The organism is Rhizobium sp. OAE497, assembly GCF_040546565.1.
GTDB lineage: Bacteria > Pseudomonadota > Alphaproteobacteria > Rhizobiales > Rhizobiaceae > Rhizobium.
The window spans coordinates 170,568-226,327 of the sequence record NZ_JBEPOA010000002.1; the positions used below are offsets into that span (position 1 = coordinate 170,568).

Below are 55,760 nucleotides of genomic sequence, written 5' to 3' on the forward strand. Positions count from 1 at the left end.
ATACCGATCTCGACGCCTATGTTGACGGCGAGCTGGATGTTGCGCGCCGCATTCAGGTGGAATCCTACCTCTCTGAGAACCCTGACATCGCCGCCAAGGTGATGGCCGATCTCAGCATGAAGGGTGAACTGCGCCTGGCGCTTGCCGGCGAGGATACATTCGGCCGGATCGAGACGCGCGATGCCGCACGCCGCCTGGAGCGTGGCCTTTCCTACGGCCGCATCCTGCATACGGTTCAGCGGATTGCCGCCGTCGCCGTACTCGTGGCCGCCGGCTGGGTCGCTCATACCTCGTTCGGCGCCTTCACGGCGACGGAAGTGGCTGCCTCGACGCCGGCTCCGGCCTATGTCGAAGACGCCGTTCGCGCCTACCAGACGGCGCAGTTGCGCCAGACCATGCCGTCGCAGACGGCACCGCATTACAACGCCGACGAAATTCGTGCGGCGACTGCAATTACCATGCCCGAGCTGCCGAAGGGCTGGAAGGTCTCTGATGTTCAGATCTTCCCGTCGGAATTCGGCCCGAGCGTTGAGATGGCTATCCAGGAAGCGGACGGGAAGCAGCTTTCGCTGTTTGCCGTCAGGCCGGGGGCGTTTGCCGTGCAACCGGTTGGCCATCTCGCGCTCGACAATGCAGAGGCCGCCTACTGGCAAATCGGCGAAGTGGCCTATGCCCTCGTTGCCGGTGACGGTGGTTCCAACCTCGATAGGGCGGCCGAAGGCCTTGCCCGTTCGCTGTACTAGTTTGAAACCGAGGAGATCAGAATGAACCAGATCAACCCGCGTTACGGCTACGGCTCTGCCGCCGGCTCGCAGGCCCTCTTCGACGAGGGACTCCGCCAGCATATGCTGCGCGTTTACAATTACATGGGCATCGGCCTTGTCATCACCGGCATCGTCGCCTTCATCGTCGGCTCGACGCCGGCTCTCTACGTGCCGATCTTCCAGTCGCCGCTGAAGTGGGTGGTGATGCTGGCTCCGCTCGCCTTCGTCTTCTTCTTCTCGTTCAAAATCCAGACGATGTCGGCAAGTGCTGCGCAGATGACCTTCTGGGCCTTCTGTGCCGTCATGGGCCTGTCGCTCGCCTCGGTGTTCCTGGTGTTCACCGGCACGAGCATCGCCCGCACCTTCTTCATCGCCGCAACGATGTTCGGCGCGACCAGCCTCTATGGCTACGTCACCAAGCGTGACCTGGCGAAGGTCGGCTCGTTCTTGATGATGGGCCTGATCGGCGTCGTCATCGCCAGCATCGTCAACATCTTCCTTGGCTCGTCTGCGCTGCAGTTCGCCATCTCGGTCATCGGTATCGTCGTCTTCGTCGGCCTGACCGCTTGGGACACGCAGAACATCAAGGAACAGTATTCCGAAAACCATGATCAGGAATCGAACCAGAAGCTTGCCGTCTTCGGCGCTCTGTCTCTCTACCTGAACTTCGTCAACATCTTCCAGCTGCTGCTCAACTTTACGGGCGAGCGGGAATAGGACTGCGCTTCTGGGGGCAATGGAAGCGCTAGAGCGCCCGGTCCGCAATCTGTGACAGGATGGCGGGCCGGGCGTTCACCCTTTAAAGCAAAAGGCCGGAGCGAAAGCTTCGGCCTTTTTGCATTCCGGGTGCACTTTATAGTGCAGATCAGATGATGCCCCAGGCGCGGTAGCGGCCACGGCCGGTGATCTCGCGAATGCCGATCTCGTTCAGCAGATTGAGCGCGCCGCGGCTGGTCACCTTCAACTGCTTGGCGACCATCGCTGATGATACCATCGGCCGCGATAGCACGAATTCCGCCAGTTGCGGCAGGCTGCTGTTCGAGCGGCGATCCCTGAAGCGCAGCTCCATTTGCGTGCGGGCGAGCAGCAGGCGGTCCATCTCCTTGAGGCCGGTGGCAGCACTGTCGCTCATCGCTTCCAGGAAGGCGAGAAGCCGGGTCAGCCGGTCACGCGAGCGGCGCCGCTCGTGGCGGACGCTCTTCAAGCCAGCGTAGAAGGAGAAAAGGTGCGAGGACACCTTTCCCCGCGCCCGCAGATGGCTGGAGACCAGCAGGCCGCCGAGCCAGGATTGGCGTCGCAGCGGCTCGATCCGCTCCCAAGCGTCGAAAAGAACGGCGGCGGCGAGAACCGGCGGCAGCTCGCCCGCGAGCGGCAGCACACCGCGCCAATCGGCAAGCCGCTGCCCCTCATCCCATTCGTCATCGCCGAAAAGGCCGAGCGGATCGTCGCTGCGCTTCTCCTTCGGCCGCTCTTCCTCGGCCTCGACAGGCTTGCCCATATGGGCATCGAGCAGTCGCTGCGAGCGGGCGAGTACCGCGTCGATTTCCGCAAGCTCGGCCGAAAGCAGCTGATCGGGCTCATCCGCCTCTTCTGTAGCAGCGGCAAAACCCTTGGTCTCAGGTGCCGTGCCCTCGTCCAGCCCCGCCCCCGCCAGCGCATTGAGACCGGCCGCGCTCAGCGCCCAGGCGGGGTCAGAAGTCCAGATGCGGCGCCGCGCGCGCAGCACGGCATGGGCGATCGTCAGCTCATGGCTCGGCGTGCGGCTGTCCATATGCGCGTCGTGGAGCACGAGATCCTCGACATGCACGAGCTCGCCCGCCACCCAAAGGGCCCCCGCTGCATCGAAGAAGTGGCCACGTTCGGCAAAGCCTTCGCCAACCGGCGAGCGCGCCGCCCGTTCATCGACACGCGCTAGCATGTCCTCCGCCTGCACCACGGCAGGGAGAAGGCTTTTCAGAAGGGCATTGTCGATCTCGTGGCGCACGTCATTTTCCGGAAGTCATTTCGACCTTTACTTCCGCTATTTGACCGATGATTCGCAACCGGCGCGCCGATCAAATCTCAGGAAGCCGGGCTGAAACGGGCAACGAGCGCGTGGCGATCACCGGGATAGGTGAAGCGCACATGGGTGACGGGACCGGCATTGCTCCAGGTTCGGCGCTCGACGACGAGGCAGGCGGTGCCGCGGGGAATGTCGAGCGCATCCGCCGCATTGCTGCTAGCGGGCGAGGCGTGGATCTTGTGCTCGGCTGTCGTCCAGGGCACCTGTTTCACCAGCCACGGACCGGGCGCGGTTTCGGCGAAATCCGCGGTCGCCGCATCCGGCACGGTTTCCAGATTGATCAGACGCTCCTCAAGGCAGAAGGGGAGCGCGCCAGCAAAGTGGACGCAGGTGATCTCGCGAAGCGGCGCGCCGGGCGCGACGTCGGGAAGCTGACCCTCGCCGGCCTTCGCCTTGCGAGTTTTCTGGGCGATGACCCGATAGCTGTAGGCCACGTTCAGCGACTGAACCTCGGCCTTGATATCGTGGATCTCGAGAACCGCGGACTGCGCCTGCGGTTGGGTGACGAAGCTGCCGGATTTCTTGCGGCGTTCGATCAGTCCGGCCTTGGCAAGCTGGGTCAGCACCTTGTTGACCGTCATTCGCGAGCAACCATATTGGGTGGCGAGATCGACCTCGAACGGAATGCGGTGGCCCGGCGGCCACTCGCCCGAAACGATGCGGCCTTCGATCTCGCTCAAGATGCTCTGATGCAGCGTGGCATCCTTGCTTGCCATATCAGGCTCCGGTTGACGTCCCTTCCCGCTCTATTGCGGATGCCGCAGAAGCGAAAGCCCTAGGCGGAGAGAAGTTCGCCCATTGCCGCCAGGAAACGGCGATTGATCGCCTCGCGCTTGCGATGGCGCCCGCCCTCGACCTGCTTGCGGCCGAGCGACCAGACGCTGTCGACACGCACGCCGCCTGCGAAGATCCAGTGGTCGAGGAGCTGATCGCCGGCGAGATAGGGCACGGCGCCGCAATCCAGCGAGACGATATCGGCATCATTGCCTTCGCCTAGCCCGGCCTTGGCGGCGAGCGCCGCGCTGCCACCTTTCACGGCATTGTCGAACAGGTTGCGGCCGGTCGAGCCGCCGGTTTCGGCGATGACATTGCGGGCGCGGCGGCCGAGACGCTGCGAATATTCCAGCTGGCAGAGCTCGCCCGGCAGCGAGATCATCACATTCGAATCCGAACCGACGCCATACCGGCCACCCTCTTCCAGGAAGAGCGGCGCTGCGAACATGCCGTCACCGAGATTGGCTTCGGTGATCGGGCAGAGACCGGCGATCGCGCCGCTTCTTGCCATGCCACGCGTCTCGTCATTGGTCACGTGGGTCGCATGGATCAGGCACCAGCGGCCATCGACCGGGGCATTTGCCAGCAACCACTCGACCGGCCGCGCGCCGGACCATGAGATGCAGTCCTCGACCTCCTTCACCTGCTCGGCGACATGGATATGAACCGGGCCATCGCCGGCCAGCGGCAGGATTGCCTTCAGCTCATCCGGCGTCGCGGCGCGCAGGCTGTGCGGCGCGATCCCGAGATGCGCACCGTCGAGCTTACCGGTGATCGACGCGCAACGCTCCATCAGGCGGCCGAAGCCATCGATGGAGTTGATGAAACGGCGCTGGCCATCGATGGGCACCGCGCCGCCGAAGCCGGAATGGGCATAGAAGACCGGCAGCAGCGTCAGGCCGATCCCCGTCTCCGCGCTTGCCGCGCCGATCCGCCCGGCAAGCTCGGCGATATTGCCATAAGGGCTGCCGTCCTTATCGTGGTGCAGATAGTGGAACTCGCCGACGCGCGAGAAACCCGCTTCCAGCATCTCCATATAGAGCTGCGCCGCAACGGCCTCGACATGATCGGGCGTCATCGACAAAGCGAACTTGTACATGACGGTGCGCCAGCTCCAGAAGCTGTCATCCGCGGGGCCGCGAACCTCGGCCAGTCCAGCCATGGCCCGCTGGAACGCGTGGCTGTGCAGGTTCGGCGTTGCCGGGATCAGCACCGCATGGCGCTCGTCAGCGGCGTCAGCCGCGACGCCGGTCTCGATCTTGGCAATCCGGCCGCCTTGCAGCGTCAGCCGCACATCGCTCTGCCAGCCGTTTTGCAGCAGGGCATTCTTTGCATGGAGGGTCGTCATCGCTTGCTCCCTTTGAAGGCGTCCATCTTTCTTTTCCATGGAAGCGCCCAAAATTCCACTTGTCACCCGGTTATTATGTATATACATGTTTCGACATAAGGAAAGGCGTAAAGCTGATGACAGGGGATAATCTTCATAGCGAAATGGAGCGGCCGAGCCTTTGGCGCAATGCCAGACTGGCGACGCTCAATCCAGCGCAATCCGGTCTCGGGATCATCGAGAGGGGCGCCATCGTCACCGAAAACGGCCGGATCACTTATGCCGGCCCGGAGAGCGAACTGCCGGTTTCGATGATCGAGCGCGCCGAGATCACCGATCTCGAAGGACGCTGGGTCACCCCCGGCCTCGTCGACTGCCACACGCACATTGTCTATGGCGGCAATCGCGCCCGCGAATTCGAAATGCGCCTCGAAGGCGCCACCTATGAAGAGGTCGCCCGCGCCGGCGGCGGCATCGTTTCCTCGGTCAAGGCGACCAACGCGCTCTCCGTCGACGGCCTCGTCCAGGCCTCGATCCGGCGGCTGGACACGCTGCTTTCCGAAGGCGTGACGACGATCGAGATCAAGTCCGGCTACGGGCTGACGAGCGACGGCGAACTGAAGATGCTGGAAGCCGCCCGTGCTCTCGGCACCATCAGACCGGTTCGCGTCAAGACCAGCTATCTCGGTGCCCATGCGACACCCGCTCACTACAAGGGCCGCAACGGCGATTATATCAGCGAAGTCGTACTGCCGACGCTGGATGAAGCCCACAAGCGCGGCCTTGCCGACGCCGTCGATGGTTTCTGCGAGGGGATCGCCTTCTCGACCGAAGAAATCGCCCGCGTCTTCGATCGCGCCAAGGCGCTTGGCCTGCCGGTCAAGCTCCATGCCGAGCAGCTTTCCAATCTCGGCGGCGCCAAGCTCGCGGCCGGCTACGGCGCCCTCTCCGCCGATCATCTCGAATATCTCGATGACGAAGGCATCGCGGCCATGGCCGCGGCCGGAACCGTCGCCGTGCTGCTTCCCGGCGCCTTCTACGCCATCAACGAGAAGCAGAAGCCGCCGGTCAAGGCGCTGCGCGCCGCAGGCGTGCCGATCGCTATCGCGACCGACTGCAACCCCGGCACCTCGCCGCTGACCTCGCTGCTGCTGACGATGAACATGTCGGCGACGCTTTTCGGCCTGACCGTCGAGGAATGCATTGCCGGTGCCACCCGCGAAGGCGCACGCGCCCTCGGCCTTCTCGGCGAAACCGGAACGCTGGAGACCGGAAGATCTGCGGATCTGGCGATCTGGGACATCGAGAGCCCCGCCGAGCTCGTCTACCGCATCGGCTTCAACCCGCTTCACGCACGTGTTTTCAAGGGCGAAAGGATCGACCGTTGACCATCACCCTCCATCCAGGCTCCGTTTCTCTGAAGCAGCTGGAAACCATCTACTGGACCGGTGAACCGGCCAGGCTCGATGCGTCCTTTGACGCAGGGATCAACAAGGCAGCGGCCCGCATTGCCGAGATCGCGGCCGGCAATGCACCGGTCTACGGCATCAATACCGGCTTCGGAAAGCTTGCCTCGATCAAGATCGACGCTGCCGATGTCGCAACGCTGCAGCGCAATCTCATCCTGTCGCATTGCTGCGGCATCGGCGCGCCGCTGCCTGAGAATGTCGTTCGGCTGATCATGGCCCTCAAGCTGGTCTCGCTCGGCCGCGGCGCTTCCGGCGTGCGGATCGAGCTGGTGCGGCTGATCGAAGGCATGCTCGAAAAGGGCGTGATCCCGGTGATCCCCGAAAAGGGTTCGGTCGGCGCATCCGGCGATCTTGCGCCGCTGGCGCATATGGCTGCGGTGATGATGGGCGAGGCTGAAGCCTTCTTCGCGGGGAAGCGTCTCTCCGGCACCGAAGCGCTGAAGAAGGCCGGACTTGAGCCTGTGGTGCTTGCCGCCAAGGAAGGCCTGGCGCTGATCAACGGCACGCAGACCTCCACGGCGCTGGCGCTGGCAGGCCTCTTTCGCGCCCACCGGGCGGCACAATCGGCGCTGATCACCGGCGCGATGTCGACCGATGCGGCGATGGGCTCCTCGGCTCCGTTCCACCCTGACATTCATACGCTGCGCGGCCATCGCGGCCAGATCGATACGGCAGCGGCGCTGCGCGCCCTGCTCGACAACTCGGTCATCCGCCAGAGCCATATCGAGGGCGACGAGCGCGTGCAGGATCCCTATTGCATCCGCTGCCAGCCGCAGGTCGATGGCGCCTGCCTCGATCTTCTGCGCTCGGTCGCCCGTACGCTTGAGATCGAAGCCAACGCGGTGACCGACAATCCGCTGGTTCTCTCCGACAATTCCGTCGTCTCGGGTGGCAATTTCCATGCCGAGCCGGTCGCGTTTGCTGCCGATCAGATCGCCATCGCCGTCTGCGAAATTGGCGCGATCGCCCAGCGCCGCATCGCGCTTCTGGTCGATCCGGCCCTCTCCTACGGCCTTCCGGCCTTCCTCGCCAAGAAGCCCGGCCTGAACTCCGGCCTGATGATCGCCGAGGTCACATCTGCCGCGCTGATGAGCGAAAACAAGCAGATGTCGCACCCGGCATCGGTCGACTCGACGCCGACTTCGGCCAACCAGGAAGACCACGTTTCCATGGCCTGCCACGGCGCCCGCCGCCTGCTGCAAATGACCGAAAACCTGTTCGGCATCGTCGGCATCGAGGCGCTGACCGCCGCCCAGGGCGTCGAATTCCGCGCCCCGCTTGCCACCAGCCCCGAGCTGCAGAAGGCGATCGATGCGATCCGCACCGTCGTGCCGACGCTCGAAATCGACCGCTACATGGCCAATGACCTCGAGGCTGCCAGCAGCCTGATCGCTACCGGCACGCTGAACGCGTCCGTATCCGCCAACATCCTTCCTTCCCTGGAGATCTGAGATGAGCAATCCGCGTCACAACATCCGCGAAATCCGTGCGCCGCGCGGCGACCAGCTGAATACCAAGAGCTGGATGACCGAAGCGCCGCTGCGCATGCTGATGAACAATCTCGATCCCGATGTGGCCGAGAACCCGAACGAGCTCGTCGTCTACGGCGGCATCGGCCGCGCCACCCGCACCTGGGACGATTTCGACCGCATCACCGCGACGTTGAAGACGCTGAACGAGGACGAGACGCTGCTGGTTCAATCCGGCAAGCCGGTCGGCGTATTCCGCACTCACAAGGATGCACCGCGCGTTCTGATCGCCAACTCCAACCTCGTACCGCACTGGGCGACCTGGGATCACTTCAACGAACTCGACAAGAAGGGCCTTGCGATGTACGGCCAGATGACGGCCGGTTCGTGGATCTATATCGGTACCCAGGGCATCGTGCAGGGCACCTACGAAACCTTCGTGGAAGCCGGCCGCCAGCACTATGACGGCAATCTCAAGGGTAAGTGGATCCTTACCGGCGGCCTCGGCGGCATGGGTGGCGCACAGCCGCTCGCAGCCGTTATGGCCGGCGCCTGCTGCCTCGCCGTCGAATGCGACGAAACTCGCATCGATTTCCGTATCCGCACCCGCTACGTCGATGAAAAGGCAAAGACGCTGGATGAGGCGCTGGCGCTGATCGACAAGTGGACCAAGGCCGGTGAAGCCAAGTCCGTCGGTCTGCTCGGCAATGCCGCCGAAATCTTCCCCGAGCTCGTCAAGCGCATGAAGGCCGGCGGCGCACGCCCCGACATCGTCACCGACCAGACCTCGGCACACGATCCCCGCAACGGCTACCTGCCGGTCGGCTGGAGCGTCGAGGAAGCAAAAGCCAAGCGCGAAACCGATCCGAAGGCCGTCGAAGATGCCGCCCGCGCCTCGATGCGCCAGCATGTCGAAGCCATGGTCGCCTTCTGGGATGCCGGCGTTCCGACGCTCGACTACGGCAACAACATCCGCCAGGTCGCCAAGGACGAAGGCTTCGAGAATGCCTTCGCCTTCCCGGGCTTCGTTCCGGCCTATATCCGCCCGCTCTTCTGCCGCGGCATCGGCCCGTTCCGCTGGGCAGCCCTTTCGGGCGACCCGGAAGATATCTACAAGACCGACGCCAAGGTGAAGGAGCTGCTGCCTGACAACAAGCATCTGCACAACTGGCTGGACATGGCCAGGGAGCGCATCGCCTTCCAGGGTCTGCCGGCACGCATCTGCTGGGTCGGCCTCGGCGACCGCCACAAGCTCGGCCTCGCCTTCAACGAGATGGTGAAGAACGGCGAGCTCAAGGCTCCCATCGTTATCGGCCGCGACCACCTGGATTCCGGCTCCGTCGCCTCGCCGAACCGCGAGACGGAAGCGATGAAGGACGGCTCGGACGCCGTTTCCGACTGGCCGCTGCTCAACGCGCTGCTGAACACCGCATCGGGCGCCACCTGGGTGTCGCTCCACCACGGCGGCGGCGTCGGCATGGGCTTCTCGCAGCATTCCGGCATGGTCATCTGCGCCGACGGCACCGATGACGCCGCCCGCCGCCTCGGAAACGTCCTCTGGAACGACCCGGCCACCGGCGTCATGCGCCACGCCGATGCCGGCTACGACATCGCGATCGATTGCGCCAAGGAAAAGGGCCTGCGGTTGCCTGGGATTCTCGGGAACTGAGGGATCACACCAATTGGATAAGGCCGCCGTATCGTGCGACGGTCTTGTCCACGGTGATCAGCGAAAGTCCCTCGACGAGCGATTGCGCGATAAGGATGCGGTCGAAGGGATCCCCATGAATATGGGGAAGTCCGCCGACGGCAACGGCATGTTCCCCCATTAGCGGAAGCTCACGGTAACTGTGATCTATCAGCGTTCGCCTCAGCCTCTCGGCATCAACAGAGAAATCGGGAAATCGCTTCAGCGACGACTTGATTGCAATTTCCCAAATGCTGACCGTTGAGAAAAAGACATCGTTCTCGACATCTTCGAGCAGTTCACGCGCTTTGTGCGGCAGCTTCCAAGACATGCCGCTCATCCAGAGAAGAATATGCGTATCAACAAGGAGCTTCATCGGTCCTTGAACTTGTCGGGATTGCCGTAGAACATCTCTTCAATCTCTTCGGCCATCATCGTGTCGAAATCGTCGGGGACCTTGATCTGACCGTCCATGAACCCAATGCGACGCTTCTTCGGCTTCTCCGCTTCATCGATGGGTACGACCTTACCGATCGGCTTGCCTGCCTTGGCGATGATGAAGGATTCGCCCTTGGCGACCTTCTCCATCAAGCGCGACAGGTTGGTCTTGGCTTCATGGATATTGACGATTTCCATGGCGTAACCTCATTGAACTTAGTCCACTAAACTTAGTCCACTTGCCCGCAATTTTCAATCCGGAGCCCGGCATGTCCAGCATCACCCATCTGAAAGCCGCCAATCACCGCCGCATGCCGTGGAAGAATGGCGGCGGGGAGACCGTCGAGATAGCCGTCTTTCCCGATAACGCAGCGCTTGGCGATTTGGACTGGCGGGTTAGCATGGCAACTGTCGCAACCGACGGGCCGTTCTCGATCTTCGAAGGCATCGATCGGACGCTGTCGATCCTTTCCGGCGAGGGCATGGCGCTCACCATCGACGGCCGCGAACCGGTGCTTCTGACCAAGATAAGCACGCCGCTCGCCTTCCCGGCCGACGTGCCTGTCATGGCGACGCTCTCCGGCGGAGCAATAACCGATCTCAACATCATGACCCGGCGCGGACGCCTTGAGCACACTGTCGAGCGCCGGGCTGTCGATGGTATGCTTGAGGAAGCCGTCCAGGCCGGGACAGTGCTGCTCGTCAGCCGCGATGGAACCGTCATCTGCACATATGATGGCATGCAGATCGACCTCGATCATGACGATGCCCTGTTATTGCAGCTGGATTCGCCTTCCGCGCTCAAACTCCACGGGTCGGGAACCGCCTATCTGATCCACATCCACGCGCTGTGATGCCACTCTGAAATTCCCTCTACTTTTGTATAGACAAGACAAAACCGGCGTGCCTAATATGCCAATAAACAGGCACACCGAACGCATGCCTAAACAAAGAGCAGGGAACGTCAGACATGAAAAAAGCATCTGTTATTGCTGCGGCTCTTGCCGCGCTTCTCGCCGGTAGCGCGGCTCATGCAGCCGAAACCAAGGTTTCGATCGGCATCTCGGGCTGGACCGGTTTCGCGCCGCTGACGCTGGCCAAGGAAGCCGGCATCTTCAAGAAGCACGGCCTCGACGTGTCGATCGTCAAGGTGCCGCAGGCGAGCCGCCATCTGGCGCTGGCATCCGGCGACATCCAGTGCGCGGCAACGACCGTCGAAACCTGGATCGTCTGGAACGCGGCCGGCGCTGCGACGACGCAGATCTTCCAGCTCGACGTGTCGCACGGCGCTGACGGCATTGCCGCCAAGCCGGGCATCGACAAGATCACCGATCTCAAGGGCAAGTCGGTCGCCGCCTCGGCGCCGGGCACCTCCCCCTACTTCCTGCTTGCCTTCATTCTCGCCAAGAACGGCATGAGCATGAAGGACGTGAAGGTCGTCAACATGGAGCCGGGTCCGGCGGCGCAGGCGCTGCTCGCCGGCCAGAACGACGCGGCCGTGACCTACGAACCCTACCTCTCCAGCGTCCGCGCCGCGCCAGACAAGGGCAAGATCATCGCCACGACGCTCGATTATCCGGCGGTCATGGACACGTTCGGCTGCACCACCGCCTTCCTGAAGGACAATCCGGAAGCCGCCAAGGCGCTGGCTGCGAGCTATTACGACGCGCTGGAGATGATCAAGACCGACAAGGACAAGTCCTTCGAGATCATGGGCAAGGACGTGAAGCAGTCCGGCAAAGAATTCGGCGAATCCGCCGCCTATCTGGAATGGCAGGACAAGGCCGCCGCCCAGAAATTCTTCGAGACCACCTTCAAGAGCTTCAACGAGGAAGCCGCCGACCTGCTGCTGCAGGCAGGCGTGATCAAGAAGAAGCCTGATCTGACGACGCTCGCCGATCCGTCCTTCATCAAGTAATCCCTGAACGCCACGGGAGCGCGCGGGCGAAACCTGCGCGCTTCCGAGACCATCGAGAAGGCGCGGCATGCATCCACTACAACCCATCGGAGCCCGCAGCAGACTGCTCTACGGCCTGCTGTTTTTCGTGATTTTCTTTGCGGGCTGGGGCTATGCGACGCTCGGCGGCTTCGTTTCCAAGACCTTCCTCGCCGACCCGATCACCATGGTGCAGGACGGCTATGATCTCTTGGTCAACCAGGGCTTCCTCTTCGATATCGGCATGACCGTCTGGCGCGTCGTCGGCGGTTTCATCCTGTCGGCGCTGGTTGCCGTTCCGATCGGCATCCTGATGGGCGCCTACAAGCCGGTCGAGGCTCTGCTCGAGCCCTTCGTCTCCTTCGCCCGCTATCTGCCGGCCTCCGCTTTCGTACCTTTGCTGATCCTCTGGGCCGGCATCGGCGAGACGCAGAAGCTGCTGGTCATCTTCATCGGCGCCGTCTTCCAGATCGTGCTGATGGTCGCGGTTTCGGTTTCCAACACGCGCCGCGATCTGGTCGAGGCCGCCTATACGCTGGGTGCCGGAGACAGCGGCGTTGTCCGCCGCGTGCTCATTCCCGCCAATGCACCCGATATTGCCGAGACGCTGCGTCTCGTTCTCGGCTGGGCCTGGACCTATGTCATCGTCGCCGAGCTGATCGGCGCGTCCTCGGGCATCGGCTACATGATCATCAACAGCCAGGCGCTGCTCGCCACCGGCCAGATCATCTTCGGCATCATCGTCATCGGCCTGATCGGCCTCGTCTCGGATTTCGCCTTCAAGTGGGCCAATCGCCGGCTCTTTGCCTGGAGGCTCGCATGAGCGAACTCGTCATCAAGGGCGTCAGCCGCACCTTTCCGGGCGTTCATGGCGGCCAGCCGACGCTGGCATTGCAGCCGACCGATCTCGATATTCCCCGCAACGACTTCGTGACCATCCTCGGACCCTCGGGCTGTGGGAAATCGACCCTGCTGCGCATCATCGCCGGCCTCGACAAGCCGACGACGGGGACCGTGACGCTCGAAGGCAAGGCGGTGACCGGACCGGGCGCCGACCGCGGCATGGTCTTCCAGTCCTACACACTCTTCCCTTGGCTGACGATCCGCGACAATGTCGCCTTCGGCCTGCGCGAGAAGGGCGTGCCGGAGAAGGAGAAGAACGAGATCGTCGCCAGCTATATCGACAAGGTCGGCCTGCGCGGCTTCGAGAACCACTGGCCGAAGCAGCTTTCCGGCGGCATGCAGCAACGCACGGCGATTGCCCGGGCGCTCGCCAACAATCCGAAGATCCTGCTGCTCGACGAACCCTTCGGCGCGCTGGACAATCAAACGCGCGGCCTGATGCAGGAGCTTCTGCTCGGCATCTGGGAACGCGAGCAGAAGACCGTCATCTTCGTCACCCATGATATCGAGGAGGCCGTGTTCATGGCCTCGCGCGTGGTGACGATGACGGCACGGCCTGGGCGTATCAAGTCGATCACGCCGGTCGATCTGCCGCATCCCCGGCATTACACGGTCAAGGCCAGCCCGGAATTTTCGGCACTGCGCCTGAAGCTCACCGAAGAAATCCGCAGCGAGGCGATCGCCGCGGCGGCGCACGGATAGGGAAGCAGGCCATGGGGGACATGCCGCTTCACCTTCGCATCCAGAACGACGTCGAGCGCAGCATTCTCTCCGGAGAATGGCCGCCCGGCCATCGCATTCCGTTCGAACACGAGCTGACTGTGCAATATGGCTGCTCTCGAATGACGGTGAACAAGGCGCTGACCGATCTCGTCAAGCGGGGCCTGATCGAGCGGCGGCGCAAGGCGGGCACCTATGTCCGCTTCCCGCATGCGCAATCGGCGGTGATGGAAATCCACGATCTCCGGCGCGAGGTGCAGGCCCTCGGCCTCCCCTATCGCTACACGATCGCCAGCCTGAAGGTCCGCCGCGTGAAGCGCGAGGACAGCACGCGCCTCGACCTCGAGGCAGGGACATCGGTGCTCGACATCGTCTGCGATCACTTTGCCGGCGACCGCCCATTTTGCCACGAACAGCGCCTGATCAATCTTTCCGCCGTTCCCGAGGCTGCCGAGGAGCCCTTCAAGGATAGCCCGCCCGGCACATGGCTGCTCGGCAAGGTGCCCTGGAGTTCAGCCGAACACCGCATCCGCGCCGAGCCCGCCAAGGCCGATATCGCCGCAGCGCTGGCGATCCCCACGGGCAGCGCCTGCCTGGTCATCGAGCGCAAGACGCAGAGCGGCGATGTGCATGTCACCCATGTGAAGCTCACCTACCCGGGCGATAGCCACGAACTCGTGGCGCAATTCGCCCATGGCGGATAGCCTTACGCCTGATCCAGCTCGCTCCTCAGCCGTTGCAGGAAGAGCTTCAGCTGTTCTTCGTCGACGCCGACGAGATGGCGCTTTTCGGGATAGGCGCCGTTCTTGACGTCATCAGCGAATTCGGTGAAGGCGGCGATCCGTTCGCGCTGCAGCCGGTCATATTCGGCGGCGAAATTGCGGTAGACCTTGGCGTGGCGCGGGTAGTGATCGCGGTTGGCGCCGAGCACGTCGTCAGCGAAGAGATATTGCGCATCGCAGCCGGTACCGGCGCCCATCGAGATCATCAGCATCGAGGTGTTCTGGCTGATCGCTGCGGCGACTTCGCCGGGCACGACCTCGATCTCGGCTGCGAAGGCGCCTGCCTCTTCCAACGCCTTGGTCTGCCGCCAGATTTCGAAGGCGCTGGCGGCCGTCTTGCCGACAGCGCGGAAGCCGCCGGTCCAGGTCGCCTTGGAGGGAATGAGGCCGACATGACCGCAGACCGGAATGCCCTCTTCGCGCATGCGGCGGATGGTCGAGAGACCCGCAGCGCAATAGACAGCGTCACCGCCGGCTTTCAGCGCCTTGAAGGCTTCGCGCAGATATTCCTCGGCGCTGACATAATCGCCATATTCGAGGCCGGGAACGGCAAACGGGCTCGGCGCCGCCTCACGGAAAACTGGGCCGAGCAGCGCCGGGGGAACGGAGACCATGTCGATCTTCGCCTTCTCCGCGGCTTCCGCCTCCTCAAGTGTGGTTACGCGCAGCATCGTAAGCTGACGCTTACCTTTTATCGACAGAAGATCGGCAACGGTCGGCCTGCTATGCTTCTTCATCTTGTTCTCCGTTCAGGCCGCGAGCAGCGACTTCAGTTTGACATTGCTGGCGGTCAGCGCCGCCGGATCGGGATGGGCACGCGCGGCGATCAGCATTTCCGCAAGGCGGATATCGCGGGCGACAGCGTTGCCGGTGCCGATGCCGCTTGCGGCCAGCAACCGTCCCTCGCCATCGAGGTGAAAGAGGATGAAGGCGCCATCGCCGAGGTCGCGCCGCAGATGCGTGACGGCCCCATCGGCAAGTCCGGCGATCTGCAGCGTCAGGTCATATTGATCCGACCAGAACCACGGAACGGCCGAAACAGCCTCGTTGGCACCCATCATATTGGCTGCGGCGAGGTTGCCCTGCTCCTGGGCATTGCGCCACGACTCAAGCCGCACGCGTTTACCGCCGTAAATTTCAAGGGGAAAAGAGCAGCAGTCGCCGGCGGCATAAATGTCCGGCGATGAGGTCTGCAAATGCGCGTCGACGGCGATGCCGTTCTCGATCGCCAGGCCAGCGGCTTGCGCCAATTCCACATTCGGCTGCGCACCGATGCCGACCAGGATAAGATCGGCCTCCAGCCTCTCGCCGGCAATCTTGATGAAGGCATGGCCGGTCTCTTCGCCGACGGCCTCAATGGCGGCGCCACAGCGCAGATCGATGCCTTCGCCGCGATGACGCTCGGCAAGCGCCAGCGCGATTTCTTCGGGCACGCCACGCTTCAGGACGCGTTCCAGCCCCTCGACGAGGGTGACGCGAGCGCCGAGCTTGATCGCGGTGGCGGCAACCTCGAGGCCGATAAAGCCACCGCCGATAATGGCGATGTGCCTGCCGGGCTTCATCACATCGCGGAGCGAAACAGCGTCGTGATGCGTGCGCAATGCCCGGATCCGGGCGCTAACGGCCGGTGCACCCGGAAAGGAACGCGGGCTGGCGCCGGTTGCGAGCAGCAGCTTGTCATAGGAGAGGACGGAGCCATCGGAGAGAACGACGCGCTTGGCTTCCGCATCGAGGCTCTTTGCCGATACGCCGGTCAGCAGGCGGATGCCAACTTCCGCGTAGCGCTCGGAGGCGGCAATCAGCTTCGGCTCGAGGGCTTCGCTGATGCTCGCCTTCGACAAAGGCGGGCGCTCGTAAGGCAACAGCGGCTCGGTGCCGACAAGGGTGATCTCGCCGTCAAAGCCCTTTTCACGCAAAGCAAAGGGCGGCCCGGGCGCCGCATTCGCCGGCCCCGATGATGACGAAGTGAGACATGGAAGCCTCCTCAGATGGAGATGAAGACAGAGCCGCCTTCGACCTTGACCGGATAGGTCTTCAGGTTGACGCAGACGGGTGCGCCCTTGGCCTCGCCGGTCTTGTAGTTGAAGCGGCCGTTATGTTTCGGACATTCGATGATGTCTTCCATCACAAGGCCATCGGCGAGATGGATGCGCTCGTGGGTGCAGAGCCCGTCGGTTGCGAAGAATTCATCGTCAGGGCTGCGATAGACGGCGAAGGTCTTGCCGTCATGGTCAAAGCGCATGACATCCTCTTCGTCGATATCATCCTTGGCGCAGACTTCGATCCAGTTTCCGCTCATATCTTCCTCCCAGAATTATCGTTGTCTTACTGAGCCGCCGGGGCGAGCTCGGCGTGGAACTCCTCGCGATACGGCCGCGCCGTCTGCGGCAGTTCGCGCTTCAGGAAATAGTCCTCGTTTCGCAGCTGGCGAAGAAAAGCCGGGATCATTTCCTTGTAGCCCGACCACATCGACGGGTTCGGCGCCGGAAGGTCGTGCTTGATCATCGCATGCAGCTGCGGCAGCGCATGGTAAGGCACCATCGGGAACATGTGATGCTCGACGTGGTAGTTCATGTTCCAGTAGATGAAGCGGCTGATCGGGTTCATGTAGACCGTGCGGCTGTTCAGCCGGTGGTCGATAACGTTGTCGGCCAGGCCGCCATGCTGCAGCAGGCCGGTCATGACATGGTGCCAGGCGCCGTAGAGACGCGGCAGGCCGATCAGCATCAGCGGCAGGAACGAGCCCATATAAATCGCGAGTGCGATGGTCGCCACATAGATCGCCAGCCAGATGCGCGCGACGCGGATCGTCTTCGGCTGCTCCATCTCGGGAATGAATGTCTTCTCGGCCTCGCTGATGACGCCGGAGGCGTTACGCAGCATGTCGATCACGGCATAGCCGGCATCGAGGATGCCGAAGAAATTCAGGATCAGCCGAAAGAGATCCGGCGGACGCATGACGGCAATTTCCGGATCGCGGCCGACAATGACGGTGTCCGTGTGATGACGGGTATGGCTCCAGCGCCAGGTCACCGGGTTGCGCATGATCATGAAGCAGGCGATCTGATAGACGGCATCGTTCATCCAGCGCGTCTTGAAGGCCGTGCCGTGGCCGCATTCATGCCAGCGGCTGTCGGACGCCGAGCCGTAGAGAACACCATAGGCGAGGAAGAACGGGACGCAGATCCACGAACCCCAGAAGTAGATGCCGAGGCCGGCGAAAACCAGCATGCTGCCGAGCCAGATGATCGTGTCGCGGATCGCAGGCGCATCCGAGCGCTGCATCAGCGCCTTCATCTCCTTGCGCGCTACGTCGGTGTGATACCATTGCGCTGCCGCAAGCCCGGTCTCAACCGCCCGGCGGCTGCTCTCCCCCAGCAGGCTGTAGTCGCGTTTCATCGTCTCGGTCATCTTTGCCTCCCGCCAATCCCTGGCTGACATGAAGGTTAAGTTGACTTTGCCCAGGGCTCAATGCAGTCTTGATATATTCTATCAAAAACCATCACACTTGGCTTTCATCTGTGATGGATTATATCAGGAACCGTCATGCGCCGACCGACGATATCAGACCTTGCCCATGCATCCGGCGTCAGTGTCGCGACCGTCGACCGCGTGCTCAACGGACGCCACAAGGTGCGCGAAGAAACGGCACGGCGCGTCTATGACGCGGCGCAATCGATCGGCTACCACGCTGTCGGCCTGATCCGGCAGCGCGTCTTCGAGGACCTGCCGCGCTATCAGCTGGCCTTCCTGCTGCAGAAGCCGATGCAATCCTTCTACCAGGCTTTTAGCCGCGAGATCGAGATCGCGGCAGCGGCCTGCACCACCGCGCGGCTGCAAATCCAGATCGATTATCCGGCGGCCTCCACGCCTGCCGCCATTACCGAGAAGCTCCGGACGCTGACGGCCCGCAACCAGGCGGTGGCCATGGTGGCCCCGGATTATCCGGCCGTCACTGCAGCCGTGGAAGAGCTGAAACACAAGGGCATCCCGGTCTTTTCCGTGCTGTCGGATTTCGCCGAGGGAACGCGCGCGGGCTATATCGGCCTCGATAACCGCAAGGTCGGCCGTTCCGCGGCCTGGACGATCGCCCGCACGGCCGGCAAGCTCGGTAAGGTCGCCTGTTTCGTCGGTAGCCATCGCTTCCATGGGCATGAGCTTCGGGAAGTCGGCTTCCGCTCCTATTTCCGCGAGGAAGCGCCCGATTTCGATGTGCTGGAAACGCTCATCAATCTCGACACCGTGGAGATCACCCATGAGGCGACGTCGACGCTGCTGCAGAAACACCCTGATCTCGTCGGCCTCTATGTCTGCGGTGGCGGCATGGAAGGGGCGATCGCTGCGATCCAGGAGGAGAAACGCACCGGCGAGGTCGCCCTGATCGTCAATGAGCTGGTGCCGGAGAGCAAGGCCGCGCTGATGGACGGAACGGTGACCATGGCACTCAGCACCCCGCTGCCGGCGATCTGCCGCGAGCTGGTCGCCCAGATGATCGCCGCCATCGGCAACGGTGAGGCGGCAGTTCCCGGCCAGACCTTCCTGCCGTTCGAGATCTATATTCCGGAGAATATCTAGAATGATGGATTTCCATCATTCATCATGAAAATCTGTCACGGATGATAGGATGGACAGGCGTCTGCCTGCTGGCGCCTCGGCAAATTTCGGATAGAGATTCCCCCGGGCTAGATTTGCGCTTCAGGACCGGAGCGCCCTCGGGAGGACTTTTGAAATGGCATCTGTTCGCTACGCGCTGAACCACATGGCAGCGCCCGCACTGAAGATCGACAGCTTCTTCGCACTCGCTAAGTCGCTCGGCATCGACTCCGTCGAAATCCGCAACGACCTCAGCGGCAACGCGATCCTCGACGGCACCAAGCCGGCGGAGATCAAGGCAGCCGCCGAGCGCCATGGCGTGACGATCATCTCGATCAACGCCCTGCAGCGTTTCAACGAGTGGAACGAGACCCGCGCCGCCGAAGCCAAGGAGCTGATCGACTATGCCGCCGCCTGTGGCGCCAAGGCGCTGGTGCTGGTTCCGAAGAACGACGGCACCGGCCGTGAAGACGGCACGCGCCAGGCCAATCTGCGCCAGTCGCTGACCGCCCTGAAGCCGATGCTCGACGCTGCCGGTATCACCGGTCTGGTCGAGCCGCTCGGTTTCGAGATCTGCTCGCTGAGCTCAAAAACGGAAGCCGCCGATGCAATCCGTGAACTCGGCGCTGAAGGCACGTTCAGGCTTGTCCACGACACGTTCCACCACCATCTCGCTGGCGAGGCCGCGATCTTCCCTGATATGACCGGCTTGATCCACATTTCCGGCGTCGATGACAAGGACGTTTCGGTCTCCGACATGCGCGACCCGCACCGCGTTCTGGTGACATCCGCTGACCGGCTCGACAATGCCGGCCAGGTGCGCGCGCTGCTGCAGGCCGGTTACAAGGGTCCCGCATCCTTCGAGCCGTTCTCGGCCGAAGTGCATGCCCTGAAGGATCCGGCCGCGGCTCTGCGGGAGAGCATGGACTACCTGTCTTCGGCGGTCTGAGCTATTCGCGGCCGCGGAAGCGGCGCTGATAGGCAGGATCGTAGAGCGAGCTCTCGCGGAAATCGCTGGCAGCAAGGGACGGACCGACGAAGATGATCGCGGTCCGTTCGATCGGTTCTGCGGCAACCTTCGCCTCGATATCACCGAGCGTGCCGCGGACAATCCGCTCATCCGGCCACGACGCCTTGACGACGATGGCAACCGGGCAGTCAGCGCCGTAAAGCGGCGTCAGCTTGCTGACCACCTGGCCGAGCGCATGGATCGCCAGATGAATGGCAAGCGTCGAGCCGGTCGCGCCGAATTTCTCCAGCGTCTCTTCGTTCGGCATCGGCGATGCCCGGCCGGAAACGCGGGTCAGCACCAGGCTCTGCGCCACCGCCGGGATCGTCAGCTCGCGACCGAGTGCCGAGGCCGCGGCTGCAAAGGCCGGAACGCCGGGCGTCATGGTAAAATCGATGCCATGCTTTTCGAGGCGGCGGATCTGCTCGGCGACCGCGCTCCAGACGGAGAGATCGCCGGAATGCAGACGCGCCACATCCTGACCGGCATTGGCGGCCTTCAGATATTCGGCCTCGATCTCATCGAGCGACATCGGCGCGGTATCGACGATACGCGCGCCCGGCGGGCAATATTGTAGCAGCTCCGGCGAAACGATCGAGCCGGCATAGAGGCAGACCGGGCACTTCGCGATCAGATCGCGGCCGCGAACGGTGATGAGGTCGGCAGCGCCCGGGCCGGCGCCGATGAAATGTACGGTCATGTCAGGTCCTTGATCCAGCGCCATTGCGTCACCGGCATTGCCGGGCGCCAGCCGCTCATCGTGCCGACCGGGGCGGCACGGGAAACTTCGAGGCGCGTCAGCGTTCCGCCGCGCTTGGCATATTCGGAAAGCAGCAGCGCTTCCATTTCCAGCGTCACGGCATTGGCGACGAGACGGCCGCCGGCCTTCAATGCCTCGATCGCCGCGGCGAGGACGCCGGGCTCGCTGCCACCACCGCCGATGAAGATCGCGTCCGGCTGCGCGAGATCGCGAAGCGCCGAGGGCGCGGTGCCTTCGACCAGCGCGAGGCTTGGCACACCGAGAGCCGTTGCATTGCGGGCGATGCGCGCGGCGCGCTCCGGCGATTGCTCGATGGCGATCGCCTTCAGCGAGGGATCGCAGAGCATCCATTCGATGCCGATGGAGCCGGAGCCTGCGCCGATATCCCACAGCAATTCGCCGTAGCGCGGCGAAAGCGCCGACAACGTCAGAGCACGGATCTCGCGCTTGGTAATCTGCCCGTCATGCTCGTAGAAGCCGTCATCCAGACCATTGGTGAAGGGCAGGATGCGGGCCTTTTCGTCAGCCACGACTTCGACGCCGCAGACATTAAGCGGATCGATAGCGCGGAATGCCAACTCCGCCGCGAGCGCTGAACGAACCGTCTCGCGCTCACCGCCCAGCGCTTCCAGTACCGTGAGGCGCGAACGGCCAAAACCGTAATTGGTCAGCAGCCTGGCGAGTTCCGCAGGTCCCTTTTCATCCGAGGTCAGCGCAATGATGCGCCGGCCGTCATGCAGGTGCGGCATGATCAATTCGATGGGACGCCCATGCAGCGATACCGTTGCAGTGTCCTGCAGCGGCCAGCCGAGGCGCGAGGCGGCGAGGCTGAAGGCCGAGGGAGCCGGAATCGTGCGCATCTCGTCCGCCGCGATCCGCCGCGAGAGCGTGGCGCCGACGCCATAGAGGAAGGGATCGCCGGATGCGAGAACCACGACAGGCGTGCCGCGGCGGGAAACGATGTCATCCACCGACGCTTCAAACGGGCTCTGCCATATCAGCCGCTCGCCAGAAATGAGACGATCGAGCAGCGCATGATGCCGGGCGCCGCCGAACACGACCGGGGCCGAAGCAATCAGCCGCCGCGCCTCTTCGCCAAGACCGTCTGGACCATCTTCACCGATGCCGATAATGGTCAGCCAGGTTTTTTCGGATCGGGACGGCAGATCAGACATGGCAGAATTCCGCGTTCTGATACTGGGCGGCACGAGCGAGGCGCGCCAGCTGGCGGCCGCGCTGCGGAAGCGTTCCGACGTCGATACTCTGCTGTCTCTTGCCGGGCGCACGGAAAAACCGTCCGAACAGCCGGTTCCCGTGAGGATTGGTGGTTTCGGCGGCGCCGAAGGGCTTGCCCGCTTCCTGCGCGAAGGCGAATTCGACCTGCTGGTCGATGCCACGCATCCCTTTGCCGCCAGAATTTCCGCGAATGCCGCCGAGGCTGCAGAAATGACCGGCATTCGGTCCATCGCCTTGCGCCGCCCGCTCTGGAGCGAGGAACACGGCGACCGCTGGACGCATGCCGCGACCATTCCCGAAGCGATAGAGGCACTTGGAGCCGTGCCGCGCCGCGTCTTCCTGGCGACCGGCCGGCAGGAGGCGCATGCGGCAGAGGCGGCTCCACAGCATTTCTATCTGGTCCGCAGCGTCGATCCCGTCACGCCGCCCTTGCAGCTCGATCATGCCGTCTTCATTCTCGACCGCGGCCCCTTTGCGCTGGATGCCGAACTGGCACTGCTGAGAGACCATCGCATCGACGCCGTGATCGCCAAGAACAGTGGCGGCGACGCCACCTATGCGAAGATCGAAGCGGCGCGCATGCTCGGCATCGAGGTTTTCATGATCGGCCGCGCCGTGGCGCCCGCCATGAGAACGGTCGAGACTGTCGAGGACGCGCTGGCGGCGATCGATCACCTCGTCCCTCCGGCGATGAAACGCGGCGTATAGATCAGATCCGGCTTGCCATCCCGCGCCACGATCCGGGTTTCCGGCGAGCCGATGATGACACAGGTCGCCATATCCGCAACGGCGGCATCGGCCGTCTCCAGCGGCTGAACCGTAATGCGCTCATCCGGGCGTCCGGCGGCACGGCCGAAGATGACGGGCGTTGCACCCGGCAATTCGCCCCGCAAAAGCTCGAAGGCACGGCCGAGCTGCCAGGGCCGCGCCTTGCTGATCGGATTATAGAGCGCGATGACGAAACCCGCCTGCGCTGCAAGCGCCAGCCGCTTCTCGATGACATCCCAGGGCTTCAGATTGTCCGACAGAGAAATGGCACAGAAATCGTGACCCAGCGGCGCGCCGGTGCGCGCAGCAACCGCCAGCATCGCCGTGATGCCGGGCAGCACGACGAGATCGACACCGCGCCATTCGGCCGGTCCCTTGTCGATCGCCTCGCAGATCGCCGCCGCCATGGCAAAGACGCCGGGATCGCCGCCGGAGACGACGCAGACGGTGCGTCCTTCGGCAGCCATCTTCAGCGCCGCATTGGCACGGTCGAGTTCCTCGCGATTATCGGAGGCATGACGGCTCTGATGTGGCTGGAAATCGATGCGGTCGAGATAGGGGCCGTAGCCAAAAAAGTCGGTCGATGCGGAAACGGCGCGCGCCGCCTCCGGCGTCATCTGGTCGGGATTGCCCGGGCCGGTGCCTATGACATAGAGCGTGCCGCTCATCGGCTCGCCTCCCAGCCGGGAACGAGCACCAGCGAGAAATAAGGCGCATCACCATCCGGCCGCTCGGCGAGCTTGATCATCGCCGCATTCGCCATCGTGCCGCGCTCGACATAGACGGCCTCCTTGAGGCGTCCCGCGCTTTCCAGCGCCCGGCGGATCTTCGGCAGATTACGCCCGACCTTCATGATCACCGCGGCCTGGGTATCCGCCAGTCTGCGCGTCAGCTCGGCCTCCGCCATCGTGCCCGGCAGCACGGAGAGCACGTCGTCCCCCTGGACGATCGGCATGCCGGCAACCGACCAGCAGCCGGACATGGCGCTGATGCCGGGGATCACTTCGGTCGGATAGTGATGTGCCAGACGGACATGCAGATGCATGTAGGAGCCGTAGAACATCGGATCGCCCTCGCTGAGGATGGCAACCGTATTTCCGGCATCGAGACGCGCGGCCACAGCAGCGGCCGAAGCATCGTAGAAACCGGTGATCTGGCTCTGATAGGCCGCCTCGCCCTTATCGATCTCCGTCGTCACCGGGTAATAGAGCGGCAGCAGCTCGGCGCGGTCAGAGATCAGATGCTGGACGATGGCGCGGCCATTGCCGCTCCGCCCCTGCTTGGCGAAGAAAGCGATGACATCGGCGTTCTCGATCGCCTTCGCTGCCTTGATGGTCAGAAGCTCAGGATCACCCGGCCCGGTGCCGACGCCGATCAGACGGCCTTGCGTGCTCATAGACCCGGCCTCGCAAGTGCATTGACCGCAGCCGCCGTCATCGCGCTGCCGCCGAGGCGACCGCGGACGATGGCATAGGGAACGCCGTAGGAATTTTCGGCCAGGGCATCCTTCGATTCCGCCGCGCCGACGAAGCCGACGGGCATGCCGAGGATCGCCGCAGGCTTGGGACCACCATCGCGCAGCAGTTCGAGCAGATAGAAGAGCGCGGTCGGCGCATTGCCGATCGCCACGACGCTGCCGGCAAGCCGCTCGCGCCAGAGCTCGATCGCCGCCGCAGAGCGTGTATTGCCCTTTTCCTTGGCCAGCTCGGGCGTGCGCGGATCGCGCAGCGTGCAGATCACGTCATTTCCGGCCGGAAGCCGGGCGCGGGTGATGCCATGCGAAACCATCTCGGCATCGCAGAAAACAGGCGCGCCCGATTTCAGCGCCTCACGCGCCGCCGTGACGACACCGGGAGCGAATTCGAAGTGAGCAGCAGCCTCGACAAGGCCGCAGGCATGGATCATGCGCACGGCGACATCGGCCTCTTCAGGCGAGAAGCGCGAAAGATCGGCTTCGCTGCGGATGATCGCAAAGGAGCGCTCGTAGATGGCGTCGCCTTCGCGGATGTAATCGTAGTCTGGCATCCCTAGTCCTGTCGCAGCGCTTTCGCGATCGTTGCGGCGCCAAGCCGTTTCAGACAGGCGGCCGCCGATTCACCAGCCTGACGCTGCGGTCCGGCAAGCTGGGCGAGCTTCTCTATAGCGGATTCGATCCCGCCGCCAGCAATCGTTGCGTCAGGCGCGTCACCGGCCTTGCCTTCAAGCGAAAATCCGTAGCCGTCGGCCGATCCCACGAGCGTCAGCGCTGGCGGTGGATGGGCGCAGCCCTTGGCGCAGCCGGAGAGATGGACGGTCAGCGAGCCGTCCAGCAATTCCGGCGCATGTTCGATAATCCGGGCGGCGAGCCGCCGCGTTTCATAGAAGCCCGACATGCAGAAGCCGGCACCGGCACAGGCGGCGATATTGGCTGCGGGGTCCTGCGGATCGGCGCTCAGGCCGTAACCGGCGGCGATCATCGTCAGGCGTTCCGCCTCCGCGTGAGAAAGGCCGGTGATCAGAAACTGGCGGTCGGGCGCAAGCCGGATCTCCGCTGACACATCGAGATTGGCAAGAAACGCGATCAGCTCGCTCGACTGCATCTGGCCGAATTGCGGGTGGAGACCAAGCGCGGCCTTTTGCGCGGAAAGCGTCAATGTGCCGGGTTGCGGCTTGGCAGAGGGCGAAAGCGCTAACTCGGCCATGGGCTGCACGAAGGCGGTTGCCAGTGCTTGCTCATCAATCTCCCTCGCCCGGCTGTGCTTGCCTCTGGCAATCAGCAGATCGAGAATTCGGCCAACGGCGGCAACGGCCTCTCCGGCATCGCCGCAGAAAAGCGAATGCGCGGTTTTCGCCGTCCCTGCGATCGCTACCATCCAGCGCGCATCATCGACCGCCACGATACGGATATCGGCGCTCATGTCGTCAAGGCAAAAATGCCCGCGGCCATCGACGAGGATCGCAAGCTTCGGCGCCAGCAGCGGTGAGGAGAGCGTCTCGTGCAGGTATTCGCGCAGCATCCGCTCGAAAGCGGATGGATCCGCCACCTCGGCCGGATCGAGACCATGCAGCGGCGAAAGCTCGATGGCCGGATTGGCCGGGACGATAATGCCGGCGGCATCGATATCGGCCGCCAGAGCCTCGACGCTCTCTGCCCGCAAGCCACGAATCTGCAGATTGCCGCGCGCCGTGATCTCGAGGATGCCGTTGCCATGCGCCGCCACCGAAACGGCGAGAGCTCGCATCTGCGCAACAGTCAGCGCGCCACCGGCGGGGCGCAGGCGCACCAGCAATCCGTCGCCTGTCGGCATCGGTGCGGCAAGCGTCGGGCAGGCGCCTCGGCGCAGGCCCGGTATGCAATGATCGCCCGTCTCGATCTGTCTGTCAGTGGCCGCGGCCATGGCTGAACCTTTCATGCCCTGTCCTTACAGGATGACGGCACGCTCGGCAAAGGCGGCTATTCCTCGAAATCGCGGCCCTTGCGCAGCAGGTAGATATCCATGATCCAGCCATGCCGCTCGCGGGCCTCGGCCCGCATCTTCACGATGTCATCGGCGACATCGCCGAGGCGGCCGGAATGGGTGATCTCGTCTTCGGTACCAAGATAGGCGCCCCAGAAGATCTCGGCATCGGGATCGTCGATCTTCGAGAATGCCTGGATGCCGTCGAGCATGACGACGGTGCTGTCGGCTTGCAGACCCGTCTCTGCGAGCCGCCGCCCGGTGGTGATCTCCACCGGCTTGCCGACGAGATTGACCGGAATCCGGTGGCTCGCCGCCAATGCCTGGATGCTGGTAATCCCGGGAATGACCGATACCGAGAACTCGACTTCGCCCCGGATGCGCTCCAGAATCCGCAGCGTGCTGTCATAAAGGCTGGGATCGCCCCAGACGAGGAACGCCGCCTTCTCATCCGGCTTCAGACCGGCGATCAACCCGGCATAGGTCGCGGCGATCGTCGCGTGCCACTCATCGACGCTCCCTGTATAGCTTCGCCCCTCGATCTCGCGCTGGGGAACGGCGAATTCGATCGTCTTCGTCTTCTTGGCATCGAGGTAGCGCTCGCAGATCTCGCGGCGGACGCTCGCAAGCTCCTCCTTCTTCGCTCCCTTCGTGGGGATGAAGACGCAGTCCGCCCTCTTCATGGCATTGATCGCCTGAATGGTGACGTGATCCGGATTGCCGGTCCCGATGCCGATGACGAAGATTTCTCTCATTGCGGTCTCCCGCCTCAACGGATCAGCAGCGCCGTTCCGTAAAGCCCGAGCGCGAACACCGTATGGGCAATCAGGTTCATGGCGCGCACCTTGTTCGGGTTCGCCGTCTTCGACGCCGCCCAACCGATGCCGAGACCGGGCTGCAGCAGGAACCAGCCGGCGCCGACAGTGACGATACCGAGAATCCAGGCCGGGATGAAGGTCGGCGCCGACAGCCAGGGCTGTCCCATGATGATTGCCAGCGCCAGGCCATAGACGATGCCGGTGACGTAATGGCTGATCCAGCCGAGCGCCAGCTCATGCTCGTAAGGTGCGGCATTGCCGATGCTGTCGTGGAACACCTTGCCGTTCTTCAGATGATAGAACCAGCGCCCGACCGGCGCCCAGTTGGCCGGCGCCTGCCCGAAGAAGCGATTGAGCACGATCGCCCAGATGTCCATGAGAACAGTCGCGCCGATGCCGATCACGATGCCGCGCCAGAGAATATCGAACATGTGAGAATATCCAGATGTGAAACCCCTCACCGTCTTAATGGCGGAGGGGCTCCTCTGCAACAGAGCGAGACATCATTGCTGCGCCTAAACGATTGTTTGGGTGGGCCGCACCGAGCTCATGGGGTACTGACCAAATTGCCGCAGACGGCGATCGCCGATTGTGCAGCGCGAAAACGAGAATATAGTGATTTCAGAAATTTCTGAAATCACAGACATCACGGAAACAACCGTCATGAACCTTCCGCCGCTCGTCCAATCCTTCGTCTTGCATTTCGGTGAAATGGGCTCCCGCTGGGGCATCAACCGCACCGTCGGCCAGATCTACGCCCTGCTCTATGTCTCGCCGGAGCCGCTCTGCGCCGAGGAGATCGTCGATGCGCTCAGCATCTCGCGCTCGAACGTATCGATGAGCCTGCGCGAGCTGCAGGCCTGGAACCTCGTGCTGATGAAACACAAGCCCGACGACCGTCGCGACTTCTTTTCGACGCCCGACGACGTCTGGCTGATCCTGCGCACGCTCGCCGAGGAGCGGAAGAAACGCGAGGTTGATCCGACCCTTTCGGTGCTGCGGGAAATCCTGATGCAGAAGCCTGCGAGCGAGCATGAGCAATATGCACAGCAGCGCATGGGCGAGATGCACGGGCTGATCGAACAGCTGACGCATTGGTATGAAGACGTAAAACAACTTGAAACCGAACGTCTCGCAACATTACTATCTCTGGGGGCAAAAGTTACTAAGCTTCTGGAAGCCAAGGACCGGGTGATTTCGCTCGGCCGCGGCCGCCGTCCTGCGAACAAGAGTTAGCGCTATGGGGAGTGCTTTCTTAGACGCGAATGACGAGCCAGAACCGGGCGCGCAAGGGCGCGGCCGTCGCAGAAGCCGCGTTGCCAAAAACAGGCCGGGATCCAAGGCTGCCGCGCTGCTGCAGACCGCGGGCGCCCTGCTCTTTATTCCGCAGGCCGCACTCATCGCTCTCTCCGTCGGCCGTATCGCCAATGGCGGCGGGCTCGACGCTGTTCTCTGGCCTGCAATCTTCATCGTCATCCTCGGCATTACCAAGAGCTGTCTCGAGGCGGCAGGCGGCCGCCTGGCGTTCAAGGCCGCCCGCGCCGAACTCAGCAAACGCCGTGCCGCCGCAGTCGCAGCGCTCGCGCGCCGCTCGCCTGTCGATCCCTCGCGGCCGGCCTCCGGCGAAGCGGCGAGCGTCATCGGCGAACAGGCCGAACTCATCGTGCCCTATATCGCCCGCTTCCAACCGGCTCGCTTCAAGGCGACGGCTGTGCCGCTGGTGATGCTTGTCTGCATCTTTCCGATCTCCTGGATTGCGGCGCTCATCCTGCTGATCGCCATGCCGCTGATCCCGGTCTTCATGGCGCTGATCGGCTGGCGCGCCCAGGCTGCCAGCGAAAAACAGCTGGCCGCAACCGGCGGGCTGAACGGCTTCCTCCTCGATCGGCTGCGTGGCCTCACGACGATCCGCGCGCTCGGTGCCGTCGATCAGACGGCAACGCGCCTGCGCACCGACGCAGACGATCTGAAGACCCGGACGATGGCAGTCCTCAGGATCGCCTTTCTCTCTTCCGCCGTGCTCGAACTCTTTGCCGCGCTCGGCGTGGCCCTGCTCGCCGTCTATGTCGGTTTCAGTCTGCTCGGCGAAATCACTTTCGGCGCCTGGACCGGCGGCCTTGACCTGACGATCGGCCTCTTCCTGCTTTTGCTTGCTCCGGCCTTTTTCGAGCCGCTGCGGGACCTCTCGTCTGTCTGGCACGATCGCGCCAGCGGCGAAGCGGCGCTCCTCGCGCTGGATGGAATTGCAACCGGTGGCCTGGATATCGTCAAGGAAGCAGACGGCCAACAGGCGGCGCGTTTCGATATCGAACTTGACGAGGCCGGTTTCCGCTACGCCGCCGACAAGCCGCTGGCGATCGACGCGTTCAGCTGCCGCATCATCCAGGGCGAGCATATGGCCCTGCTCGGCGCCAGCGGCAGCGGCAAATCGACTTTGCTTGCGCTGATAGCCGGGCTTGCTCCGCTCTCGGAAGGTACAGTCCGCATCGGCGGTCTACCGCTCGGCGAGGCCGGGGACTGGCGCCGCCATATCGCCTGGATCGGCCAGAAGCCGCATATCTTCGCCGGTTCGCTCGCGGGCAACATCACGCTCGGCCGCGCAGGTACCAAGGCCGATGACGCGCTTCATGCCGCCAGGCTCGAGCAGGTCGCCGCCGCATATGGCAAGCGCCCGCTCGGCGAAGGCGGGCTTGGGCTTTCGGGTGGGGAAGCGCTGCGGCTCGCCATCGCCCGCGCGGCCTGCAACCCCGATATCAGCATCATCCTGGCCGATGAGCCGACTGCGCACCTCGATTCCGCCACGGCGGCCGATATCACCGACAGCCTGATCCATCTCGCCAAGGGCAAGACGCTTGTCGTCGCCACCCACGATCCGCGGCTTGCCGCCCGCATGCAGCGGGTGATCGCCATCGGCGCGGAAAATCTTCGGGAGGCTGCGGAATGAGCACGCGTCTCAGCGACCTCAAACCCGTCATCGCCGTGTTTCTTGCCGAGCGGCGCCGTGGCCTGCTGATCGGCGCGCTGATGTCGGCGCTGACGGTTCTGGCCGGTATCGCACTTCTCGGCCTTTCCGGCTGGTTCATCACCGCCGCCTCGATTGCCGGTCTCTCCGTCACCACCGCCGTCACCTTCGACGTTTTCGCACCGTCGGCAGGTATCCGCCTGCTGGCGATCGGGCGCACCTTCTCGCGTTACGGCGAGCGGATGACGACGCATGACGCGACGCTTTCGGTGCTTGCCGCTCTGCGCGAACGCCTGTTTCGCGGCTGGGCCGATGGGGGCGCGGCGCGCCATCTCGCGGCCCGGCCTTCAAGGCTTCTGTTCCGGCTGACCGCCGATATCGATGCGCTCGACGGGCTCTATCTGCGCGTCCTCGTTCCCGCAGCCGCCGCGATCTGCGCCGCGATCGCGGCAAGCGTGGCGCTCGGCCTGATCCATCCGCTGCTCGGCGCCGCGACCGGGCTGCTGTTTCTGCTCGCCGGTCTCGGCATCCCTTATGCCGCCGGCCGCGCCGCTGCAAAATCCGCACGCCGCCGCATGCATGGCGTCGAGGCAGTCCGCGGCCGCGTTATCGATCTCGTCGCCGGCCAGACGGACCTGCTGATGGCCGGGCGTCAGGATGCCCAATGCGCCGCAGTCGCCACCGCCGACATCTATACATCGGCAGCCGACGATCGTCTGAACCGCATCGAAACCGGCGTCGCACTCGGCTTCGGCCTGACCTCCTCGTTGCTTCTCGGGGGATCGCTGCTTGCTGTTGCTGCGCTGGCAGGCGCAGGCGCCATCGGGGCGCCGGTCGCAGCGCTCGGCATGCTGGTCGCCTTCGCCGCCATCGAACCCTTCGCTGCGCTGCGCCGCGGCGCCATCGAGCTTGGGCGCACGCTGATCGCGGCGCGCCGCGTCGGGGGACGTCTGACGGCTCCGGACCGGGTGCCTGGACACGTCGCACCAGCACCCGGCATCGCCTTTGCGCTGACGGATGTTGCAGCCGCTCATGACGGCGCCGAGAGGCTCGCCATAAGTAAGCTATCTCTTACCCTCAAAGCTAATGAGAAACTCGCTCTCGTCGGCGCCAGCGGGGCGGGAAAGTCTTCATTCCTGGCACTGCTCGCAGGCGAGTTGCGGCCGCAGAGTGGAACTGCCGCGATCACGGATTCGACGCTGCTGACGCAGCGCACCGAACTCTTCGCCGACAGCATCCGCGGCAATCTTTTGATCGCCGATCCCACGGCGAGCGAGGAGCGCCTGCGCGACGCACTCGACGCCGCCGGGCTGCTTACGACAATCGACGCCCTGCCGAAAGGGCTCGACACGAAACTCGGAGAAGGCGGGCTTGGCCTGTCTGGCGGGCAATCGCGCCGTCTGGCGCTTGCGCGGCTGTTTCTCCGCAACGCATCCCTCTGGCTGCTCGATGAGCCGACGGAGGGTCTGGATGGCGATACTGCCCGCGACGTGATGGACCGCCTTGCCGAACGGGCAGACGGCCGCGCCGTGGTCATCGCCAGCCACATCCGCCGCGAGGCGGCGATCGCCGATCTGATCGCCGTGATCGAGGATGGACGCATTACAGACATCGCGCGCCGCGGAGAAGCGGCGTTCGAAAGGGCACTCGACCGGCTCCGGCCGGACTGAATTTTAACGACCGCAGACGCCAGCCGGCGCCGGTGGACTTCTTGATATCCCGTGGGACCGTGGGAGAAAGACAATGGAACTCGACATAGTCGCGCTATCGCGCTTTCAATTTGCGCTGACCGCGCTTTATCACTTTCTTTTTGTACCGCTGACGCTTGGTCTTTCCGTGCTGCTCGCCATCATGGAAACCACCTATGTCATGACCGGCCGCCAGATCTGGCGGCAGATGACAAAGTTCTGGGGCACGCTGTTCGGCATCAATTTCGTGCTCGGCGTCGCCACCGGTATCGTCATGGAATTCCAGTTCGGCATGAACTGGAGCTATTACAGCTATTATGTCGGCGATATCTTCGGTGCGCCGCTCGCCATCGAGGGCCTGATGGCCTTCTTCCTGGAGGCAACCTTCGTCGGCCTGTTCTTCTTTGGCTGGGACAAGCTCTCCAAGGTCGGGCACCTGGCCGCCACCTGGGCGGTGGCGCTAGGCTCGAATTTTTCGGCACTCTGGATCCTGATCGCCAATGGCTGGATGCAGAACCCGGTCGGCTCGGCGCTCAATCCGCAGACAATGCGCATGGAGATCACCAGCTTCTTCGACGTGGTCTTCAATCCCGTCGCCCAGGCCAAGTTCGTCCACACGGTTTCGGCCGGCTATGTCTGCGCCTCGATCTTCGTTCTCGGCGTCTCGGCCTGGTACCTGCTGAAGGGCCGCCATATCGAGATCGCCAAGCGCTCGATGACGGTCGCCGCCTCGTTCGGTCTGGCTTCGTCGCTCTCGGTCGTCGTCCTCGGTGACGAAAGCGGCTATCTCGCCACTGAAAACCAGAAGATGAAGCTCGCCGCGATCGAAGCGATGTGGAAGACGGAACCGGCGCCCGCGCCGTTCACCGCTTTCGGCTTCCCGGATCAGGAAGCCCGCGAAACGCATTTCGCCGTCCATATCCCCTGGGCGATGGGCCTGATCGGCACGCGTTCGCTGACGACCGAAATCCCCGGCATCGACAAGCTGGAGAAGCAGGCCGAGACCCGCATCCGCAATGGCATCAAGGCCTATGATGCGCTGACCAAGATCCGGGCTGTCCGGCCGCCGGATCAGGTTCCCGCAGATGTCCAGGCCACCTTCGAGGACCTCGGCCACGATCTCGGCTATGCGCTGCTTTTGAAGCGCTATGTCGACGATCCGCGCCAGGCGACGGAAGCGCAGATCGTCCAGGCGGCGCATGACACCATTCCGCATGTGCCGACGCTGTTCTGGTCGTTCCGCATCATGGTCGGCCTCGGCATGTTCTTCATCGTGCTGACGGCAACCTTCTTCTGGTTGTCGGCGCGCCGCCATCTCGACAAGTATCCGCTGCTGCTCAGGGTCGCCGTCTTCGCGATCCCGCTGCCGTGGGTGGCGATCGAGGTTGGCTGGATCGTTGCCGAGTTCGGCCGCCAGCCCTGGGTGATCGAAGGCGTGCTGCCGACGGCAGCGGCCGTCTCCAGCCTCGGCGCCAGCACCGTGCTGCTGACGATCATCGGCTTTGCGGCGCTCTATACGACGCTGATCATCATCGAGATGAGCCTGATGATCAAGGCGATCAAGAAGGGCCCCGAGCCCGATGACGAGCCGGAAGCCGAGCTGATCTCCGAAACCCTCGTTCCTGCTGCGGAGTGATTGTCATGATCCTTCACGAACTTCTCGACTACGATACGCTGCGCGTCATCTGGTGGGTGCTGCTCGGCGTCCTGCTGATCGCTTTCGCCACCACCGGCGGCTTCGATCTCGGCGTCGGTACTCTCCTGCCCTTCGTGGCGAAAACCGATACCGAGCGGCGCGTCGCCATCAACAGCGTCGGCGCTACCTGGGAAGGCAACCAGGTCTGGCTGATCCTCGGCGGCGGCGCCATTTTCGCCGCCTGGCCGCCGCTCTATGCGGTCTCGTTCTCGGGCTTCTACCTGGCGATGTTCGCGACGCTGTTTGCGCTCATTCTGCGCCCCGTCGGCTTCAAATACCGCTCCAAGCGGGATAGCCAACGCTGGCGCAACAACTGGGACTGGGCACTCTTCGTCGGCGGCTTCGTGCCCTCGCTGATCTTCGGCGTCGCCGTCGGCAACGTCCTGCAGGGTGCGCCCTTCCGCTTCGCCGACGATATGCGGATCTTCTACGAAGGCACCTTCTTCGGCCTCCTCAACCCCTATGCCTTGCTCTGCGGACTGCTGTCCGTCGCCATGCTGGTCATGCATGGCGCGGCCTGGCTGATCCTGAAGACCGAAGGCCCGGTTGCCGAACGCGCCCGGCACTATGGCAGCCTTGCCGCCTTTGCGGCGATCCTGCTCTTTGCACTCGGCGGCATCTTCCTCGCCGCCGGCGTCGACGGCTACCGTATCACCAGTGAGATCAACACGGTCGGTCCGTCCAACCCGCTGTTCAAGACGGCGGAACATGCCGGCACCTGGCTCGCCAATTACGGCACCTATCCGTGGCTACTGATCGCACCCGCGCTCGGCTTCATCGGTGCCGCGCTGGCGCTGCTCAGCATGCGGGCGAAGCTTGAGGTGACCACACTGCTGTTCAGCAAGCTGTCGATCTTCGGCATCATCTCTACGGTCGGCGTCTCGATGTTCCCGTTCATCCTGCCGTCCTCGCTCGATCCGCGGGCGAGTCTCACGGTCTGGGATGCCTCGTCGAGCCATATGACGCTGTTCATCATGCTCGTCGTCTCGGCGATCTTCCTGCCGCTGATCTTTCTCTACACCGCCTGGGTCTACAAGGTTCTTTGGGGCAAGGTGGACGAGAAGGCCATCACCGACAAAAGCGGCCACGCCTATTAAAGGAGCAAGACGATGTGGTATTTCGCATGGATCCTCGGCCTGCCGCTCGCAGCCGCCTTCGCCGTTCTCAACGCCATGTGGTACGAGCTGATGGACGACGAAGCCAAGAAGAAGAAATCCTGAGCTTCTGAATGATGAGCTGCCGGGCGGCACCCTGCCCGGCAGCTTCGCCAATCTGGCACAAGCCTTGCTTCATATTATTCAGGTGGAATATGCCCGCCGGTAGAAGAGGGGTAGCATGGTGTCAGTCACGGATATGATCGGTGCAACGTGGCGTCTTGAAGATGCGATCCGGGAAGTGATCGCAGAAAACCTGAATTTCTCCAACAATTCCAATCTGATGAAGAACAAGGCACGCATGCTGCCGCATCTTCTCGTGCAGAAATATCCGCAGCTCTCGGATATCGAGCATGAACTGCGCGGCGTCTTCGAGACCTGCCGCATCGCAATTGACCATAAATCCATCAGTCCTGTCGTTGCGAAGGCAGCCATCGCGATCGCCGACGAGTACCGCGAGATCATCGTGAAGCTCAAACATTAGGCGATAGTCTCCCCGCGCGTTTCCGGCGTGGGACTGCCAGGACACACATCCGGGACATTTGCGTGGACCCGGATGATTGCCGGTTGACGTAACGTTTTGCGGGCTCTAGTCCGGCTTCCGAACATCGGGGGACGTTTCATGGAAATCTTTACTGCCGCGGGGCTGACTGCGCTTTTGCAGGTCATCGCGATCGATCTTGTTCTTGCCGGCGATAATGCCGTCGTCATCGGCCTTGCCGCCGCCGGCCTCCCGGCCGATCAGCGCAAGAAGGCCATTCTGGTCGGTATTCTGGCCGCCACCGTTCTGCGCATCATCTTCGCGTCGATCACCGTCCAGCTGCTCGCCATCGTCGGCCTGCTGCTCGCCGGTGGCCTGCTGCTTCTCTGGGTCTGCTGGAAGATGTGGCGCGAGCTGCGCGCCCAGCATGGCGCGGAAGGCGAGGAAGCGCTCGAGGGCGCCGAGGGCAAGCCGAGGAAGACCTTCTGGCAGGCCGCCAGCCAGATCGTCATCGCCGACGTCTCGATGTCGCTCGACAACGTTCTGGCGGTTGCCGGTGCGGCCCGCGAACATCCGACCGTCCTCGTTGCCGGTCTGGCACTGTCGATCGCCATGATGGGTATCGCCGCAAACTTCATCGCGCGCCTGCTGAACAAGCACCGCTGGATCGCCTATGTCGGTCTGGCGATCATTCTCTACGTCGCGCTCGACATGATGTATCGCGGCACGCTCGAAGTCTGGCCGTATCTGGCTGGCTGATAGGCTTTCAAGCGAGAAATCAGGGGCGGGGTGGCGAAAGCGGCTCCGCCTTTTACTTTTCCCAGTAGCTGCCGACGCGCATGCACTGCCGGTCATATTGCAGCTCGTCCTTCAGATATTCGCGGATCGCCACGGCTTCCGCCTTCTCGCAGCCGACCCAGATGAATACAGGCGCGGCGCATTGCGGCGCCAGTTCACGGATCAACAACTCCAGCCCACCCGTCGAGCCGGCGGCCGCACCGTTGCGATGCAGCCAGACAGTCTCGACCTCGGCGGCGGACGAAACCGCCTGCTCTTCGGCAGCGCTATCCACCTCGCCGAAGAAACGGATCCTGGCTCCGGCAGGTGCTGCCTCGATGATCCGCAGCATGGCCGGCAGGGCGGTCTCGTCTCCGGCCAGGATGAGATCGGCAGCCTCCGGCATCCAGCCGCCACCAGGTCCCATGATGCCGATCACATCGCCCGCTACGGCCGTTGCGCCGAAGGTCGCGCCCGGCATGGTCTCGCCCTCATGCAACACGAAGTCGATATCGACTTCGCCGCGCTCTGTATCGACACTGCGGATCGTATAGATGCGCACGGCGGTGATCGTCTCGTCCGGCCACTGGACGCGGCCATCGTCGCCAACCGTCGGCCAGACGGGCGCCTCGCCATTCTGCGGCAGCAGCAGGCGGACATGCAGGCCGCCCTTCTCGAAGTCCTGCACATCGGGGCAGGTGAATGTGACGCGGCGCATATGCGGCGTGACGTTGCGGGCGCCTGTCACCGTCGCCAGGCGCATATTGCCAGGCAGCGCCGGCTTCGGCTTTTCCGACCAGGTGAGCTCGAACTTCTCCTCACCAGCGAAATGGAAGAGATGTTCGGCAAGCACCGTGCGGATCATCGTCAGCTCGTCCTCGCTGTTCGAGGCGAGTTCGATGGCGAGCGTCCCGTCTGCGATGCTGATATCGGCGGCGCCGATCTCATGCTCAAGATGCACGGCTTCGCCAACGCGGGTCACCGATGCGTGCTCGGCGAAATGTTCGGCGATCTCTTCCAGCATCTGCTTCGCGTCCGCCGGAATGGCCGTGCCCGAAAGCCTGAACTGCGCCGTCATGCCGCTTCCTTTCGCGTCAGGAGCCAGATGAGGTAGGGACCGCCGATCAGCGCCGCGAAGAGGCCGACCGGAACCTGATAGGGATAGATCACCACGCGCGACAGCCAATCGGCCGAAACGAGCACGCCGGCGCCGATCAGGATGCTGGCGGCGAGCTGCTGGCCAGGCCGGTGGAAACCGGTGAGCCGCGCCAGATGCGGCGCGATCAATCCCGTCAGACTGAGCGGCCCGACGAGGAAGGAGGCGACCGCCGTCATCAGCGCCGCGACGGTCGCCAGCGCCAGACGGCTGGCGCCGACAGGCAGGCCGAGGCTGCGCGCCGAGGGACCGCCGAGCGGCAGGATGGTGAGCCAGCGGCTGAGGAACGGCAGCGGCGCGGCAAGCACCGTAAGCGAGATGACAGCCGTCCAGGCCTCGAAGCTGCCCGCCCTGTTGGTGGAGCCCGAGAGCCAGGTGAGCAGCACGTAGCCGCGCATATCGCCCTGCGCCAAGACCATGGTGACGATCGCCATCGAGAAGGCGCCGATGGCGATACCGGCCAGCAGCAGCCGCTCCGGCGCGAACTGGGCGCGCGCGGCAATGGCGATCATGATGAGAAACGCGACAAGCGCACCGATCGCCATCGAGGCCAGCATGACGAAGGGCGGCGGGAAGCCGAAGATGAAGAGCGCAACCGTCAGGCCAGCGCCGCCGCCGGTGCTGACGCCGAGCACTTCCGGGCTGGCGATCGGATTGCCGGTGACCCGCTGCATGATGAAGCCTGCGGCCGCCAGCATTGCCCCTGCGCCTGCAGCCACGACCGTGCGCGGCAAGCGCAGCGGCAGGAGATCGCTGAACAGCGCGCCGGTCGCAATGTGCCAGCCATCGTCGGCCGGCGCCGTTGTCAGCACCAGGGCGACGACCAGCGCGAGCACGACGATGAGCATCAGGAAGACGCGGGCGGGGCTATGGAGCCGCTTGATCGCCGACGTGGTCTGCGCCGTGACGGCGGCAAAGGAATGCACGCGCGGCAACAGATAAAGAAGCAGCGGACCACCGAGCAGCGCCGTTGCCGCACCCGCGGGTGCGATATCGGTAAAGCCGGGGCCGAGAAGCTGCGTCAGGCAATCGGTGAAGAACAGCAGTGCGGCGCCGGTCAGCGGTGCGGCGACGACGAGCTGCCGCGTCGTGCGGGCTCCGGCGAAACGGGCGATCGCCGGGGCGGCGAGGCCGAGAAAGCCGATGATGCCGACATTGGCGGTGACCGAGGCCGAAAGCCAGACGGCAAGCAGCAGCACCGCTAGCCGGGTTGCATGCAGCGCGACGCCGAGGCTCTTTGCGCCGGCATCGTCAAGCGACAGGACCTGCAGCGGCCGCATCAGCAGGACGGCAGCGGCAAAGCCTGCGGCCAGTCGCGGTGCAAGCGAAAGAACGCCGCTCCAATCCTGCTGGCTGAGCGAACCCGCGCCCCAGATATAGATCGACATCGCGTATTCGCCGCGGGCAAGGATGATCGTGACGCTGAGCGCCGAGGCGATCAATGTCACGATCATGCCCGACAGGGCGACCGTCACCGGATCGAGGCTGCGCCGCCAGCTCAATCCCAACACGATCGCCACCGCAACCAGCCCGCCGGCAAAGGCGATAAGTTCACGAGAAAGCCCGAGCAGCAGTGGCGAAAAACTAAGGCCGATGCTCATCGCAAGCTGCGCGCCCGAGGCAATGCCGAGCGTCGAGGCATCGGCGATCGGATTGCGCAGCACGCGCTGCAGGAGGAAGCCGGAGAGGCCGAGCGCGGCGCCGGCGATCAGCGAAAGTGCAGCGCGCGGCATCATGCTCTGCCAGAGGAGAGCCGCGTCGAGCACCGCTTCGCTTGCGGGCAGCCGCGGCCGGAACGTCAGCAGCAGTGCAAAGATCAGCGCGCAGACGCAGGCCGAGACGGCAATGCTCAGCTGCGGCTTTCCAAAGCTTGCAGGCTTGCGGCTAACCATTCCATGCATCGGTCAACCCTTTCGCAAGCAGATCGGCAAAGCGCGATGCGGCAGGCAAGGCGCCATAGGGATTGATGGAGCCGATGGTCAGAACGCGCTTTTCCCTGACGGCCGGCAGCGCCTGCCAGAAGGCGCCGTTCTGCAGCGCGACCAGCGCATCCGGCGGATGCGGCGGAATGAAAACAATCCAGGCATCCGGCATCGAGGCCAGCGTCTCGATGCCGATCGGCGCCATGGCCGTGTAACTGGTCTTGCCTTCCCAGGCATTCTTCAGGCCGGTGCGCGCCAGAACCTCGCCAAACATGCTGTCGCTGCCGAACACGCGGTAGTGACGGGCATCGCCGAGATTGATCGGCAGGATCGTCCGGCCATCGCCCACCGAAAGAACGGTCCGGTAGCGATCAAGCCGTGCCGAGAGATCGTCCGCATAGCGCTTGCCGCTCGCAAGCCCGAGCTCGTCCGCTATCGCGAGCGTCACGTCTTGGGCGCGCTGGAAGGGGCTGTCGCCCATGCGGTAGATCGACTGGCTCTTGACCGGCGCAATGCGGCTCATCGGGCCGTCGGCCCAGCCGTAAAAATTCGAATTGAAGATCAGGTCGGGTCTGGCGAAGCGCAGCACCTCGAAATTCGGCGTGCCGCGCAGACCGAGATCGGCGACACTCTCTGGAACGGTGGGCTCGACGGCGATCTTGCGGAAGCCGACCAGCTCGGTGCCCGCCACCACATCGGCGCCGAGCGCCAGCAGCGTTTCGAGCAGCGCCCAATCAAGCGTTGCGACGCGCGGTGACGCAGCCGCCCTCGATAGGGACGGCGCCGCAAGGGCAGCAGCCATGGCGAGAAGGCCGCGGCGGGTGAATGTCGGTGCCGGCGTCACAGCAGGTAGCTCACAGGCTCGCCGCGCGCCGGATGCGTGAACACGCCCATGCCGACGCCGAAGATCGACTGCAGGCGCTCGGCCTGCATGATCTCCTCCGGTGTGCCCTTGGCGCTGATCCGGCCGCGATTGAGCGCAATGATCTCATCGCAATGGCGGGCAGCGAGATTGATGTCGTGGAGCACGATGACGACGGTCAGCCCACGCTCATGGCTGAGCGACTCCACCAGCGACAGCATCGACGCCTGATGGGCAAGATCGAGCGCCGAAGTCGGCTCGTCGAGCAGCAGGCAGCTGGCATTCTGGGCCAGCATCATCGCGATCCAAGCGCGCTGACGCTCACCGCCCGACATGTTGGCGACCGGCCTGTCGGCGAAATCCTCAAGATCGGCGCGGGCAATGGCATCGTCCACGAGTGCATGGTCGGCCTTGCCGAAACGGCCGAGCGTGCCATGCCAGGGAAAACGTCCGAGCGCCACCAGCTCGCGCACCGTCATACCGTCAGTGGCAGGCGTGAATTGCGGCATATAGGCGATCTTGCGGGCAAACTCCCGCCCGCCCCAGGCCGCCGCATCCTTGCCTTCGAGCGCAAGCTTTCCGCCCGTCGCCGCATGCTGGCGCGCCATGATCTTCATCAGCGTCGACTTGCCCGACCCGTTCGGCCCCACCAGCCCATAGATCCGCCCGCTCTCAAGCGACAGATCGATGCCGGAAAGAATGGTGCGCTCGCCCGCCGCAAAGCGGACATCCGACATCGTCAGGAAGGGGGTGGGCATCGACAAGGCTCCCGTCAAAACAGCTGCGGGAGGGACATGGTCCTCCCGCCGTTTCGCTTGGTGCAAAACTTTACTGAGATTGTCAACTTACCATTTCTTGCTGAGCTTGAAGGTAACGGTGCGGGCGTCGCCATAGCCGCAGACACCGAGGCCACCGCAACCGCTGACGTATTCCTTGTCGAAGAGATTCGTGACGTTCACCGATGCGCCCCAATTGTCACGATCATAGCGAAGTGCAGCGTCGAAGACCGCCGCTCCGGGGACCTTGTTCTTGTTCTCTTCATCTGCCCAAGACCATCCCTGATAACGGACGCCTGCGCCAAGGCTTACGCCCTCAAGCGGACCGGTGGTGACCGCATAATCCAGCCAAAGAGACGCCATCACCTTGGGCACAATGAATGGCGACTTGCCTACAAGCGCCGGGTTCGCTTGGTTTTCAGTCACTTCCATATCGGTGTAGGAAGCTGCACCAAGCAGTTTCCAGTTGTCATCGATATTGATTTTCGCTTCCAGTTCGGCGCCCCGCGATACGACTTCACCGAGCTGGCTTTGTGTAAAGTCAGCATAGGTAACGGTGTTGTTCCGCTTGGTGATGTGGAAGACGGAGGCGGTTATCGAGCCGTCCATGAAGGTTGGCTCATACTTCACACCACCTTCGAACTGCTGCCCTTCGGCAGGCTTGAGGGCCCCCGAGAGACCTGTGCCAATCTGGGGATTGAAGAACGTTGCGGCGCTAACATAAGGCGTAAAGCCATTGTCGAACTCGTATGCCAAACCCGCACGGCCGCTCGCCGCCGTATCGGTTGTCGCGTAGGTGGTACCCACGACTGCATCGGCATCGGTGCCGACATAGTCAAACCGGCCGTTGAGGGTCAGCAGCCAACCGTCACCAAAGTGGATTTGGTCCTGCGTATAAAGACCAATCTGCTGCTGCGTCACAACCTGATCGATCTGCACATCATTGACGGGCTGTGGCAGACCATAGACTGGATCCCAAGGATCGATAGGAGTGGCGGCGGCCGGCCAAGTTGGCCACTTTTGGACATGGTCGAGGCGGTAATATTTGTAGTCGAGACCAACCATGAAATTGTGTTGTGCACCGCCGAGATCGAACTCGCGCTCTGCTCGGTTATCGATGGAGAGACTGTCCGCAACGGAATCTCCCTCGAAACCTACGCGGTACAGCGTGTTGATCCCCGCGTAGCCGTAGGGGTACGGGCCCTTCTCATGTTTGTTCAGATGCCCGTAGCGAAGGTCCTGAGAGACCTTCCAACCGCTGTCGAACTCGTGTTCGAACTCGTAGCCGAACATCTGCTGGGTATAATTACCGGCATCGATATCCGGCTCGCCCAAAAACGTTTTGCGGTCGATCTTCCTGCCGTTGTGATCAATAACCGTTCCGTCATAAGGCAGAAAACCGTTGCTGCTGTGGACCTGGTCCAGCGCTCCGGCATAGGCCCAGACCGTGAGATTGGTCGATGCGTCGGGAGAAACGGTCAGCTGCGGCATGAAGAAGCCGCGCATGTCGTGCGTATAGTCTACATAGTTATCGCCACCTGCGATCTTGCCGGTGAGCCGATAGGTCATGGTATCGCTCGAACCTACCTTATCTGAGACGTCGAAGCCGGTGAAAGCATTGCCGTTACTGTTGATGCCGATCTCCGTGTAATAGAGGGGTTCATCTGTCGGCCGTTTGCGAACGAGATTGACAACGCCACCGGGATTCGAGCCGCCCAACAGAACCGAGGCCGGACCTTTCAGGACTTCAACACGCTCAAGCATGAAGGGGTCGATCTGGAAGCCGCCGAAGCCATAACTGAAGAGCGAGAGATTATCCATGAAGACGCCAGTCTGAGTGGCATCGAACCCACGAATGTAGAACCAGTCGGTATCGCCATCATTTCCATAGGGCTGGGATGTCACGCCAGGTGTATAGAGAAGCGCCTGATCGACCTTGTTGACGATACCGCGATCGTCCATCTCCTTCTTACCAACGACCGAAACCGACTGCGGAATCTCCTTCAGCGGAATATCGCTCTTCGACCCCGTCGCCGAGCGCTTGGCCACATATCCCTTCACCGGGCTCGTTGCTGTTGCCTCGGAATCGGCGCTTCCCGCCTCACCCTGCACCGTGATCGGTTTCAGCTCGGTCGCCTCCTGCGCCAGAACAGGCATGGCGGCCGCGATGCCGATGGCGGCGGCGCCGGTCAGAAGGTTGGCGTTGAAGATGAGAGCCTTGGTCCGCTCACGCATTGTCTTACCCCACTCACGCCGGCTTGAACGATGCCCGGCTAACAGCTTGTCGATAAGCTGAGCGTTTAACTCAAATTTAAGAGAGGGGATTGTCGCAATCCGGGGAATTTGAACGTTCTTGGGCAAATTTCCGCATTCTAAACAAATGCTCGTGAAGCGTGGTTTTCAGGCAACGTTGGCCTTCTTCCAGAGCGCCGGTGTGGCGCCGGTCACCTTCCGGAAGACGCGGGTGAAATGCGCCTGGTCGGAAAAGCCGGTCTCGGCGGCGATGACGGGCAGCGTGAATTCGCCCTGCAGAAGCAGATGCTTGGCGCGATCGACGCGGGCGTTCGTCTGCCACTGGTGCGGGGCGATCCCGGTCGAGGCCTTGAAGGCGTGGCTGAAATGCGATTGCGACAGGCCGGTAAGCGAGGCGAGTTCTTCCAGGCGGATATTGCGAAGACAATTCTGTTCAATGAAATCCTGGGCGCGGCGCAGTTGCCAGCTCGCCAGCTTGCTGCGCTTGCGCACCGGCGCCCTAGAGAGTTTCAGCACATCGATGATCAGCGCCAGCGCCAGGCCATCGCCATAGAGATCGTGCAGCGGCTGCGGGCTGACGCATTCGGCGGCGATCAGATTGGCAAGCGCCATCACCCGTTCGTCGTGAAACAGCAGCCTTGCATCGGCAAGCCGCGAGGGATCGATATCCTCCATCAGCCGCCGCCCGACGATCTCGGCATCGAAGTGAATGTCGAGATGACGCACGAACTGCACATCGACGAGATCGGCCCAGAGCTCCATGCCGGCAGGCACGTAGGAGATCGGCCGGCGCACCGTGTCCTGAACGGCACCGGCGCTTTTCGGCGTCAGCTTGACGCGGCTGTCGCCGGGTCCGCGCATATCGAGCAGGATGAACAGGCGCGGATCGTTCGCCACGTAATAACCGCCCGCATAGGGCGCGCATTCGACATCCCAGACATCGGCGACGATGCCGTTCCAGTTGCGGCGGTTCATGCCGCCGACGACGGAAAAGCCTTCGATCCTGTTCTGCATGCGCGGCTGAAAGGTCATGGGGGCGCTGGATTAAACCTTCATTTTATAATCAAGTTTTCTCTAGCGAATATGGGAAGAATTGGCAACCGGCATTCGCTGCAGCGCAAAAAGATCCGCGTCGAAGGCCTCTTCATTTCTTGGGACGCCTGTTCTAGCATCGCCGCCATGAGCCTCGAATCCGTCCGCGCCTTCTTCAGCGCCCATGCACCCGATATCGAAATCATCGAAACCGAAGCCAGCTCTTCGACCGTGACTCTGGCTGCCGAAGCCCATGGCGTAGAGCCGGCGCAGATCGCCAAGACGATCTGCCTGCGCGTCGGCGACGAGACCATGCTGGTGATCGCAAGCGGCACGGCGCGGCTCGACAACCGGAAATTCAAGGACACGTTCGGCGGCAAGGGCCGCATGCTCGGCCCTGAGGAAGTGCTTGAGGTGACCAGCCATCCGGTTGGCGGCGTCTGCCCCTTCGGCCTGCCGGCGGCGCTGCCGATCTATTGCGACGCCTCGCTGAAACGCTTCGACGAGGTGATCCCGGCTGCCGGTTCGCCGAACTCCGCTGTGCGTATTCCGACCGGGCGTCTCGCGGCCATCACCGGCGCCAAATGGGTCGATGTCTGCCAATAGACTTTCGGCTGGCTTCAAATCGCCGCGGCGATCCCTATATTAGGTCCCGACATCGACAATGACCCCGATAGGAGAAGAGATGCCACGTGCCGTTTCGCGTTTTGCCAAGATTGCGGCGATTGCCGTTCTGACAAGCGCCACCGTTTTTGCTGCCTATGGAGACGCCGAGGCCCGCCGGGCCAGCGGCGGTTTCGGCAGCCGCGGAACGCGCACCTTCCAGGCGCCGCCGGTGACCAACACCGCGCCGCAGACCGTCTCTCCGATCGACCGCACGATGGCCCCGCGTCCGCAGACGAGCGCGCCGTCGACCGCTCAGCAGCCCTTCAACACCCAGCGCCCCGGCGGCCTGTTCGGCGGCTTCGGCCGCTCGATGGTCGGCGGCCTGATTGCCGGTGGCCTGCTCGGCATGCTGCTCGGCCATGGTTTCGGCGGCGGCTTCGGCTTCCTCGGCATGCTGCTGCAGATCGCCCTGATCTTCGGCGCGATCACCCTCGCCATGCGCTTCTTCGCCAATCGCCGCCAGCCGTCCTACGGTTCGGCAGGCGGGCCGTCCTACAGCAACATGTCGTCGAACAACAATTCGTCCTTCAGCATCCCGAAGATCGGTTCGGGCGCTGCGGGCTACCAGCAACAGCAGCCGCGCGGCCAGCGCCCGAGCGATGAAATCGGTCTGGCGCAGGCCGATCTCGACCAGTTCGAGGAACTGCTGACCAAGGTGCAGACCGCCTATGGCGCGGAGGATTACGGCACACTGCGCACGCTGACGACGCCGGAGGCCATGTCCTATCTTGCCGAAGAGCTCGGTGAAAACGCCACCAATGGCGTGCGCAACCGCGTCTCCGACGTCAAGCTGTTGCAGGGCGATATCGCCGAAGCCTGGCGCGAAGACAGTCTGGAATATGCGACACTCGCGATGCGCTATTCGTCGATCGACGCGATGGTCGAGCGTGACAGCGGCAAAGTCGTCTCGGGCGACGACCGCCGCCCGAGCGAAAGCACCGAAGTCTGGACCTTCGTGCGCAGGCACGGTGCCGACTGGAAGCTTGCCGCCATCCAGGGCACCGGCCAGTGGGCCGCCTAAATCTCTAACCCCTGAAGGTGTAGTCGGCGATCGACTGCGCCTTCATCTCGATCGAGAAGCCCGGCCTCGACGGCGGCATATAGGCGGCGTTGCGGATATCGCAGGGATCGAGGAAGTGTTCGTGCAGGTGGTCGACATATTCGATCACCCGTCCGTCCTTCGTGCCTGACACCGCGATGTAGTCGATCATCGACAGGTGCTGGACATATTCGCAGAGCCCGACGCCGCCGGCATGCGGCCAGACCGGCAAGCCGTATTTGGCGGCGGTCAGCAGCACCGACAGCACCTCGTTCAGCCCGCCCATGCGGCAGGAATCGATCTGGACGATATCGATCGCACCCTCGGCGATGAACTGCTTGAACATGATGCGGTTCTGGCACATCTCGCCGGTCGCGACCTTCACCGGCACGATCGCCTGGCGGATCTTGCGGTGACCGGCAACGTCATCTGGGCTCGTCGGCTCCTCGATGAAGAACGGCTTGGCGAAGGCCAGCTGCTTCACCCAGTCGATTGCCTGCGGCACTTCCCAGACTTGATTGGCGTCGATCATCAGGTAGCGGTCCGGACCCATGACCTCGCGGGCGATCCGCAGGCGGCGAATATCGTCTTCGAGATCGCGGCCGACCTTCATCTTCACATGGTTGAAACCGGCATCGATCGCTTCCTGGCAAAGGCGGCGCAGCTTCTCGTCGTCATAGCCGAGCCAGCCGGCTGAGGTCGTGTAGCAGGCGTAGCCTTCTGCTTTCAGTGTCGCGATCCGCTCCGCCTTGCCTGTTTCCGCCTTCTTCAGGATCGCCACCGCCTCGTCGCGCGTCAGCACGTCGGTCAGATAGCGGTAATCGACGATATCGGCGATTTCTTCCGCCGAAAGTTCCGAGACCAGTTGCCAGACCGGTTTGCCTTCCTTCTTGGCCAGCACATCCCAGAAAGCATTGACGACGGCGCCGGTCGCAAGATGCATGGCGCCCTTGTCGGGGCCGATCCAGCGCAGCTGGCTGTCACCGGTCAGATGCCGCCAGAACTTGCCCGGCGCCTTGCGAAAGCTCTCCAGATCCTGGCCGACGACCAGATGATCCATCGCCTTGATCGCCATGCAGCAGATGTCGTTGCCGCGGCCGATCGTGAAGGTCAGGCCGTGGCCTTCAAGCCCGGCCTCGTCGGTATCGAGGATCACATAGGCGGCGGAATAATCCGGATCCGGGTTCATCGCATCGGAACCGTCGAGGCTCTGCGAAGTCGGGAAGCGGAGGTCGAAAACGCGAAGGCCGGTGATGCGGGTCATTGTCTTTCCTCCGCGCCTCAGATCGTCCAGCCGCCATCGATGGCATAGGCCTGGCCGGACGTGTAGGTGGCGCCGGCGAGATAGACTGCGAGTTCGGCGATCTCCTCCGGTGACCCCAAGCGGCCCATCGGCTGGCGGGAGATGAAGGCGGCGCGTGCCGTCTCGTAGTCACCCTGCGCCTTCATCCGGTCCTGCAGCGACGGGCTCTCGACCGTGCCGGGGCAAATGGCGTTGCAGCGGATGCCCTGGGCGACATAGTCGGCGGCGACCGACTTGGTAAGGCCGATGACGGCGGCCTTGGTGACGCCATAGGCGAAGCGGTTAGGCACGCCCTTGATGCTGGAGGCGACCGAAGCCATGTTGATGATCGAGCCGTCCTTGCGCTCTAGCATGCCGGGCAGTACCGCACGGATGGTGCGGATCATTGCCTTGACGTTGAGGTCGAGGGCGAACTCCAGATCGCTGTCCTTCATTTCGAGGATCGATCCGGCATGGACGAAGCCGGCGCAATTGAACAGCACGTCGACCCGGCCGATCTCGGAGACCAAGGCATTGACCGCCGCCTCGTCGAGGACGTTGAGCTTGTGCGTCGCAATCCCAGTCTCGGCAGCAAGCTGCGCCAGCGTCTCGGTGTTGATATCGGTCGCGTGCACCGTTGCGCCCGCCTGATGGAAGGCGATTGCCGAGGCGCGCCCGATCCCCTGCCCTGCAGCGGTGATCAGAACGGTCTTGCCGGAAAGTGAGATGGTCATGCTGGGGCCTCCCTTGATGTCGCGCATAGAACGGAGCGAAGGCGGTCTTCGCCGCCCTTCAATTCGCATTGTCATATTATCGATAAAAAACAGAACAGAAAAATGCAATGCCGAAGTTTGCGATTGCTGGCCTTGACAGGCGCGGCATGCCGGGCCGCCGGCCAGGCGATATTTTCCGGCGGCTATATATTCTATTAATTTAGACGCCCTATGATTGCGGCTACAAATATCCGTAACCCATTATTTAGACATCATTAAAAAACTTTCGCTTTCCTGATGAACGACAAAACGAACGACAAATTGAGCGCCCGATGAGCGAATATCAGAACCGAGCCGTCGAACTCATGCAGACGCTGATCGGCAACCAATCGACGGCAGATATCAACGACCGCCGCAATGCCTTCATCTTCCGGGCCATCGGGCTCTATCAGGCTCTGGGTGGCGACCCGGAATCCGTTCAGGGCGTCGTCGAAAAGGTCTATGCCGTCCGCGCACCGCGGATCGATGCTGCAGTCGGCGATCTAATGTACAATCTGGCAGGCGTCGGCCATGCCTCGGATCTCGACATCATCCAGGCGGCCTATAACAAGCTCGATCAGGCCGTACCGTCAGCCGTTCCGCTGAAGCGCGCCCGGACCTGATCTGGGTCAACCAAAGCTCAGGCCTTCCCGTAGCCACCGCCTGTCGGCGTGGTAACGATGAAGGCTTCGCCGGCTTCCAGCTGGGTGTGGGCACTGCCGATCAGCACATCGAGCGCGCCGGAATTGCGGCGCACGGCGTTGCGGCCGAGCTCGCCCGGCTCCCCGCCGTCAAGCCCGAAGGGCGCGACGCGGCGATGGCCGGAGAGGATTGCGAATTCCAGCTTTTCCCGTGCGCGGATCGTCCGCTCGGTACCGTCGCCCGCCGACCACTTGCCGCGGCCGCCCGAGCCCTTGCGGATATGGAAATCCTCCAGCACTACGGGGAAGCGGGTTTCGAGAATTTCGGGATCGGTGAGCCGCGAATTGGTCATGTGGGTATGGACGGCATCGGCGCCGTTGAAGCCCGGACCGGCCGGGGCGCCGGAGCAGATTGTCTCGTAATATTGATAGGCGTCATTGCCGAAGGTCAGGTTGTTCATCGTCCCCTGCGCCGCCGCCATGGCGCCAACGGCGCCGAACAGGCAGTTGGTGACGGCCTGGCTCACCTCGACATTGCCGGCGACGACGGCCGCCGGATATTCCGGCGTCAGCATCGTGCCCTTCGGGGTGATGATCCGGATCGGCCGCAGGCAGCCGGCATTCATCGGAATATCTGCCTCGACGAGAACGCGGAAGACATAGAGAACGGCGGCACGGGTGACCGGCTGCGGCGCGTTGAAATTGTCGGCGCGTTGGGCTGAGGTTCCAGTGAAATCGACCGTCGCCTCGCGCTTTTCCTTGTCGACCGTGACCTTGACGACGATCCTGCAGCCCTGGTCCATCTCATAGCTGAACTCGCCGTCCTTCAGGCGGTCGAGCACGCGGCGCACGCTTTCGGCGGCATTGTCCTGGACATGGCCCATATAGGCGTCGACCACATCTTCGCCGAAGAGCGCGATCATCTTGGCAAGCTCGGCGACACCCTTTTCATTGGCTGCCACCTGCGCCTTGAGATCATTGACGTTCTGGGCCAGCTGCCGCACCGGATAGCGGGCGCCGGTCAAAAGGGATGCGAGCTCGCCTTCGCGGAAGCGGCCGCGATCGAGGAGCTTGAAGTTGTCGATATAGACGCCCTCTTCCTCGATATGGGTCGCGAGCGGCGACATGGAGCCGGGCGCGATGCCGCCGATATCGGCATGGTGGCCGCGGCTGGCCACCCAGAAGCGGATGCGCGTTCCCTCGGCATCGAAGACAGGCGTGCAGACCGTCAGGTCGGGCAGATGCGTGCCGCCATTATAGGGCGCGTTGATCAGGAACACGTCGCCCGGATGGATGACCGGGTTTTCGCGGATGGCGGTCGCGACGGACGCATCCATGGAGCCGAGATGAACGGGCATATGCGGCGCATTGGCAACGAGATTGCCCTCGGCATCGAAGACCGCGCAGGAGAAATCCAGGCGTTCCTTGATATTGACCGAATATGCGGTGTTCTGCAGCGTCACACCCATCTGCTCGGCAATCGACATGAAGAGATTGTTGAAGATCTCCAGCATGACTGGATCGGCTTTGGTGCCGATCGCGGTGCGTTCCGGCAGCGCCTTGATGCGGGTCAGCACGATATGGTCATGGGCCGTCAGCTTCGCCCGCCAGCCATCCTCGATGACGATGGTCTGGTTCGGCTCGATGACGATGGCCGGACCGGTGACGGTCTGGCCTACTTGTAGCGAGGCGCGCAGCACCACGGCTGCGTCATGCACGTCGCCCTGCGAATGGAAGCGCGTGCGGCGCGTAGCTTTCGCCTCGCCACCGGCACCTTCTTCGCTTGTGACGTCGACCTGAGCGGCAGCGCCGCCGATCGTCTCCACCTCGATCGCCTCGACCACCAGCGGCTTGCCTTCGGCGATGAAGCCGAAGCGGCGCTTGTGGAGGATTTCGAACTCGGCGCGCAGACGATCCGCATTGTCCTCGGCGGGGAACCGGGTTTCGACGGCAAGAAGAGTATCGGTGCCCGCGTAGCGGACATGGGCGCGAGCGACGGTCTGGATTGCCGCCGCGGCAACGCCCTGCGCCTCCAGCTCCGGCTTGCATTCGCCCTGAAGCTCGACGGCAAGAGCGGCGATTGCGGCGGGTGCGGCCGCATCGAGCGGCACGCCGAGCGCCTTCTGGCGGGTGGCGCGGATATCGGCGAGCCCCATGCCATAGGCAGACAGCAGGCCGGACATCGGATGCAAAAGGATGCTCTTCATGCCCAGTGCATCGGCGACTAGGCAGGCATGCTGACCACCGGCGCCGCCGAAGCAATTCAGCGCGTAGCGGGTGACGTCATAGCCGCGCTGGACGGAAATCTTCTTGATCGCCTCGACCATATTGGCGACCGCGATGCGGATGAAGCCGTCGGCGACTTCTTCGGGACTGCGGCCATCGCCGATCCGTTCCGACAGTTCGGCGAACTTCGCCCTGACGGTCTCGACATCGAGCGGCTGGTCCTGGTTGGGGCCAAAGATGGCGGGAAAGAATTCCGGCAGCAGCTTGCCGGTCATGACATTGGCGTCGGTCACCGCCAGCGGCCCGCCATTGCGATAGCAGGCGGGGCCGGGATGGGCACCGGCGGAATCCGGACCAACGCGAAAACGGTTATCCTCGAAATGCAGGATCGAGCCGCCGCCAGCGGCGACCGTATGGATCAGCATCATCGGCGCGCGGACGCGCACACCCGCCACTTCGGTCTCGAAGGCGCGCTCATACTCGCCGTCGAAATGCGCGACGTCGGTGGAGGTGCCGCCCATGTCGAAGCCGATGACGCGGGAAAAGCCCGCCTGCTCGCCGGTCTTGGCGAGCCCGACGACGCCGCCCGCCGGGCCGGAGAGGATCGCATCCTTGCCTTGGAACATATCCGCCGCCGTCAGGCCGCCCGAGGACATCATGAACATGACGCGCGCGCCGGTGCGCTTGACGTCGAGCTCGTCGGAAACCTGTGCCACGTAGCGGCCAAGCACCGGCGACAGATAGGCATCGACAACGGTCGTGTCGCCGCGGCCGACAAGCTTGATCAGCGGCGAGACTTCGTGGCTGACGGAGACCTGCTCGAAGCCGAGCTCGCGGGCGATGCGGGCAACGACCGCCTCATGGGCCGGAAACTTATAGGCATGCATGAAGACGATGGCGATCGCGCGATAACCTTCCGCGCGCAAAGCATCCAGCGCGCGGTGGGCTTCGTCTTCATCGAGCGCCAGCTCGACCGTGCCGTCGGCCAGGACACGCTCACCGATTTCGGTGACGGTGTCGTAGAGCGCATCGGGCTTGATAATCTCGGTCGCGAAGATCTTCTTGCGCTCCTGGTAGCCGATTCGCAGCGCGTCGCGGAACCCCTTGGTGGTCACCAGCGCCAGCCGTTCGCCCTTGCGCTCCAGCAGCGCATTGGTCGCGACCGTCGTGCCCATACGCACTTCGCCGATCAAGCCGGCCGGGATCGCTTCGCCCGCCGTCAACCCGAGATGCAGCCGGATGCCGTGGACCGCAGCGTCGCGATAGGCGGACGGGTTTTCCGAGAGCACCTTGCGGGCGTGCAATTCACCTTGCGGGTCGCGGGCGACGATATCGGTGAACGTGCCGCCACGATCGATCCAGAAATCCCAGCTCTTGGTATCCGTCGCTTGCATGGCCCCGTCCTCGGATTGGATTGCGGAATTGCACGTTGATAAAATATCGATAAAATGACGACATATTCTCGTCAAGACAGGAGAGCGAAATGGCTGACGGCAAGAACAGGGATCAGGATGCTAATGCCTTCCCCGGCACCGCCTCGTTCGGCCCGATCGTCTCGTCCGCCCATCTTGCCGAAGGCGGGTCGCCCGGTCTTTCGGAGATCGAATATGGCCTGATCCTCGCCTCCCACGCCTTCGACCGCTGGATCGTCCGGTGCATGGCGGCGGCCGGATTTCCCGGGCTGTCGCCAATGGAAATCCTCATCCTGCACTCGATCCGCCACCGCGACCGGGAAAAGAAACTCGCCGATATCTGCCTGGTTCTCGATATCGAGGACACGCATATCGTCACCTATGCGATCCGCAAGCTGCAGGCGGCGGGGCTGCTGACGACGGGCCGCACCGGAAAAGAAAAAACCGTGAAGATCACCGAGCAGGGTGCGCAGGCTTGCAAGACCTACGCGGAAGTGCGCAAACATCTACTCGTCGATTCGACCGCCAATGCCCGCCCCGCGGAGCAGACGCTGTCGGAAACGGCCGCCATCCTGCGCTTCATCTCGGGCGCATTCAATCAGGCGGCGCGGGCAGCCGCGACGCTTTAGGCACCGGTGCGAACCGGCCCGAAAATTGTTGATCGCCACACGCCGTTTGTGGCCTTGACAAGATCGGTTGCCTGTATTTTATTCAAGCCTGCGGATTAGGCAGAGGAGCCATTCCGCAGTTACATGACTCCGATAGTCGCTGGGCAGTTTCGCCCCATGACGCCCCATCGATGATGGGCCCGCGTCGTGGGGTTTTTGGTTTTTTGGGTTCCGCATGACCGAAGCATTGAAAATCGGCATTCTCTACTCCACCACCGGTCCCTACGGCTCGATGGGTCGTGACGCGCGCGATGGCGCGGAATTCGCCCTGGCCGAGTTTGCCGCCGCGCGCCGCATCAGGATCGAACCCGTCTTCTTCGACCCGCATGCCGATCTCGCCGCCTATCTGGAAGGCGCCCGCCAGCTGCTGCGCGCCGGCTGCCGCCATATCGTCGGCACGATCACCTCCGCCGCCCGCAAGGAAGTCATCCCGCTCGTCGAAAAGCATGACGGCCTGCTCTGGTACATGTGCCCCTACGAGGGTTTCGAAGCCAATGAAAACGTCATCTATGTCGGCGGCTGCCCGAACCAGCACCTGATCCCGCTCTTCGAGCACCTGATCCCGCGCTTCGGCGCCCGGCCCTATCTCGTCGGCGCCAATTACGTCTGGGGCTGGGAAATGAACCGGCTGGCACGCGAGCTGATCACCAATGCCGGCGGCGAAGTGCTCGGCGAGCGCTACCTGCCGCTCGAGGAAATCGCGGTCGAGCGGATCGTCGCCGATATCGAGCAGCGCCGCCCGAGCTTCATCCTCAACAACCTGATCGGCCCGTCGAGCTACGCCTTCCTGGCGGCCATCGGCAAACTTGCCGAGCGCGACCCGGCCTTCCGCCCGGAAAACTGCCCCGTCGTCAGCTGCGACCTGATGGAATGCGAGCTGGCCGATATCGAGCCCGGCCGGGCGATTGGCCAGCTCTGCGCCGCCTCCTATTTCGACAATCTCTCGACGCCTGAAAATCTCTCCTTCAAGATCCGCGTCGCTGCCCGCTATGGCGCCAACCGCCGCGTTTCCAGCGTCTTCGCCAGCGCTTACACAGCCGTCAAGCTCTGCGCCGATGCGATCGTCGAAGCCGGTACTGACGAACCGGCCGCCGTGCGCCGCGAGCTCTATGAGACGCAGCGCCCGAGCCTGTTCGGCTCGATCGCCATCGACCGCGAGACCAACCACGCGCCGCTGCCCTTCCATCTCGGCCAGATCAATACGGAAAATGGCTTCGATGTCGTGACCTCGCGCCCGCCGCTCGCGGCCGACCCTTATCTGACCGGCCGCAACAAGCCGGCTTCGCCGAAGCTCAGGGTGGTCTCATGAGGGAAACCCCGAATTTCACCGGCTGGCACGCCGCCGTCATTCATCGCGAAGACAGCAATACCGAGAGACTGATCCGTCAACTCCGGCTGCTCGGCATCCGCGCCACCCTGCAATGGGCGCCGCTGGCGGTGACCGATCTGCCCGATCTCGTCATCGTCGATGCAGACCAGGGCTGGGACGACCTTCTGCCCTGGAAGGATACGGCCGCCGCCTGCCCTGTCGTCGCTCTTCTCGGCTCGGAAGCACCCGGCCGCATCGCCTGGGCCCTGGAACAGGGTGCGGGCGCCATCATCGCCAAACCGATCGCCACGTCAGCCGTCTATCCGGCGCTGGTCATGGCCGTCTCGATCCATCAGGAACGCAAGAACAATGCCGAACGGCTGCAATATCTCGAAGAGCGCGTCCGCCTTCGCCCCCTCGTCCATGCCGCGGTGGAAAAGCTGATGGCCGCGCACCGTGTCGATGAGGAACGCGCCTACGCGATCCTGCGCGATTGCGCCATGCGCCGCAGATTGCCGATGGAGCAGATTGCCGCCTTCATCATCGGTGGCGCCGAGCCCCTGCCGGAGGCCGGTTGATGCGCGTGTTGAAAGAAATGCTGCGCCAGCCCGCGGCCCTGTTCGGCCTCGTGGTCGTCACTCTCGTCGTCGTCATGGCGATTGCCGCTCCGTGGATCGCGCCCTTCGATCCTGACAACCAGATGTTCGACGGCCTGTCGCTCGAAGGCGCGCCGCTGCCGCCCGGCGGCCAGTTCCTGCTTGGCACCGATACGCTCGGCCGCGATCTCTTCTCCCGCCTGCTTTACGGCGCCCGTACCTCGCTGGTCATCGGCCTCGTCGCCAATGGCATCGCTGTCGCGATCGGCCTCCTCGTCGGCATCGTCGCCGGTTATGTGAAGGGTCTCGCCAGCAATGTGCTGATGCGCTTCACCGACCTGATGATGGCCTTCCCGGCGCTGCTGCTCGCCATCGTTCTTGCGGCCCTGCTGCGCCCGAGCCTCTGGATCGTCGCGATGGTCATCGCGCTGGTCAACTGGGTGCAGGTGGCGCGCATCGTCTATACCGAGACCCGCGGCCTCTCCGAGCGTGATTTCATCATGGCCGAACGCTCGCTCGGCGCCGGGCATCTGCGCGTGCTCTTCATGCATATCCTGCCACATCTGATCCCGACGGCGATCGTCTGGGGCACGCTCGGCATCGCCACCACCGTGCTGCTCGAAGCGACGCTTTCCTTCCTCGGCATCGGCGTGCAGCCGCCGCAGCCTTCCTGGGGCAACATCATCTTCGAGAGCCAGAGCTATTTCCAGGCAGCCCCTTGGCTGGTCTTCTTCCCGGGGATCGTCATCCTGCTGACCGCCCTCTCCTTCAATCTGGTCGGTGACGCGCTGCGCGACATTCTCGATCCGACGCAGCGGGGGAGAAACTGATGTTCCTCGTTCTGCGCCGCCTCGCCCAGGCGTTTCTCATCCTTCTCGGCGTTGCCGCCATCACCTTCGTGCTGCTCTATGCGCTGCCCGCCGATCCGGCACGCATGATCGCCGGACGCAGCGCCACGGCCCAGACGGTCGCCAATATCCGCCACGAGCTCGGCCTCGATCAGCCGCTGCTCGTGCAGTTCTGGCACTATCTGACCAATCTTCTTTCCGGCAATCTCGGCCGCTCCTATGCGCAGAAGACCGATGTCTGGACGCTGATCGTGGCCCGCCTACCGGCGACGCTGACGCTGATGCTTGCCGGCATCGCCGTCGAAGTCATCCTCGGCCTGACGCTCGGCACGATCGCCGCGATCCGCCGCGGCGGCTTCGTCGACCGTCTCGTCATGATGGCGTCTTTCGTCGGCGTTTCGGCCCCGCAATTCGTCGTCGCACTGCTGCTTCTCTACGTCTTCGCCGTGACGCTCGGATGGTTTCCGATGAGCGGCTACGGCACGCTTGCCCATGTCGTGCTACCGGCCACCACCCTTGGCGTCCTTGGCGCCGGCTGGTACGCACGCATGGTGCGCTCGGCGATGATCGACGTGCTCAATCAGGACTACGTGCGCACGGCCCGCGCCAA

The 55,760-nt window shown here is 63.4% G+C and carries 54 protein-coding genes and 1 pseudogene (2 of these 55 cut by a window edge); 29 read left to right on the forward strand and 26 right to left on the reverse strand.

What is annotated here, in order from left to right:
- On the forward strand, window positions 1-743 hold the 3' portion of the coding sequence (locus tag ABIE40_RS20325; protein ID WP_130280139.1) for an anti-sigma factor family protein. Its footprint begins 25 nt before the window's first position; the window shows 743 of its 768 coding nt (coding positions 26-768); its start codon lies off the left edge, out of view; it ends in the stop codon at window positions 741-743.
- Window positions 744-764: 21 nt separating this feature from the next.
- Window positions 765-1,481 (forward strand): Bax inhibitor-1/YccA family protein, encoded by a 717-nt coding sequence (locus tag ABIE40_RS20330; protein WP_112712540.1) that lies wholly within the window; start codon window positions 765-767, stop codon window positions 1,479-1,481.
- Window positions 1,482-1,629: 148 nt separating this feature from the next.
- On the opposite strand, the gene ABIE40_RS20335 is transcribed toward ABIE40_RS20330, so the two are convergent.
- The 3 genes from ABIE40_RS20335 to ABIE40_RS20345 all read right to left on the reverse strand — a co-directional run bounded on the left by ABIE40_RS20335 (window position 1,630) and on the right by ABIE40_RS20345 (window position 4,948).
- Entirely contained in the window at window positions 1,630-2,748 is a 1,119-nt protein-coding gene (locus tag ABIE40_RS20335; protein WP_199625504.1) for an RHE_PE00001 family protein, read from the reverse strand.
- A 77-nt stretch (window positions 2,749-2,825) separates the two neighbouring features.
- Entirely contained in the window at window positions 2,826-3,542 is a 717-nt protein-coding gene (gene hutC / locus ABIE40_RS20340; RefSeq protein ID WP_199625505.1) for a histidine utilization transcriptional repressor HutC, read from the reverse strand.
- Window positions 3,543-3,601: 59 nt separating this feature from the next.
- A complete protein-coding gene (locus ABIE40_RS20345) occupies window positions 3,602-4,948 on the reverse strand; it encodes a formimidoylglutamate deiminase (RefSeq protein WP_199625506.1) in 1,347 nt (448 codons plus the stop codon).
- A 116-nt stretch (window positions 4,949-5,064) separates the two neighbouring features.
- Here ABIE40_RS20345 and hutI point away from each other — a divergent pair, with 116 nt between their 5' ends.
- The 3 genes from hutI to hutU are packed head-to-tail and all read left to right on the forward strand — an operon-like array spanning window position 5,065 to window position 9,534.
- Window positions 5,065-6,315 carry an imidazolonepropionase gene (hutI, locus tag ABIE40_RS20350; protein WP_199625507.1) on the forward strand — a complete coding sequence of 417 codons (1,251 nt, stop codon included), beginning with the start codon at window positions 5,065-5,067 and terminating at the stop codon, window positions 6,313-6,315.
- Complete coding sequence (hutH, locus tag ABIE40_RS20355) at window positions 6,312-7,847, forward strand: histidine ammonia-lyase (RefSeq protein WP_199625508.1); 1,536 nt, start codon at window positions 6,312-6,314, stop codon at window positions 7,845-7,847. Before hutI ends, hutH begins: the two co-directional genes overlap by 4 nt.
- A gap of 1 nt (window position 7,848) precedes the next feature.
- A complete protein-coding gene (gene hutU / locus ABIE40_RS20360) occupies window positions 7,849-9,534 on the forward strand; it encodes a urocanate hydratase (protein WP_199625509.1) in 1,686 nt (561 codons plus the stop codon).
- 4 nt (window positions 9,535-9,538) lie between these two features.
- Here the strand turns inward: hutU and ABIE40_RS20365 are convergent, their stop codons facing one another.
- Window positions 9,539-9,928: a type II toxin-antitoxin system VapC family toxin gene (locus tag ABIE40_RS20365; RefSeq protein WP_199625510.1), complete on the reverse strand. Its 390-nt coding sequence runs from the start codon at window positions 9,926-9,928 to the stop codon at window positions 9,539-9,541.
- On the reverse strand, window positions 9,925-10,188 hold the full coding sequence (locus tag ABIE40_RS20370; RefSeq protein WP_130280153.1) for a type II toxin-antitoxin system Phd/YefM family antitoxin: 264 nt from the start codon (window positions 10,186-10,188) through the stop codon (window positions 9,925-9,927). The genes ABIE40_RS20365 and ABIE40_RS20370 overlap by 4 nt, the downstream gene beginning before the upstream one ends.
- Window positions 10,189-10,268: 80 nt before the next feature.
- On the opposite strand from ABIE40_RS20370, the gene ABIE40_RS20375 reads away from it, so the two are divergent.
- The 5 genes from ABIE40_RS20375 (at window position 10,269) to hutC (ABIE40_RS20395) (ending at window position 14,253) form a co-directional block, all read left to right on the forward strand.
- Entirely contained in the window at window positions 10,269-10,844 is a 576-nt protein-coding gene (locus ABIE40_RS20375) for a HutD/Ves family protein (protein WP_199625884.1), read from the forward strand.
- A 116-nt stretch (window positions 10,845-10,960) separates the two neighbouring features.
- Complete coding sequence (locus ABIE40_RS20380) at window positions 10,961-11,908, forward strand: ABC transporter substrate-binding protein (RefSeq protein ID WP_199625511.1); 948 nt, start codon at window positions 10,961-10,963, stop codon at window positions 11,906-11,908.
- A gap of 67 nt (window positions 11,909-11,975) precedes the next feature.
- Window positions 11,976-12,749 (forward strand): ABC transporter permease, encoded by a 774-nt coding sequence (locus ABIE40_RS20385; RefSeq protein ID WP_199625512.1) that lies wholly within the window; start codon window positions 11,976-11,978, stop codon window positions 12,747-12,749.
- Complete coding sequence (locus ABIE40_RS20390) at window positions 12,746-13,531, forward strand: ABC transporter ATP-binding protein (protein WP_199625513.1); 786 nt, start codon at window positions 12,746-12,748, stop codon at window positions 13,529-13,531. The genes ABIE40_RS20385 and ABIE40_RS20390 overlap by 4 nt, the downstream gene beginning before the upstream one ends.
- 20 nt (window positions 13,532-13,551) lie before the next feature.
- Window positions 13,552-14,253 (forward strand): histidine utilization transcriptional repressor HutC, encoded by a 702-nt coding sequence (hutC, locus tag ABIE40_RS20395; protein ID WP_199625514.1) that lies wholly within the window; start codon window positions 13,552-13,554, stop codon window positions 14,251-14,253.
- Between the two features lie 2 nt (window positions 14,254-14,255).
- Here hutC (ABIE40_RS20395) and ABIE40_RS20400 read toward each other — a convergent pair whose 3' ends face one another.
- The 4 genes and pseudogenes from ABIE40_RS20400 to ABIE40_RS20415 all read right to left on the reverse strand — a co-directional run bounded on the left by ABIE40_RS20400 (window position 14,256) and on the right by ABIE40_RS20415 (window position 17,742).
- Window positions 14,256-15,068 carry a 3-methyl-2-oxobutanoate hydroxymethyltransferase gene (locus tag ABIE40_RS20400; RefSeq protein WP_199625515.1) on the reverse strand — a complete coding sequence of 271 codons (813 nt, stop codon included), beginning with the start codon at window positions 15,066-15,068 and terminating at the stop codon, window positions 14,256-14,258.
- Between the two features lie 12 nt (window positions 15,069-15,080).
- A pseudogene (locus ABIE40_RS20405) lies at window positions 15,081-16,305 on the reverse strand (NAD(P)/FAD-dependent oxidoreductase).
- Between the two features lie 10 nt (window positions 16,306-16,315).
- Window positions 16,316-16,630: a MocE family 2Fe-2S type ferredoxin gene (locus ABIE40_RS20410; RefSeq protein WP_130280165.1), complete on the reverse strand. Its 315-nt coding sequence runs from the start codon at window positions 16,628-16,630 to the stop codon at window positions 16,316-16,318.
- 26 nt (window positions 16,631-16,656) lie between these two features.
- Window positions 16,657-17,742: a fatty acid desaturase family protein gene (locus ABIE40_RS20415; RefSeq protein WP_199625517.1), complete on the reverse strand. Its 1,086-nt coding sequence runs from the start codon at window positions 17,740-17,742 to the stop codon at window positions 16,657-16,659.
- Between the two features lie 135 nt (window positions 17,743-17,877).
- On the opposite strand from ABIE40_RS20415, the gene ABIE40_RS20420 reads away from it, so the two are divergent.
- Window positions 17,878-18,906: a LacI family DNA-binding transcriptional regulator gene (locus ABIE40_RS20420; protein ID WP_199625518.1), complete on the forward strand. Its 1,029-nt coding sequence runs from the start codon at window positions 17,878-17,880 to the stop codon at window positions 18,904-18,906.
- Window positions 18,907-19,060: 154 nt separating this feature from the next.
- The gene (locus ABIE40_RS20425) at window positions 19,061-19,873 is read left to right on the forward strand and encodes a TIM barrel protein (protein WP_199625519.1); all 813 of its coding nucleotides are present in this window, start codon (window positions 19,061-19,063) and stop codon (window positions 19,871-19,873) included.
- 1 nt (window position 19,874) lies between these two features.
- Here ABIE40_RS20425 and cobM read toward each other — a convergent pair whose 3' ends face one another.
- Window positions 19,875-20,633, reverse strand: coding sequence for a precorrin-4 C(11)-methyltransferase (gene cobM, locus ABIE40_RS20430; protein ID WP_199625520.1), 759 nt, complete (start codon window positions 20,631-20,633; stop codon window positions 19,875-19,877).
- A complete protein-coding gene (gene cbiE, locus ABIE40_RS20435) occupies window positions 20,630-21,868 on the reverse strand; it encodes a precorrin-6y C5,15-methyltransferase (decarboxylating) subunit CbiE (protein ID WP_199625521.1) in 1,239 nt (412 codons plus the stop codon). The genes cobM and cbiE overlap by 4 nt, the downstream gene beginning before the upstream one ends.
- Here cbiE and ABIE40_RS20440 point away from each other — a divergent pair.
- Window positions 21,867-22,637, forward strand: a complete 771-nt coding sequence (locus ABIE40_RS20440; protein WP_199625522.1) for a cobalt-precorrin-6A reductase — start codon at window positions 21,867-21,869, stop codon at window positions 22,635-22,637. The genes cbiE and ABIE40_RS20440 overlap by 2 nt on opposite strands.
- Here the strand turns inward: ABIE40_RS20440 and ABIE40_RS20445 are convergent.
- From ABIE40_RS20445 to ABIE40_RS20470, 6 genes are read right to left on the reverse strand one after another with little or no spacing between them, the layout of a single operon-like run.
- A complete protein-coding gene (locus ABIE40_RS20445) occupies window positions 22,601-23,365 on the reverse strand; it encodes a precorrin-3B C(17)-methyltransferase (RefSeq protein WP_199625523.1) in 765 nt (254 codons plus the stop codon). The genes ABIE40_RS20440 and ABIE40_RS20445 overlap by 37 nt on opposite strands.
- Window positions 23,362-24,093, reverse strand: a complete 732-nt coding sequence (locus tag ABIE40_RS20450; RefSeq protein WP_199625524.1) for a precorrin-2 C(20)-methyltransferase — start codon at window positions 24,091-24,093, stop codon at window positions 23,362-23,364. Before ABIE40_RS20450 ends, ABIE40_RS20445 begins: the two co-directional genes overlap by 4 nt.
- Entirely contained in the window at window positions 24,090-24,722 is a 633-nt protein-coding gene (locus ABIE40_RS20455; RefSeq protein ID WP_199625525.1) for a precorrin-8X methylmutase, read from the reverse strand. Before ABIE40_RS20455 ends, ABIE40_RS20450 begins: the two co-directional genes overlap by 4 nt.
- A gap of 2 nt (window positions 24,723-24,724) precedes the next feature.
- The gene (cobG, locus tag ABIE40_RS20460; protein WP_354541090.1) at window positions 24,725-26,089 is read right to left on the reverse strand and encodes a precorrin-3B synthase; all 1,365 of its coding nucleotides are present in this window, start codon (window positions 26,087-26,089) and stop codon (window positions 24,725-24,727) included.
- A 41-nt stretch (window positions 26,090-26,130) separates the two neighbouring features.
- On the reverse strand, window positions 26,131-26,889 hold the full coding sequence (cobF, locus tag ABIE40_RS20465) for a precorrin-6A synthase (deacetylating) (protein WP_199625526.1): 759 nt from the start codon (window positions 26,887-26,889) through the stop codon (window positions 26,131-26,133).
- 14 nt (window positions 26,890-26,903) lie between these two features.
- Window positions 26,904-27,383 carry a DUF2938 domain-containing protein gene (locus ABIE40_RS20470; protein ID WP_130280187.1) on the reverse strand — a complete coding sequence of 160 codons (480 nt, stop codon included), beginning with the start codon at window positions 27,381-27,383 and terminating at the stop codon, window positions 26,904-26,906.
- 232 nt (window positions 27,384-27,615) lie between these two features.
- On the opposite strand from ABIE40_RS20470, the gene ABIE40_RS20475 reads away from it, so the two are divergent.
- The 8 genes from ABIE40_RS20475 (at window position 27,616) to ABIE40_RS20510 (ending at window position 35,692) form a co-directional block, all read left to right on the forward strand.
- Window positions 27,616-28,188, forward strand: a complete 573-nt coding sequence (locus ABIE40_RS20475; RefSeq protein ID WP_112712593.1) for a GbsR/MarR family transcriptional regulator — start codon at window positions 27,616-27,618, stop codon at window positions 28,186-28,188.
- Window positions 28,189-28,192: 4 nt separating this feature from the next.
- Window positions 28,193-29,896, forward strand: a complete 1,704-nt coding sequence (cydD, locus tag ABIE40_RS20480) for a thiol reductant ABC exporter subunit CydD (protein WP_199625527.1) — start codon at window positions 28,193-28,195, stop codon at window positions 29,894-29,896.
- Entirely contained in the window at window positions 29,893-31,584 is a 1,692-nt protein-coding gene (locus ABIE40_RS20485) for an amino acid ABC transporter ATP-binding/permease protein (RefSeq protein ID WP_199625528.1), read from the forward strand. Before cydD ends, ABIE40_RS20485 begins: the two co-directional genes overlap by 4 nt.
- 73 nt (window positions 31,585-31,657) lie before the next feature.
- Window positions 31,658-33,238, forward strand: coding sequence for a cytochrome ubiquinol oxidase subunit I (locus ABIE40_RS20490; RefSeq protein WP_199625529.1), 1,581 nt, complete (start codon window positions 31,658-31,660; stop codon window positions 33,236-33,238).
- A 5-nt stretch (window positions 33,239-33,243) separates the two neighbouring features.
- Window positions 33,244-34,395 (forward strand): cytochrome d ubiquinol oxidase subunit II, encoded by a 1,152-nt coding sequence (gene cydB / locus ABIE40_RS20495; protein ID WP_199625530.1) that lies wholly within the window; start codon window positions 33,244-33,246, stop codon window positions 34,393-34,395.
- Window positions 34,396-34,407: 12 nt separating this feature from the next.
- Window positions 34,408-34,518, forward strand: coding sequence for a cytochrome bd-I oxidase subunit CydX (cydX, locus tag ABIE40_RS20500; RefSeq protein WP_112388881.1), 111 nt, complete (start codon window positions 34,408-34,410; stop codon window positions 34,516-34,518).
- Between the two features lie 115 nt (window positions 34,519-34,633).
- Window positions 34,634-34,936, forward strand: coding sequence for a hypothetical protein (locus tag ABIE40_RS20505; protein WP_199625531.1), 303 nt, complete (start codon window positions 34,634-34,636; stop codon window positions 34,934-34,936).
- A gap of 138 nt (window positions 34,937-35,074) precedes the next feature.
- Complete coding sequence (locus tag ABIE40_RS20510; RefSeq protein ID WP_199625532.1) at window positions 35,075-35,692, forward strand: TerC family protein; 618 nt, start codon at window positions 35,075-35,077, stop codon at window positions 35,690-35,692.
- Window positions 35,693-35,744: 52 nt separating this feature from the next.
- Here ABIE40_RS20510 and ABIE40_RS20515 read toward each other — a convergent pair whose 3' ends face one another.
- The 6 genes from ABIE40_RS20515 to ABIE40_RS20540 form a co-directional block, all read right to left on the reverse strand.
- The gene (locus tag ABIE40_RS20515; protein ID WP_199625533.1) at window positions 35,745-36,788 is read right to left on the reverse strand and encodes a DUF2218 domain-containing protein; all 1,044 of its coding nucleotides are present in this window, start codon (window positions 36,786-36,788) and stop codon (window positions 35,745-35,747) included.
- Complete coding sequence (gene fhuB, locus ABIE40_RS20520) at window positions 36,785-38,758, reverse strand: Fe(3+)-hydroxamate ABC transporter permease FhuB (protein WP_199625886.1); 1,974 nt, start codon at window positions 38,756-38,758, stop codon at window positions 36,785-36,787. The genes ABIE40_RS20515 and fhuB overlap by 4 nt, the downstream gene beginning before the upstream one ends.
- Complete coding sequence (locus ABIE40_RS20525) at window positions 38,751-39,590, reverse strand: ABC transporter substrate-binding protein (protein WP_199625887.1); 840 nt, start codon at window positions 39,588-39,590, stop codon at window positions 38,751-38,753. The genes fhuB and ABIE40_RS20525 overlap by 8 nt, the downstream gene beginning before the upstream one ends.
- 38 nt (window positions 39,591-39,628) lie before the next feature.
- Entirely contained in the window at window positions 39,629-40,408 is a 780-nt protein-coding gene (locus ABIE40_RS20530; protein ID WP_199625534.1) for an ABC transporter ATP-binding protein, read from the reverse strand.
- Window positions 40,409-40,495: 87 nt separating this feature from the next.
- Window positions 40,496-42,661: a TonB-dependent siderophore receptor gene (locus ABIE40_RS20535; protein ID WP_199625535.1), complete on the reverse strand. Its 2,166-nt coding sequence runs from the start codon at window positions 42,659-42,661 to the stop codon at window positions 40,496-40,498.
- 165 nt (window positions 42,662-42,826) lie between these two features.
- The gene (locus ABIE40_RS20540; RefSeq protein WP_130280211.1) at window positions 42,827-43,711 is read right to left on the reverse strand and encodes a helix-turn-helix domain-containing protein; all 885 of its coding nucleotides are present in this window, start codon (window positions 43,709-43,711) and stop codon (window positions 42,827-42,829) included.
- A gap of 147 nt (window positions 43,712-43,858) precedes the next feature.
- On the opposite strand from ABIE40_RS20540, the gene ABIE40_RS20545 reads away from it, so the two are divergent.
- The gene (locus tag ABIE40_RS20545; protein ID WP_199625536.1) at window positions 43,859-44,317 is read left to right on the forward strand and encodes a YbaK/EbsC family protein; all 459 of its coding nucleotides are present in this window, start codon (window positions 43,859-43,861) and stop codon (window positions 44,315-44,317) included.
- Between the two features lie 79 nt (window positions 44,318-44,396).
- Window positions 44,397-45,398 carry a Tim44 domain-containing protein gene (locus ABIE40_RS20550; protein ID WP_199625537.1) on the forward strand — a complete coding sequence of 334 codons (1,002 nt, stop codon included), beginning with the start codon at window positions 44,397-44,399 and terminating at the stop codon, window positions 45,396-45,398.
- Between the two features lie 4 nt (window positions 45,399-45,402).
- Here the strand turns inward: ABIE40_RS20550 and ABIE40_RS20555 are convergent, their stop codons facing one another.
- On the reverse strand, window positions 45,403-46,680 hold the full coding sequence (locus ABIE40_RS20555) for an L-fuconate dehydratase (RefSeq protein WP_199625538.1): 1,278 nt from the start codon (window positions 46,678-46,680) through the stop codon (window positions 45,403-45,405).
- A 17-nt stretch (window positions 46,681-46,697) separates the two neighbouring features.
- Window positions 46,698-47,432, reverse strand: a complete 735-nt coding sequence (locus ABIE40_RS20560; protein ID WP_199625539.1) for an SDR family oxidoreductase — start codon at window positions 47,430-47,432, stop codon at window positions 46,698-46,700.
- A 311-nt stretch (window positions 47,433-47,743) separates the two neighbouring features.
- Here ABIE40_RS20560 and ABIE40_RS20565 point away from each other — a divergent pair, with 311 nt between their 5' ends.
- Window positions 47,744-48,073 carry a hypothetical protein gene (locus tag ABIE40_RS20565; RefSeq protein WP_246777579.1) on the forward strand — a complete coding sequence of 110 codons (330 nt, stop codon included), beginning with the start codon at window positions 47,744-47,746 and terminating at the stop codon, window positions 48,071-48,073.
- 17 nt (window positions 48,074-48,090) lie between these two features.
- Here the strand turns inward: ABIE40_RS20565 and ABIE40_RS20570 are convergent, their stop codons facing one another.
- A complete protein-coding gene (locus tag ABIE40_RS20570; protein WP_199625540.1) occupies window positions 48,091-51,711 on the reverse strand; it encodes a hydantoinase B/oxoprolinase family protein in 3,621 nt (1,206 codons plus the stop codon).
- An 89-nt stretch (window positions 51,712-51,800) separates the two neighbouring features.
- On the opposite strand from ABIE40_RS20570, the gene ABIE40_RS20575 reads away from it, so the two are divergent.
- From ABIE40_RS20575 to ABIE40_RS20595, 5 genes are all read left to right on the forward strand, one after another.
- Entirely contained in the window at window positions 51,801-52,358 is a 558-nt protein-coding gene (locus tag ABIE40_RS20575) for a winged helix DNA-binding protein (protein ID WP_199625541.1), read from the forward strand.
- A 214-nt stretch (window positions 52,359-52,572) separates the two neighbouring features.
- The gene (locus ABIE40_RS20580) at window positions 52,573-53,706 is read left to right on the forward strand and encodes a transporter substrate-binding protein (protein WP_199625542.1); all 1,134 of its coding nucleotides are present in this window, start codon (window positions 52,573-52,575) and stop codon (window positions 53,704-53,706) included.
- A complete protein-coding gene (locus tag ABIE40_RS20585; RefSeq protein ID WP_199625543.1) occupies window positions 53,703-54,284 on the forward strand; it encodes an ANTAR domain-containing response regulator in 582 nt (193 codons plus the stop codon). Before ABIE40_RS20580 ends, ABIE40_RS20585 begins: the two co-directional genes overlap by 4 nt.
- Window positions 54,284-55,132, forward strand: coding sequence for an ABC transporter permease (locus tag ABIE40_RS20590; protein WP_199625544.1), 849 nt, complete (start codon window positions 54,284-54,286; stop codon window positions 55,130-55,132). The genes ABIE40_RS20585 and ABIE40_RS20590 overlap by 1 nt, the downstream gene beginning before the upstream one ends.
- Window positions 55,129-55,760, forward strand: the 5' portion of a protein-coding gene (locus ABIE40_RS20595; protein WP_112714421.1) for an ABC transporter permease. It continues 289 nt past the right edge of the window; only the first 632 of its 921 coding nucleotides appear in the window; it begins with the start codon at window positions 55,129-55,131; its stop codon lies off the right edge, out of view. Before ABIE40_RS20590 ends, ABIE40_RS20595 begins: the two co-directional genes overlap by 4 nt.

Bases quoted from the DNA above. Each gene is read 5' to 3' on its own strand.
- cobM (WP_199625520.1), bottom strand. From the start codon at position 20,633: ATGACCGTACATTTCATCGGCGCCGGCCCGGGCGCTGCCGACCTCATC.
- ABIE40_RS20545 (WP_199625536.1), top strand. From the start codon at position 43,859: ATGAGCCTCGAATCCGTCCGCGCCTTCTTCAGCGCCCATGCACCCGAT.
- ABIE40_RS20510 (WP_199625532.1), top strand. From the start codon at position 35,075: ATGGAAATCTTTACTGCCGCGGGGCTGACTGCGCTTTTGCAGGTCATC.
- ABIE40_RS20475 (WP_112712593.1), top strand. From the start codon at position 27,616: ATGAACCTTCCGCCGCTCGTCCAATCCTTCGTCTTGCATTTCGGTGAA.
- cbiE (WP_199625521.1), bottom strand. From the start codon at position 21,868: ATGTCTGATCTGCCGTCCCGATCCGAAAAAACCTGGCTGACCATTATC.
- hutI (WP_199625507.1), top strand. From the start codon at position 5,065: ATGACAGGGGATAATCTTCATAGCGAAATGGAGCGGCCGAGCCTTTGG.
- ABIE40_RS20505 (WP_199625531.1), top strand. From the start codon at position 34,634: ATGGTGTCAGTCACGGATATGATCGGTGCAACGTGGCGTCTTGAAGAT.
- ABIE40_RS20565 (WP_246777579.1), top strand. From the start codon at position 47,744: ATGAGCGAATATCAGAACCGAGCCGTCGAACTCATGCAGACGCTGATC.
- ABIE40_RS20345 (WP_199625506.1), bottom strand. From the start codon at position 4,948: ATGACGACCCTCCATGCAAAGAATGCCCTGCTGCAAAACGGCTGGCAG.
- ABIE40_RS20365 (WP_199625510.1), bottom strand. From the start codon at position 9,928: ATGAAGCTCCTTGTTGATACGCATATTCTTCTCTGGATGAGCGGCATG.
- ABIE40_RS20550 (WP_199625537.1), top strand. From the start codon at position 44,397: ATGCCACGTGCCGTTTCGCGTTTTGCCAAGATTGCGGCGATTGCCGTT.
- ABIE40_RS20525 (WP_199625887.1), bottom strand. From the start codon at position 39,590: ATGGCTGCTGCCCTTGCGGCGCCGTCCCTATCGAGGGCGGCTGCGTCA.
- cydD (WP_199625527.1), top strand. From the start codon at position 28,193: ATGGGGAGTGCTTTCTTAGACGCGAATGACGAGCCAGAACCGGGCGCG.
- ABIE40_RS20560 (WP_199625539.1), bottom strand. From the start codon at position 47,432: ATGACCATCTCACTTTCCGGCAAGACCGTTCTGATCACCGCTGCAGGG.
- hutC (WP_199625505.1), bottom strand. From the start codon at position 3,542: ATGGCAAGCAAGGATGCCACGCTGCATCAGAGCATCTTGAGCGAGATC.
- ABIE40_RS20445 (WP_199625523.1), bottom strand. From the start codon at position 23,365: ATGAGCGGCACGCTCTATGTCATAGGCACCGGCCCGGGCAATCCCGAC.
- ABIE40_RS20455 (WP_199625525.1), bottom strand. From the start codon at position 24,722: ATGCCAGACTACGATTACATCCGCGAAGGCGACGCCATCTACGAGCGC.
- ABIE40_RS20570 (WP_199625540.1), bottom strand. From the start codon at position 51,711: ATGCAAGCGACGGATACCAAGAGCTGGGATTTCTGGATCGATCGTGGC.
- ABIE40_RS20580 (WP_199625542.1), top strand. From the start codon at position 52,573: ATGACCGAAGCATTGAAAATCGGCATTCTCTACTCCACCACCGGTCCC.
- hutU (WP_199625509.1), top strand. From the start codon at position 7,849: ATGAGCAATCCGCGTCACAACATCCGCGAAATCCGTGCGCCGCGCGGC.
- fhuB (WP_199625886.1), bottom strand. From the start codon at position 38,758: ATGGTTAGCCGCAAGCCTGCAAGCTTTGGAAAGCCGCAGCTGAGCATT.
- ABIE40_RS20515 (WP_199625533.1), bottom strand. From the start codon at position 36,788: ATGACGGCGCAGTTCAGGCTTTCGGGCACGGCCATTCCGGCGGACGCG.
- ABIE40_RS20450 (WP_199625524.1), bottom strand. From the start codon at position 24,093: ATGAGCACGCAAGGCCGTCTGATCGGCGTCGGCACCGGGCCGGGTGAT.
- cobG (WP_354541090.1), bottom strand. From the start codon at position 26,089: ATGAAAGGTTCAGCCATGGCCGCGGCCACTGACAGACAGATCGAGACG.
- ABIE40_RS20490 (WP_199625529.1), top strand. From the start codon at position 31,658: ATGGAACTCGACATAGTCGCGCTATCGCGCTTTCAATTTGCGCTGACC.
- ABIE40_RS20535 (WP_199625535.1), bottom strand. From the start codon at position 42,661: ATGCGTGAGCGGACCAAGGCTCTCATCTTCAACGCCAACCTTCTGACC.
- ABIE40_RS20470 (WP_130280187.1), bottom strand. From the start codon at position 27,383: ATGTTCGATATTCTCTGGCGCGGCATCGTGATCGGCATCGGCGCGACT.
- ABIE40_RS20575 (WP_199625541.1), top strand. From the start codon at position 51,801: ATGGCTGACGGCAAGAACAGGGATCAGGATGCTAATGCCTTCCCCGGC.
- hutC (WP_199625514.1), top strand. From the start codon at position 13,552: ATGCCGCTTCACCTTCGCATCCAGAACGACGTCGAGCGCAGCATTCTC.
- ABIE40_RS20540 (WP_130280211.1), bottom strand. From the start codon at position 43,711: ATGACCTTTCAGCCGCGCATGCAGAACAGGATCGAAGGCTTTTCCGTC.
- ABIE40_RS20530 (WP_199625534.1), bottom strand. From the start codon at position 40,408: ATGCCCACCCCCTTCCTGACGATGTCGGATGTCCGCTTTGCGGCGGGC.
- cydB (WP_199625530.1), top strand. From the start codon at position 33,244: ATGATCCTTCACGAACTTCTCGACTACGATACGCTGCGCGTCATCTGG.
- ABIE40_RS20590 (WP_199625544.1), top strand. From the start codon at position 54,284: ATGCGCGTGTTGAAAGAAATGCTGCGCCAGCCCGCGGCCCTGTTCGGC.
- cobF (WP_199625526.1), bottom strand. From the start codon at position 26,889: ATGAGAGAAATCTTCGTCATCGGCATCGGGACCGGCAATCCGGATCAC.
- ABIE40_RS20415 (WP_199625517.1), bottom strand. From the start codon at position 17,742: ATGACCGAGACGATGAAACGCGACTACAGCCTGCTGGGGGAGAGCAGC.
- ABIE40_RS20420 (WP_199625518.1), top strand. From the start codon at position 17,878: ATGCGCCGACCGACGATATCAGACCTTGCCCATGCATCCGGCGTCAGT.
- ABIE40_RS20555 (WP_199625538.1), bottom strand. From the start codon at position 46,680: ATGACCCGCATCACCGGCCTTCGCGTTTTCGACCTCCGCTTCCCGACT.
- cydX (WP_112388881.1), top strand. From the start codon at position 34,408: ATGTGGTATTTCGCATGGATCCTCGGCCTGCCGCTCGCAGCCGCCTTC.
- ABIE40_RS20390 (WP_199625513.1), top strand. From the start codon at position 12,746: ATGAGCGAACTCGTCATCAAGGGCGTCAGCCGCACCTTTCCGGGCGTT.
- ABIE40_RS20400 (WP_199625515.1), bottom strand. From the start codon at position 15,068: ATGAAGAAGCATAGCAGGCCGACCGTTGCCGATCTTCTGTCGATAAAA.
- ABIE40_RS20425 (WP_199625519.1), top strand. From the start codon at position 19,061: ATGGCATCTGTTCGCTACGCGCTGAACCACATGGCAGCGCCCGCACTG.
- ABIE40_RS20485 (WP_199625528.1), top strand. From the start codon at position 29,893: ATGAGCACGCGTCTCAGCGACCTCAAACCCGTCATCGCCGTGTTTCTT.
- ABIE40_RS20380 (WP_199625511.1), top strand. From the start codon at position 10,961: ATGAAAAAAGCATCTGTTATTGCTGCGGCTCTTGCCGCGCTTCTCGCC.
- ABIE40_RS20330 (WP_112712540.1), top strand. From the start codon at position 765: ATGAACCAGATCAACCCGCGTTACGGCTACGGCTCTGCCGCCGGCTCG.
- ABIE40_RS20385 (WP_199625512.1), top strand. From the start codon at position 11,976: ATGCATCCACTACAACCCATCGGAGCCCGCAGCAGACTGCTCTACGGC.
- ABIE40_RS20585 (WP_199625543.1), top strand. From the start codon at position 53,703: ATGAGGGAAACCCCGAATTTCACCGGCTGGCACGCCGCCGTCATTCAT.
- ABIE40_RS20440 (WP_199625522.1), top strand. From the start codon at position 21,867: ATGGCAGAATTCCGCGTTCTGATACTGGGCGGCACGAGCGAGGCGCGC.
- ABIE40_RS20410 (WP_130280165.1), bottom strand. From the start codon at position 16,630: ATGAGCGGAAACTGGATCGAAGTCTGCGCCAAGGATGATATCGACGAA.
- ABIE40_RS20370 (WP_130280153.1), bottom strand. From the start codon at position 10,188: ATGGAAATCGTCAATATCCATGAAGCCAAGACCAACCTGTCGCGCTTG.